Source organism: Agromyces lapidis, assembly GCF_009749405.1.
Classification (GTDB): Bacteria; Actinomycetota; Actinomycetes; order Actinomycetales; family Microbacteriaceae; genus Agromyces; species Agromyces lapidis.
The window spans coordinates 1-57,671 of record NZ_WBIQ01000006.1; the positions used below are offsets into that span (position 1 = coordinate 1).

Here is a 57,671-nt window from a genome sequence, read left to right on the forward strand (position 1 = left end):
GGGCACGGGCGGGGTGTACGGGGTCGTGTTCCGTGGTCGCCGGTACGACACGGGTGACAAGTTGGACTACATCAAGGCCGTGATCCAGCTCGCGGTCGATCGTGATGATCTGGGTGCCGAGCTGCGTTCCTGGCTCATCGACTACACCGCCGGCCTCGAAACCCACTGACGCCGGCGGGCGGCGGGGTACCGCGCGCGGCACTGCGGTGTCAGCTCCCGGCGACCGCGTGCTCGTCGACCGCTCGCTCGCCGACGACGAGCGCGGCCTCGTGCCGCACCGCGAAGTTCACCGATCGCGCGATGAAGCAGTACTCGGCGACCCGCTCGTGCAGCTCGTCGACGACCGCGGGGTCACCCGCCGAGATCGTGACGGTGGGCCGCAGCACGACCTCGGAGAACCGGCCGCTGCCGTCGGACGATTCGAGCATCGTGCCGAGCGGCGCGTCCTCGTACCCGGTCACGACGAGGCCGGCCGTCGTCGCGAGGTGCAGGAACCACAGCATGTGGCATTGCGAGAGGGCGGCGACAAACAGCTGCTCGGGGTTCCAGCGGGCAGGGTCGCCACGGAACGAGGGGTCGCTCGACCCGTCGATCGTGCCCGCCCGCGGGTGCGCGATGACGTGGTCGCGGGAGTATGCGCGGGCGTCGGCGGTGCCCCGACCGAGGTCGCCCGTCCAGTTCAGCGCGAGTTCGTAGTGGTGCTCACGGGTCATTCGGATCGTCCTTTCACGATGGCGATGGTTCGGAGGGCATGCGCCTCGGCGGCCTCGCGCGCGCCGGCGGGGTCGCCGGCGGCGAGGGCCGCGATGAGCCGTCGATGCTCGTCGTCGACCTGCTCGACGCGCGGCGGGTCTTCGAGGCCGTGGCGGGTCGCGACGACGATGCGGTCCCACCAGCCGTCGAGCGCTTCGTCGACCGCCGGGTTCGCAGCCAGGCGCGCGAGCGACTGATGGAATGCCCGGTTCGCCCGTGTCGCCGTTTCCAGCTCGCCGGCGCGCGTCGCGGCATCGGCCGCATCGGCGAGGGCCTGGAGCTCGCGCAGTGCGATCGGGGCGACCTCGCCGGCGGCGACCCGTTCGGCCGCTCGCCCTGCGGCCCACGACTCGAGCGCCGCCCGGGCCTCGAAGACCGCGGCGAGCTCGTCGGGCTCGAGTGCACGCACCCGCACGCCGCGCCCCTGCGCGTCGACGAGGCCGGCGCCTTCGAGGCGGGAGAGCGCCTCGCGCACCGGGGTGCGTGAGACCTCGAGACGAGTCGACAGTTCGGCCTCTGAGACGCGGAGGCCGACGGGGAGTTCGCCGTCGACGACCAGTCGTCGGAGTCGCTGGTACACGGTCATGCGAGGATTATTGCATGCAATAACCAGTTAATGCATGCATTGATTCGCTCGCTTCATTACGCCCGAGTTGCGACGACCCCGTCGCTTTGTCACGCTGAGAGGCGTGCCGTCATCCCTGCGCTCCGCGCTCTTCGCGGGCCTCTCCGCGAAGCGCCTCCTCCTCATCGCCGGCGGCGCGGTCGTGCTGCTCGCCGTCGCGGTGCTGGCGGCGCGAGGCCTGCGCACGCTGCCCGCCGCCCAGGACTTCATCGCCGAGCACCCCGGGCACAGCCCGCTGCCCGAAGGCGCCCCCGTCGGCATTCCGGCATGGCTCGGCTGGCAGCACTTCCTCAATGCCTTCTTCCTCGTGATGCTGGTGCGAACGGGACTGATCGTGCGCGCGAAGTCGCGCCCGCCCGCCTTCTGGACCCGCGACAACACCCGGTGGCCGCGCACGAAGGGCGCCCCGCGCCGGATCGGCATCTCGGTGTGGCTGCACCTCGTCGTCGACGCGTTCTGGGTGCTCAACGGCGTGGTCTACGTCGTGCTGCTCTTCGCAACCGGGCAGTGGGTGCGCATCGTGCCGACGAGCTGGGACGTCGTGCCCGGCTCGATCTCGGTCGTGCTGCAGTACCTCTCGCTCGACTGGCCCACCGAGAACTCGTGGGTGGCCTACAACGACGCGCAGGTGCTCGCCTACTTCGCGATCGTCTTCGTCGCCTCGCCGCTCGCGATCCTCACCGGGCTGCGCCTCTCGCCCGGCTGGCCGCTCGAGGGCCGGCTCGCGACGGCCGTGCCCGAGCGCGTCGCGCGAACGCTGCACTACCCGGTGATGCTGTTCTTCCTGCTCTTCACCTTCGCGCACGTCGTGCTCGTGCTCGCGACGGGAGCGCTGCGCAACCTCAACCACATGTACGCGTCGCGCGAGTCCGACGACTGGGTCGGGTTCGCGATCTTCGCGGTCTCGATCGTGGTCATGATCGGCGGGTGGGTGCTCGCGCGTCCGCTGCTGCTCGTGCCGGCGGCCGAGCGCTTCGGTCAGGTGCGCCGGATGCCCCAAGCCCCGGCCGCACCGAAGCGGGCCGCCACTCGCGGCTGAGCTCCGGGAGCCCCGACCGATGGCACAGCGCCGCTCGGTCATCCGATGAGCCGAAGCCCCTCGGCGACGACCCGGCCGTCGTGCAGCACCGTTCGATCGGCCCCGCGGTCCATGACGGCGCTCGTCGGGGTCTCGCCGTCGACGAGCACCAGGTCGGCGCGGTCGCCGACGGCGAGCCCTGGGCGGTCGGCGACCCCGGTGAGTCGCGGCGAGCCGTCGCCCATGATGCTCGCCCCGCCGATCGTGGCGATCGCGAGGCAGTGCTCGATGAGCTCATCGCGCCGGAACCCGCGCGTGAACGCCAGCTGCCAGGTCCGGTCGAGCAGGTCGCAGTTTCCGTACGGGCTCCAGTAGTCGCGCTGGCCGTCCTCGCCGAGGCCGACGCGCACGCCCGACTCGGCGAGGTCGACGAGCGAGAGCTGGCCTGCGGCCGCGGGCGCGACGGTGGCGAGGGCGATGTCGAGTTCGGCGAAGCCGTCGATAAGGCGTCGGCTCGTGGCATCCGACACCGAACCGAGGCTGTACGCGTGCGACATGGTGACCTTGCCCTGCATTCCGAGCGCGCGCGTTCGCTCCATCACGAGCTCGGTGCTGAACACGCCGAGCTCGCCCGGTTCGTGCAGGTGGATGTCGACCTCGACCTGGTGCTTCTCGGCGAGGCCGAAGACGAGATCGAGGTGACGTGCCGGGTCGCGATCGAGCTGGCACGGGTCGATGCCGCCGACGACGTCGGCGCCCGCCGAGAGGGCGGCGTCGAGCACCTCGACCGAGCCTGGCTCGCGCAGCAGCCCCGCCTGGGGGAACGCGATGACCTGCACGTCGGCGTGCCCGGCGAAGCGCTCTTTCGCGGCGATCACCGCCTCGAAACGCTCCAGGCCGCAGTCGGCGTCGACCTGCGCGTAGCTGCGCACGCGCGTGGTGCCGTGGGCGATCATGCGCTCGAGCGTGCCCGCGACGCGCTCGGGCAGCGGCACCTCGGCGTCGCGCCAGTTCGCGCGGTCGTTCATCACCATCGTCCAGACGCCGGGGCCGCCGGTGTGGGGGCGGAACGGCAGTCCGATGCGCGTCGAGTCGAGGTGCACGTGCACGTCGCTGAACGCCGGCAGCAGCAGGCGGCCGCGCCCGTCGATGCGGTCCTCGCCGGGCGACGTCATCGGGTCCGGCGAGCTCTCGAGGGGTGCCTGCGCGGCGGGGTCGTGGGGGAGGAGCTCGGCGATGCGTCCGTCGAGGACGCGGACGTCGGCGGCGGCGGTGCCCCATGGGCGAACGTTCCGGATGAGCATGCGATGGTCCTTCGGTGGCGGTTGGCGGTTGGCGGTTGGCGGTTGGCGGTTGGCGTCGGTCGCCGGCGCCGGCGACGGCGAGCGCCCGAGGTGGTCGAGGCGTCGTCGCGTCGACGGACGACGATTCAGGGGACGGGGCGTTCGGCGGCATCCGGGTCGTGCGCCGTGGGAGGAGTCGCAAGTTCGGCCGCGCGGAGCGGCCTGCCGGCGAACACCCCGAAGACGAGCTGCGCGGCCACGACGGCGAGGAGGGCCGCGAGCAGCGTCGACCAGCCGACGCCCGCCGTCGAGAACATGCCGAGCGCGAGCGGGCCGAGCGCGGCGATCGCGTAGCCGACGCCCTGCGCGACCGCCGAGAAGGAGGCGGTGCGCGCCGCGCTCGGCGCCTTCTGCACGATGAGCCCGACGGCGAGGCCGAAGGCCGCGCTCTGCGCCACGCCGAGCACGGCGACGAAGGCGACGGCCGACGACGCCGGGGCGAAGGCGAGTCCGGCGAGTCCCGCAGCCGAGAGCACCGAGACCAGCGCCGTCATCGTCGACTGGCTCTTGAAGCGCGCGGCGACCGCGGGCGCGAGGAGCGCGGCGGGGATGCCGGCGATGCTGAGCCAGGCGAGCAGCAGCCCACCCGTCGCGGCGTCGGCTCCGCGGTCGACCACGATCGTCGGCAGCCAGGCGGTGAGCGCGAAGTAGATCAGCGCCTGGCATCCGAAGAAACCCGTGACCGAGCACACTCGCGGCGCGCGCAGGATGGAGCCGTCACCGGCGGCGGAGGCCGGCTCGCCGTCGCCCGCCGCGGACGCGGTGAGCCGGGGCGCCGCCAGGAGCGCGAAGGTCGCGACGAGGCAGATCGGCAGCGCCCAGACGAGCAGCGCCAGGGCGGCGTCGCCGCCGAGCGCGTCGAACAGCGGCATCGCGAGCGCCGCGCCGAGCGCGGCGCTGACGCCGAACACCGAGGTGTACACCCCCGACCAGAGTCCCTGCCGGCGTCCGAGATGGGTGCGCACGAGCTGCGGCGTGAGGATGCCGAGGAGGGAGATGCTCGCACCGACGACCACGGTGCCCACGATGAGCGCGGTCGCCCCGAGCGGTCGCACCAGCATGGCGACGCCGAGCGCCGTGAGCAGGATGGCGGCGGCCCGGTCGACTCCGAACCGTCGCGCGACGACCGGCGCCAGGGGGGCCGCGAGCCCGAACAGCAGCACGGGGATCGCGCTCAGCGTCGCGAGCCCCGCCGCGCTGAAGTCGTAAGCGGCATCGATCTCGGGCAGCAGTGCGGAGACGCTCGTGATCGGCGAGCGCACCGAGAGGCCGATGCCGACCACGAGCACGCCGGCGAGGAGCGGGGCGCCGATGCCGACGCCCCGCTCAGTCATGCAGCGACTGCTCGGTCTGGTCGAGCACGCCGAGCGCGGCGGCGGTCGCGGCGTCGACGTCGCGGGCCACGATCGCGTGCAGGAGCGCCTCGTGCAGGTCGACGACGCTCGGATCGGCGTTGTTCGAGAGGCACGAGTTGTGCGCGACCGACTGCCGCAGAGAGCCGTCGAAGCTCGCGTAGATGCCGACGAGGAGCCGATTGTGGGAGGCCTGGGCGACGCCGACGTGGAACGCGACGTCGTGGTTCGCGAAGGCATCGACGTCGTTGCGGCTGATCGCCTGACGGCGCAGGGCGAGTTCGGCCTTGAGTGCGGCGAGGTCGGCCTCGCTGCGATGCACCGCGGCCTCGCGGGCGGCGAGCACGTCGAGCGCGCGCCGCACGGTGAGGACCTCGCGCGAGTCGGCGCCGCCGAGGGTGCGCCGCAGCGCCACCTCGGTGGCGTCGCTCGCGACGACGTAGGTGCCGTCGCCCTGGCGGGTCTCGAGGAGCCCGAGTTGCACGACCGAGCGCACGGCCTCGCGCACCGAGGGTCGGCTGACGCCGAGACGTTCGGTGAGTTCGGCCTCGGTCGGGATGCGCGTGCCGATCGGCCAGGCGCCGGAGGCGATCTCGGTGTTCAGGCGGTCGACCACGGTGTCGACGAGTGACTTGCGTCGGATGGGTTCCACGGGTCCATTCTCTTCCAGCTCGAAAGTATGGTTATCATAACATCTGACAAATGCGGCGCAGGTGCCCGCCACGCCCGAACGAAGGAGTTCGCCCCATGGCAGACGCGATCACGACGGTCGACCCCGACCGTGCCGAGCCCGCCGAGCTCGCGGGCGATCCCGCCCGTGACGGCCTCGTCGTCGCCCCGGCGCTCGTCGACGCGCACATCCACCCCGACAAGTCGAGCTGGGGCGGCCGATGGATGTCGCGTCGCGCCGCAGCATCCCTGCCCGAGCTCATCGCCGGCGATCTCGCGACGCAGCTCGCCGAAACGCGCGGCGTCGAGGAGCGCGCGTTCGCCCTGCTCGACGCGGCCCGCGCGAACGGCACTCTCGGCCTGCGCGCGCACGTCGACGTCTCGAGCGAGCTCGGCCTCCGCAACGTCGAGGGCGTGCGCGCCGCGGCCGAGCGGCTCGCCCCCGACCTCACCGTGCAGATCGTCGCCTTCCCCCAGTTCGGGCTGCTCACGAACCCCGGAACGCTCGACGTCATGGCCGCGGCGCTCGTCTCCGGTGCCGACCTCGTCGGCGGCATCGACCCGCTCGGCCTCGAGGGCGACGTCGACGCGCACCTCGACGCCGTGTTCGGACTGGCCCTCCGTTCGAGCCGTGACCTCGACATCCACCTGCACGACGGCGGCGAACCGGGGCTCGCGCAGATCCGCGAGATCGCGGCTCGAACGGTCGCGGCCGGCATGCAGGGCCGCGTCACCGTGAGCCACGCCTTCGCGCTCGCGGATGCCTCGGCGCCGTCGCTGCGCGACACGCTCGACCGCGTCGCGGAGGCCGGCCTCTGGATCACGACGTGCGCACTCGGCGACGACCCGGTGCCCGACCTCGCACTGCTCGAGGCGCACGGCGTGCAGCTCGCCGCCGGTTCCGACGGAGTCCGCGACTCGTGGAGCCCGTTCGGGACCGGCAGCATGGTCGACCGCGCGCACCTGCTCGCATACCGCACCGGCGCGAGGACCGACGCCGAGCTCGAACGCTGCTACCGCATCTCCTCCATCGAGGGGGCGCGCCTGATCGGCGCCGCCGACCTCGCCGACTGGTCGGGGTCCACCCACCCCGCTCGGCTCGAGTTCCGGGGCGAATCGCTCGCCCAGATCGTGGTCGACCGGCCGGCGCCCGTGCGCGTCATCCGCGACGACCGGGTCCTGCATCGGCGCTGAACGCGCCCTTCGGACCGCACCACGCACGACGCACCACTCCGCACACCGACCCCCGAGCACCACCCCGACACCACGACGAAGGAGTTCCCCGTGTCACGACGCCGCATCCTGACCGCCTCGGCCGCATTGGCCGTCATCGGTCTCACCCTCACCGGCTGCACCGCAGCCCAGAACGACGGCGAGGAGGGCGGGCTCTCGATCGACCTCGCCGATCTCGCGACGACCACCGAACCGGGCACGCAGCCCGTCGACGAGGTCAAGTGGAACCTGCCGTACGAGCCGATGTCGCTCGACCCGATCTTCGGCTTCAACTACGCCGAGAACACCGTCACCGCGAACCTCTGCGAGAGCCTCGTGCGGCTCACGCCCGAGCTCGCGACCGAGCCCGGCCTCGCCTCGGCGGTCGAGCAGCCCGACGACACGACGATCGTCTACACGATCCGCGACGGCGTCACCTTCTGGAACGGCAACCCGCTCACCGCCGATGACGTCGCGTACTCCCTGCAGCGCCAGCTCGGCGAGACCGCGACGAGCTACTTCTCGAGCTACTTCCAGAACGTCGACTCGGTCGAGGTCACCGCGCCCGACCAGGTGACGGTGAAGCTCACGAAGCCCGACGTGCTCTTCACGCAGGCGATGGGCACCGCCGCCGGCGCGATCGTCGAGCAGGCCGCAGCCGAGGCGGCCGGCGAGGCGTTCGGCACGCCGAGCGGCGGGCTGTCGTGCACCGGTCCGTTCTCGCTCGAGGCGTGGAACTCGGGCAAGAGCATCGACCTCGCGGCGAACGAGGGCTACTGGGGCGAGGTGCCGCTCGCGGCGAAGCTCAGCTTCAGCTTCATCGCCGACGAGTCGACCGCGGTCAACGCGCTGCGCACCGGCGACGTCGACGGCCAGTACTTCTACCTGCCGCCGGCAGGCCTCACCCAGCTCGCGAACAGCGACGAGGTGACGACGAGCTACGGCAAGTCGCTCGTGTTCTGGACGATGGTCACGGCGAACTTCGACGGCGGCCTCGGCGACGAGCGCATCCGTCAGGCGCTCTCGCTCGCGATCGACCGTGCGGCGCTCACGAAGGTCGTCTTCCAGGGCGCAGGCATCCCTGCGACGACGCTGGCCGGTCCCGACTACTGGGGCTACGAGCCCGAGGCCTTCGAAGCTGCGTCGAAGGAGTTCTCGGCCGATGCCGACCTCGACCGGGCGAAGCAGCTCGTCGCCGAGGCGGGGGCGCCGAGCGAACCCATCGTGCTCGCGGTGCAGGGCAGCTCGGCCGTGCACGAGCAGACCGCGAACGTGATCCAGGCGGCCGGCCAGGCGATCGGACTCGAGATCGAGACGAAGGTCATCCCGGTCGAGCAGTTCGGCAACCTGTACTTCGACCCCGCGGCGCGCGAGGGCATCGACGGCTTCTTCACCACCAACTACGGCAGCTTCGCCGACGCGCTCGACGTGTACCAGTTCTTCGCGTCGACCGACAGCCACAACTACACCGGCTGGGACGGCGCCGACGAGCAGCTCTTCGCCGCCCGCGCCGAGACCGACCCGGCCGCCCGCGCCGAGCTCGTGATCGACGCGCAGCGCATCATCACAACCGAGCTGCCGTGGATCCCGCTCGCGTACGAGCCCGTCACCCTCGTGCAGAACGACCGCATCTCGGGCGCCACCGCCTCGTTCGCCTACCTCTACGCGCCGTGGGCGGCGACCATCGGCGGGGTGGAGTAGTCCCGATGTCCCTCGCTCCATACCTGCTGCGACGGCTCGGCGGGCTCCTGCTCGTGCTGCTCGTGACGTCGTTCATCGTGTTCGGGCTGCTCTACCTCGCCCCCGGAAGCCCGCTGGCCTTCATCCTCGGGCCCCGGGGCGGCACACCCGAGCAGATCGCCGCCGTCACCGAGCAGTACCACCTCGACGACCCGTTCCTGCTGCGCTATGTCGCCTGGCTGGGCGACCTGCTGCGCGGCGACCTCGGCTACTCGATCGTGTACCGGCAGGATGTCTCTGCGCTGATCTCGAGTCGCGTGGGCACGACGCTCGCCCTGGTCTCGATGGCGGCGATCATCATCGCCCTCGTCGGCATCGCGGCGGGCACCTTCGCGGCGCTCCGCGGCGGATGGGGCGACCAGCTCACCTCGACGCTCGCGGCGGTCGGTCTGTCGACGCCGTCGTTCGTCGTCGGCGTCGCGCTCATCAGCGTGTTCGCGGTGGGGCTCGGCTGGTTCCCGACCTTCGGGTCGGGAACCGGCGGGGTCGACACCCTGTACCACCTGGTGCTCCCTGCGGTGGCGCTCAGCGTCGCGAGCGCCGCCTACCTCGCCCGCATCACCCGTGCGGCGGTGCTCGAGGAGGGCGGGCGCGAGCACGTGCAGACCGCGACGGCCAGGGGGCTCGCCCCCGGGCACATCGTGCGCCACCACGTGCTGCGCAACTCGCTCATCCCGATCGTGACCGTGCTCGGCCTCACGATCGCGACGCTCATCGCGGGCGCCGTCGTCGTCGAGAACGTGTTCGCCCTCGACGGGCTCGGATCGCTGCTCGTGCGGGCGATCCTCCAGCGCGACTTCGCGGTCGTGCAGGCCGTGATCCTCGTGCTGGTCGTCGCCTTCGTCGTGGTGAACGCGATCGTCGACGTCCTCTACACCTTCATCGATCCGCGCATCACCCTCGGGAGCCGGCAATGACCACGCCATCCACCATGAGCCTCGCCGTCGCGCGCGTTCGCGACCGACGACGTGCGACGGGCTTCGCGCGCCGCACCGCCGACCGGCTCGGCGTCGTCGGCTGCATCGCGGCAACGATCCTGCTCGTCATCGCGCTCGCGGCGGCATTCGCGCCGCTCGTGGCGCCGTACGACCCCGACTACCCCGATCTGCTCGCCTCGCTCAGCGGGCCGTCGCCGGCGCATCTGCTCGGCACCGACGCGCTCGGTCGCGACATCCTCTCGCGGCTCATCTGGGGCTCCCGGATCACGCTCGCGGGCCCCGGTCTCGTGATCGTCATCGCGACGGTGGTCGGCACCCTCCTCGCCCTCCTCGCGGCGTGGCGTGGCGGACGCACCGACACGGCGGTCGCGTGGGTGCTCGACATCCTCTTCGCGGTGCCCGGCATCGTGTTCGCGCTCATCGCGGTCGCGATCTGGGGGCCGAGCCTCGCGACCGTCGTCGGCGGGCTCGCGATCGCCTACGTGCCCTACGTGGCCCGCGTCGTGCGGGGCGCCTCGCTCCGCGAGCGCCGGATGCCGTACGTCTCGGCCGCCTGGCTGCAGGGCCAGTCGGGCACGGGCATCACCTTCACCCAGATCCTGCCGAACGTGCAGCCGATCGTCGTCGCCCAGGCGGTGTCCTCGCTCGGCTTCGCGGTCATCGAGCTCGCCGCGGTCTCCTTCCTCGGCCTCGGCGTGCAACCGCCCACGGCCGACCTCGGACTCATGGTCAAGAGCGGCTTCGACTCGGTGCTGCGCGGCCACCCCGCCGAGGCGATCGCCGCCGGCACCCTGATCGTCCTCATCGTCTGGTGCGTCACCGTCATCGGCGACCGCCTCACCTCGAGTGCAAGGAGCATGCGATGACCGAACCACTGCTGCGGCTCGACGACGTGCGGGCGACCCTCCGCCTGCGCGGCGGCGAGCAGACCCTGCTCGACGGGGTGAGCCTCACGATCGGCGAGGGCGAGTCGCTCGGCCTCGTCGGCGAGTCGGGCTCGGGCAAGTCGCTGACGACCCGCGCCATCACGCGGATGCTCGACCCCGCCTTCCGGGTGACCGGTGAGATCGCGTTCGACGGGGCATCCGTGCTCTCGATGAACCCGGCCGCCCTGCGCCGCTATCGTTCGCGCGACGTCGGCATGATCTTCCAGGATCCGCGGGCGCACGTGAACCCGGTGCACCGCGTCGGCGACTTCCTCACCGAATCGCTCGTCCGCGACCGCGGCGTCGACCGGCGCGAGGCCGAGCGCCGTGCGGTCGTGCTGCTCGACGAGGTCGGCGTGCGCAATCCCGAGCAGCGGCTCAGGCAGTACCCGCACGAACTCTCGGGCGGTCTGCTGCAGCGCGTCATGATCGCGAGCGTGCTGCTCGCCGAGCCGCGGCTCATCCTCGCCGACGAGCCCACCACGGCGCTCGACGTGACCGCCCAGTCCGACGTCATGGCGATCCTCGAGGAGCAGCGTCGCGCCCGCGGGCTCGCGCTGCTGTTCATCACCCACGACCTCGAACTGGCCGCCGCGTGCTGCGACCGTCTCGCCGTGATGTACGCGGGGCAGATCGTCGAGCAGGGCGAGCACGTCTACGAGGCGCCGTCCCACCCATACACGATCGAACTGCTCGGCGCGCGCCCGAGCATCGACGAGCGCGTCGACCGCCTGCCGGTGCTGCGCTACGACCGAGCGACCCACGAACTGCTGAAGGCGGAGGCATCATGAACCGCACCCACCCCGTTGAGCGCACCGGTGCTTCCGGCGGCGACCCGATCGTCGTCGCCCGAGGATTGCGCAAGGTGTTTCCCGGGCCCGTGAAGGACGACCCCGTCATCGCCGTCGACGACGTCTCGTTCGAGCTGTACCCGAACGAGTGCCTCGCGATCGTCGGCGAGTCGGGCTCGGGCAAGACGACGGTGGCCCGAATGCTCGTCGGGCTCGAGACCGTCACCGAGGGCGAGCTCTCGGTGCGCGGCGAGTCGCGGGCGAAGGGCGTCAAGCACCTCGCCGACCGGCGACGCTGGGCGCGCGAGGTGCAGTACGTGTTCCAGGACCCGTACTCCTCGCTCAACGGGCGGCAGCGGGTCGGTGAGATCGTCGCGACGAGCGTCGCACTGCACGCGGGCAGGGGCGCGACACGAACGGAAGCCCGTGGGCGCGCCCGCGAGATCCTCGACTCCGTCGGCCTCGGCGAGCGGTTCGTCGACAAGTTCCCGCACCAGCTCTCGGGTGGGCAGCGCCAGCGCGTCGCGATCGCCCGGGCGCTCGCGGCGGACCCCGCGGTGATCGTGCTCGACGAGGCCGTCGCGGCGCTCGATGTCTCGATCCAGGCGCAGATCCTCAACCTCCTCGCCGACATCCGCGCTGAGCGCGAAGTGAGCTACCTGTTCATCTCGCACGATCTCGCCGTCGTCAACCAGATCTCGGACCGCATGATCGTGATGGAGCAGGGACGCGTCGTCGACCGAGGACGCACCGCCGAGCTCCTCGCCGACCCGGTGCACCCGTACACGCGCTCGCTGCGCGCCGCGGTACCGCGACCCGGGTGGAAGCCCGTCCGGCGCGAACGCCTCGCCGTGCAGGCCACCGCATGACGACGCTCATCACCGCCGACTTCGTGATCGCCCACGACGGGCGAGGCCACACCGAGCTCCGTGGCGGAGCCGTGCTGGTCGACGGCGCGTGCATCCTCTGGGTCGGGCGGGCCGACGACGCCCCTGCGGGCCCCGAGGTCGACGAGCGCATCGCGTTGGGGCGGAGCATCCTCATGCCCGGCCTCATCGACCTCGACGCGCTCGCCGACGTCGATCACCTCGTGCTCGACGCGTGGAGCGACGGCGCCGCGCAGCGTCGCCTCGACTGGTCGGCCGACTACTTCGCGCGTCGGCACGAGGTGCTCTCGGCCGAGGAGCGCAGCACCATGCGGCGCTTCGCGCTCACGCAGCTCGCCCTGCACGGCATCACGACCTTCATGCCCATCGCCTCCGAGGTGCACTCGGCCTGGGCCGAGACGCACGACGACCTGCTCGACGTCGTCCGCATCGCCGGCGAGCTCGGGCTGCGCACCTTTCTCGGGCCGTCGTACCGTTCGGGCGTGCACGTCACGCTCGACGACGGCGCCGCGACGATCGCGTGGGACGAGGAGGCCGGGCGGCACGCGTTCAGCGAGGCGGTGCGTTTCCTCGACACCGTCGAGGCGCTCGGCGATCCGCTCGTCACCGGCATCCTCGCGCCCTGCCGCATCGAGACCGTGCGCGCCGAACTGCTCGAGGCGACCGCCCGCGTCTCGGCCGAGCGCGACGTGCTCGTGCGCGCGCACGCCCTGCAGGACCTCTCCGAGCGCGAACTCCTCGCGGAGGCGTACGGCACCACGCCGCTCGGGCTCCTCGAACGCGTCGGACTGCTGAACGAACGGCTCGTGCTCGCCCACGGCGTCTACCTCGACGTGCACCCCGAGGTGCACGGCGAGGACCGAGGCGACCTTGCGAAGCTCGCGGCGGCGGGCGTCTCGATCATCCACTGCCCGCTCACGAACCAGCGCTACGCGTTCCTCCTCGAGAAGCTCTCGCAGTACCTCGATGCGGGGGTCAACGTCGCACTCGGCACCGATTCGTTCCCGCCCGACCTGATCCGCGGCATCGATGCGGGCGTGCATCTCGCGAAGGCGCAGCACGCCGACCTCGGCCGGGGCCTGCTCGCCGAGTACCTCGACGCCGCGACGAGCGGGGGAGCGCGGGCGCTGCACCGCCCCGACCTCGGACGGATCGCGGCGGGTGCGACCGCCGACCTCAGCGCATTCGCGCTCGACGACGTGCGCACCGGCGCCGTCGACGATCCGCTGCGCACGCTCGTGCTCGCGGGCTCGGCGCGGGATGCCCGATTCAGCATGGTCGCGGGCCGGGTGGTGCTCCGCGACGGGACGATTCCGGGCGTCGACCTCGATCGGCTCCGGGCGGACGGTCAGCGCATCTTCGACCGGCTGAAGGCCGCGTACTCCGAGCGCGACCACCTGGCCGCAACCGGGGAACCGCTGTTCCCGCCCGTGATTCCGCCGTTCGCCGAGTCGCACTGAGGATCGAACCGTGTTGATGCTGGACAACTCGGGCGGCCTGCGGTGTCATTGAGTGACAGCGCAGGGCGGAACCTGCTCTCCCGGGGTTCCCGAACGAACTGCTGAGCGCAGAGGCGGGGTGCGGTCGGATGGTCGAAGCGAATACGACGCGGAACAAGCGGAACCGCGACTTCGCCGAGACGCGCACGATCGGCGGGGTCATCGGCGGATTCATCGGGCTGATCGTCGCGAGCACCGCGGCCGCCGCGCTCGTCGCCGTGTCGGTGACCCCGTCGATCGCGATGGTCGGACTCGCCGCCTCGGGCACGATCAGCATGTTCGACAACCTCCCCGGGTACCTCGCGATCGGCGAGCTCTCCGAGAAGAGCAACATCTACGCCACGGGCGCCGGCGGCAAACCCGTGCTGCTCGCGTCGTTCTACGACCAGAACCGCGTCGAGGTCGGCTGGGAGGCGATCGACCAGGACGTGAAGGACGCGACCATCGCGAGCGAGGACCCGCGCTTCTACGACCACGGCGGCATCGACATGCAGGGCACGCTCCGCGCAGCGGCCACGACGGCGAGCGGCCGCGACACCCAGGGCGGCTCGTCGATCGCCCAGCAGTACGTCAAGAACGTGCGCGTGCAGCAGTGCGAGCTGCTGCTCGAGGAGGAGGCCCGCGACGACTGCTACGACGCGGTGACCGAGACGACGATCGACCGCAAGGTGAAGGAGATGCGCCTCGCGATCGGCGTCGAGAAGCGCTACACGAAGGACGAGATCCTGCTCGGGTACCTCAACATCGCCGGATTCGGCGGCACGGTCTACGGCATCGAGGCGGCGGCGAACTACTACTTCGGCGCCTCCTCGTCGAATGTCAGTCTCGCCCAGGCGGCGTCGCTCATCGCGATCGTGAACAATCCCGAGAAGTTCAGGATCGACAAGCCGGCCAACGAGCGCAACGGTGCAGCCGACGGCTACGCCGAGAACCATGGGCGCCGCGACTACATCCTCGGCCGGATGCTCGCCTTCGGGAAGATCACGCAGGAGCGTTACGACGAGGCCATCGCGACCCCCGTCGAGCCGAAGATCACCGAGCCGAGCACCGGCTGCCAGACGGCAGGAGCGAGCGCGTACTTCTGCGACTACGTGAAGAACATCCTCCAGACCGATCCGACCTTCGGCGAGGACGCCGAGACGCGCATGCTGAACTTCCGGCGCGGCGGCTACGACGTCTACACCACGCTCGATCTCGACCTGCAGACCGCGGCCGTCAAGGCGATCGCCGACAACGTGCCGCAGACCTTCCCCGGATGGGACGTCGGCGGCGTCATCTCGAGCGTGCAGGTGGGCACCGGGCGCGTGCTCGCGATGGCGCAGAACAAGGTGTACAGCCAGGATCCGACGGTGCTCGCCTCGGGGGCCCAGTACGAGAGCATCAACTACAACACCGACTTCTCGCACGGTGGCTCGCGCGGATTCCAGCCCGGGTCGACCTACAAGGTGTTCACCCTCGCGCAATGGCTGAAGGAGGGGCACGGATTGAGCGAGCGCGTCGATTCGCGACCGCGATCCAACTGGGGGGTCTTCCACGACAGCTGCCTCGGCGACATCGATGTCTCGGGCGAGGGCTGGAACCCGAAGAACGACGCGGGCGAGTCGGGTGGTGCGTATTCCGCGCTCGAGTCGACCGTGCAGTCGATCAACACGGGCTACCTCGGCATGGCCAAGGAGCTCGACCTCTGCGGCATCCGCAAGACCGCCGAGGCGTTCGGGATGCACCGGGCCGACGGGGATCCGCTCAATCAGAACCCCGCGTCGGTGATCGGGACGAATGAGGTCGCTCCGCTCACTCTCGCGGTGGCGTTCGCCGGCATCGCGAACGACGGGGTCACCTGCACGCCGATCGCGATCGAACGCATCGTCGGACGAGACGGTGCCGAGGTGCCCGTGCCCGAGTCGAAATGCACCGCCTCAGTCTCGCCCGACGTGGCCGCGGGCATGCACTACGGGATGAGCCGGGTGATGAACGGCACGGCGTTCGAGTCGAACAACAACACGGTCCCGTACGTGCCGCTCATCGGCAAGACGGGCACGACCGACGGGGCGAAGGACACCTGGATGGCGGGCGCGAGCAGCGAGGTCGCGACGGTCGCGGCGGTCGTCAGCGTGAACGGCGACGCCAACCAGCGTGGAATCGAGTTCGCGAGCGGGGAGGCGGCGACGGCGCGCCACCGGATGTGGCCCGTGGTGATGTCGGTCGCTGCGGCGAAGTACGGTGGGCACGCGTTCCGCGAACTCGGGCCCGGACCGGTGGTCGACCGGCCGCCCTCGCTCGAGTCGCCAAATGAAGACGACGAGGGTGACGAGGATTCCGGCGAGACCGAACCGGCGATGACGGGCACGGGTGACGGCGAACCCGCGGAGACGGGCGGCGGGTTCGACGGCGATGGCCACGGTGACCGCGGCGACGGCGATCGGACCGGCCGAGGTCGCGACGGCGGTGGCGGCGGGCGTGGCGGAGGCGGCGGCCCGGGCGGCTGATCCGACGACGATGGGGCGGTCGAGCATCGCTCGACCGCCCCATCGGGGGAGCAGGTGCCTAGGCCGCGGCGGCCTCGGTGTTCGTCTCCGCCTTGCGGAACCGCACGCGGTGCACGATCCAGGCTGCGATCGCCGCCGCGCCGAGCCCGAGGAGGACGAGCAGCCACGGGGCGACCGACCCGGGAGCGACCTTCGCGGTGCCGTCGGCGAGGGTGGCGGTGCCGTCGGCCAGCTTGCCGTTGCCCGCGCTGAGCTCACCCGCACCGTTCGCGAGTTCATCGGCGCCCGCGGCGAGCGTCGAACTGCCGGCCGCGAGTTCTCCGGCGCCCTCGGCGAGCGAGTCGGCGCCGTTCGCGAGGGTTTCGGTGCCCGCGGCGAGGTCGCCTGCGCCCGCACTCAGCGTGCTGGCGCCCGCCGAGAGCTCGCCGGCGCCGTTCGCGAGGGTCTGCGCACCTTCGGTGAGGCGTGCCGTGCCCGCAGAGAGTTCGCCCGACTTCACGACGAGCCGGTTCGTGCCTGCGAGCAGGCCGTCGGCGCCCGCGGCGAGGAGGCCCGAGCTCGCGAGGAGCCGCTCGGTGCCGTTCAGGAGCCGGCCGGTGCCCGCGGCGAGCTCGCCCGACTTCACGAAGAGCGTGCCGGTGCCGGCGGCGAGCGTCTTCGCGCCGGCGGCGAGGGTGCCCGTGCCTGCGGCGAGTTCGCCGGACTTGGCGGCGAGGGTGCCGGTGCCTGCTGCGAGTTCGCCGGACTTGGCGGCGAGGGTGCCGGTGCCTGCGGCGAGTTCGCCGGACTTGGCGGCGAGGGTGCCGGTGCCTGCCGCGAGTTCGCCCGATCTCGTGAAGAGGGTGCCGGTGCCCGCGGCGATCTGCAGCGAGCCGTCGGCGAGCTCGGCGGCCTTGCCTGCGAGCAGCGAAGACGATCCGGCGACGGACTCGCCGCCGGCGGCCAGCGTGCCGAGCGCGTTCGCGAGGTTGGATGCGCCGGTGTGGAGCCCGTCCGCGCCGCCCTTGGCGTTCGCGATGCCTGCGCTGAGCGCGGCGGAACCGGATGCGATCGACCCGGTCGCCGTCTCGAGCTGCGCTGCGCCGTCACGAGCCGACGCCGCGCCGTCGCGAAGCTGGGCGACCGAGCCGAGCAGGCTCGCGTCGGCACCCGATGCGGCGAGCTGGTCGTAGAGGCCCGAGAGGCCCGCGGCGAGATTCGCGTTCGCCGAGGCGACCGACTTCGCGCCCGAGTGCGCAGAGGCGGCACCAGCCGCGAGGCTCTCGCCGTTCGTCGTCAGCGCGGCGACGCCGCTGCGGAGCGATCCGGCGCCGGCGAGGAGCTGGTCGACCCCTGCCTTCGTCTGCCCGATGCCGCCCGACACCTGGGCTGCGCCGGCGGCGAGCGAGGCGGCGCCGTTGGCGAGCGCCGCGTTGCCCGCGGACAGGGCGTTCGTCTTCTCGGCGAGCGTGCCGACGCCTGCGCTGAGCTGCGCGGCGCCTCCGGCGGCCTGGCCTGCGCCTGCGGCGAGGGCGTTGGCGCCGGCGTTGACGGCTCCGGCGCCTGCGCTGAGCTGCGCGGCGCCTCCGGCGGCCTGGCCTGCGCCTGCGGCGAGGGCGTTGGCGCCGGCGTTGACGGCTCCGGCGCCTGCGCTGAGGTCTGCGGCACCGCCGGCGGCCTGGCCTGCGCCCGTGCTCAGCCGCTTCGCGCCGTCGGCCGCGGTTCCGGCCCCGCCGTTGAGCTCCCCGGCTCCGGCGACGAGTCGATCGGTGCCGTCCTCGAGTCGCACGGCACCGGCGTCGAGCTCACCCGCGCCGGTCACGAGGCGACCGGCACCTGCGTCGAGCTCGGCGGCGCCGCCGGCGGTGCGCGCTGCGCCGTCGGAGACCTTCAGTGCGCCCGCTGCGCTCTTCTCGGCGCCGGCCTTGAGGCGTTCGGCGCCGGCCGCGGCCGAGGTGGCCCCTGCCGACACCTTCTCGGCCCCCTCGGCGGCGCTCGCCGCGCCGTCTTCGAGCTCCCCGGCACCGCCCGAGAGCTGTTCGCTGCCTTCGGCGAGCTTCGACGAGCCGTCGCCGGCCTGGCCGGCGCCCGACGCGAGCTGGGTGGCGCCCGCGTGCAGCGCGCCCGTCGTGAGCAGGAAGAACGCCGCGAGGGCGATGAGCGCGATCGCGAGGATCACTGCCGTGACCTTCATGCCGTTGCCATGGCGATGCGCGGTCGGGTCGATTCTCGTCATTGAGACTCCTGTGGTCGCCCGGGCGCGACGGTACGTCGTACGACGCGCGCGGCGACCGGAAGTGGAGGGTGCAGGACGATGACGGTGCAGGTCATCGGGGTGCGGGCGCTGTCTTGGTCGGGTCGCGCCCGCGAACTCAGGGGAGCCGACGCCGCGCCGGTGCGGTGCCGCCGTGGCGCCGCGATGGCGCGGTGCGCCTGAGGTGCCCCGAACGTAGCAGCGCGCGATATTCCGTCAACGGATGCCCTGGAATCTCTGTGCCGATCGACAACGGTTCGGCGGTCGGAGTCGGAGGGCTTTGTCGACGCCCTACAGAGCGACGAGCGGCCGGCCCGGCGGTTCGTCGACTCGACTCAGAAGTCGAGGGTGTCGCCGGGCTCGAGAACGAGGTACTCGCCGCCGTGCTGCTCGGTCGCCCAGGCGAGGCGCACGTTCGAGAGCGCCTTGCCCGCAGTCGAGAGCAGCATCTCGTGCGTCGGGAACGCGCGCCGCGGTGCGACGGCCTCGACGTAGTCCATGGCCTCGCTGATCTTCATCCACGGTGCGCCCGCGGGAGCGGCGAGCACGTCGACGGCGACGCCCTCGGGCACGGTGAACGAGTCGCCCGCGTAGTAGAACCCGTCGTTGACGAGCACCCCGAGGTTGTCGATCACCGGGATCGACCGGTGGATGACGGCATGCCGACCGCCGAAGAACCGGAGCCGGAACGGTCCGACCTCGACCTCGTCGCCTGCGGCGACGACCTCGACGGGCTGGCCGGCGGCCGCCGCGGCGACGCCGGCGGGGCCGAAGATTCGCACCTCGGGGTTCTGCTCGACGATGCGCGCGAGCTGATCGGGCGTCCAGTGGTCGTCGTGCTCGTGCGTGATCACGACGGCGACGGCGCCCGCAGACTCGGTGATCGGTGTCGTGAACTTGCCGGGGTCGAGATAGAGCTTGTCGCCCGAGTGCTCGATGACGAGGGCGGCATGTTCGAGTTTGGTCAGGCGCATGCTCCGAGCCAACACCGCGCCGATCAGGCGCGCAAGCGGCAGCACTGCCCGAATCGCTGCCAGAATCGCCCCATGGATCGAGCTCCCGAGCGGCTGCTCGTCGCCGTGAATCCCGCGGCGTCGTTCGGTCGCAACCGCGCCGTCGGCCCGGCGGTCGCCGAACGGCTCGCGCGGGAGGGCTTCGAGGTGGCGATGCTCCGGGAGGCGAACTTCGAGCTGCTGCGCCGCGAGGCCGAGCGCGCAGTCGCCCGCGGCGCCGACGGAGTGGTCGTGGTCGGCGGTGACGGCATGGCCTCGCTCGGGGTGAACCTGGTCGCCGGCACGGCGGTGCCGCTCGGCATCGTGGCGGCGGGCACGGGCAACGACTTCGCGCGCGGGCTGGGGCTGCCGATCGACGACCCGGCCGCGGCAGTCGAACGCCTCGTCGTGCAGCTGCGGGCGCCGGCGCGCACCATCGACGCCGGCATCGTGCGGCAGGGCAGCGTCGACACCTGGTTCGCGGGCGTCGTCTCTGCGGGATTCGACGCGGTCGTCAACGAGCGGGCGAACCGGATGACCCGGCCTCGCGGCCCCAGCCGTTACACACTGGCGATCCTCCGCGAACTCGCGACGTTCCGCCCGCGCAACTACGTGCTCACCATCGACGGGGTGCGCCGCGAGCAGCGGGCGATGCTCGTCTCGGTCGCGAACAACTCCTCGCTCGGCGGCGGGATGCGCGTCGTGCCGCACGCCGATCTCACCGACGGGCTGCTCGACGTCTTCATCGTCCATCCGCTCTCGCGGGCGGCGTTCGTCCGCGTGTTCCCGAGGGTCTTCGCGGGTGAGCACGTCGATCATCCGGCGGTCGAGTTCCTCACCGCGCGCGAGGTGACCATCGAGGCCGACGACGTCGTGGCCTACGCAGACGGCGAGCGCATCGGTGCGCCGCCGGTCTCGATCAGGGTCGTCCCGGGGGCGCTCCGCGTGTTCGCCTGAACGGCCGGAACCGGGGCCGCTGCTCGATTTGGAATGTGCCGGAAACGTGTGTCATACTCTTCGAGTTGTCGAAATCAGAATGAGAAGTTCTGAGAAACACGGCCCCATCGTTTAGCGGCCTAGGACACCGCCCTCTCACGGCGGCAGCGCGGGTTCAAATCCCGCTGGGGTCACCACTGTGAAACACGACAACAGATGAATGCCCTCGCCTCGGCGGGGGCATTCGTCGCAGAACGAATAGTTCTGCACCAGCACGGCCCCATCGTTTAGCGGCCTAGGACACCGCCCTCTCACGGCGGCAGCGCGGGTTCAAATCCCGCTGGGGTCACGACCGTGCTTCGCAGCAGACGGATGCCCTCGCCCAGGCGGGGGCATTCGTCGTCTCCGGCGGGATGCCTCGTGCGGCGCCCGCCACGCGGCATCCGATCGCTCGACCCCGTCGCGGGTGCCGCGCGAGGCGGCACCCGCGATCGGTCAGTGCCGCGTGGTCGCAGGTGCGAGTTCGTCGTCGGCCTCGGCGAGGCCGACGCGCGCGTCGGGGTAGGCGACGGGAACGCCGTCGTGCACCTCGTGGGGGGCGACCTTGTGGTACGACATGCGGTCGATCCAGGCGAGAGCGACTGCGGACAGGATGAACGTCAGGTGGATGAGGACCTGCCACATGACGCCCTCGCTCGTGTAGATGTCGCCGGTCTTGTTCTCGGCCTTGGGATCTCCGAGATCGCCGACCTCGATGAAGGTCTTCAGCAGGTGGATCGAGGAGATGCCGATGATCGCCATCGCGAGCTTCACCTTGAGCACGTTGGCGTTCACGTGCGAGAGCCACTCGGGCTGGTCGGGGTGGCCGTCGACCCTGATCCGGGAGACGAAAGTCTCATAGCCGCCGATGATCACCATGATCAGCAGGTTCGCGATCATGACGACGTCGATGAGGCCGAGCACCATGAGCATGATCGTCGCCTCGTCGATGTGCGAGAGATCGTGCAGGGCCTCCTCGCCGAGGTGCCACAACTCGACCAGGAAGACGACCACGTAGATCGCCTGGGCGACGATCAGCCCGAGGTACAGCGGGGCCTGCAGCCAGCGACTCGCGAAGATCGCGTAGCCGATGAGCGCGGAGCCCGGCGTCGAACGGTACTGGCGGGCGGGTGGCGGCGTCTTCGTGGCGCTCAAGCGTTCTCTCCTCGGATCGGGGGTACGAGTCTACGTGGCCGCGATTTCGACTAGACTCACCGGAGCGAAGGGGAGTATCCCGCGAGGCCGTGCCTCGGCCCACGATCGTCAGTACGAGCGCCGTCGCAGCCGCTCCGGTCGTGGAAGCTGTGCGAACAGCCTGGGAGAGACTTTCGGATTCCGTCGTCCCCGAACTCCGAAAGGTTCAACGTGCTCGAACTCCCCGTCTGGTTCGAAGTCGGTTCGCTCATCGTGCTGACGCTCATCCTCATCGGCGACCTGCTGCTGGTGCTGAAGCGCCCGCACGTGCCCTCGATGAAGGAGTCGACGCTCTGGGTCGTCTTCTACGTCGCACTCGCGCTCATCTTCGCCGGCATGATGTTCTGGCTCGGCGACGCCGAGCACGGCGGTCAGTTCCTCGCCGGCTGGCTGACCGAGTACAGCCTCTCGATCGACAACCTCTTCGTCTTCGTCATCATCATGGCGAGGTTCTCCGTGCCGCGGAAGCTGCAGCAGGAGGTGCTGATGGTGGGCATCATCATCGCGCTCGTGCTGCGCGGCATCTTCATCCTGCTCGGCGCCTCGCTCATCGAGAACTTCAGCTGGATCTTCTACATCTTCGGCGCCTGGCTCGTGTGGACCGCCATCCAGCAGGTGCGCGGCGACCACGAGGACGAGGACAGCGAGACCTTCATCGTGCGCCTGCTCCGCAAGCGCGTGCGCATCACCGACGAGTACGACGGCGTGAAGCTCCGCACCACGATCGACGGCAAGCGCTTCTTCACGCCCATGCTCATCGTGTTCGTGGCGATCGGCACGACCGACCTGCTCTTCGCGCTCGACTCGATCCCCGCGATCTTCGGCATCACCCAGTCGGCGTTCATCGTGTTCACCGCGAACGTGTTCGCCCTGATGGGCCTGCGCCAGCTCTACTTCCTCCTCGGCGGCCTCCTCGAGCGCCTCGAGTACCTGAAGTACGGCATCGCCTTCATCCTCGCGTTCATCGGCGTGAAGCTCGTGCTGCACGCGATGCACGTGAACGAACTGCCGTTCATCAACGGCGGCGAGCACATCGAGTGGGCGCCCGAGATCTCGACGTGGATGTCGCTGGGCGTCATCCTCGCCGCGATGGCCGTCGCGACCGTCGCGAGCCTCGTGAAGGCCAGGGTCGACGCGCGTCGCCGCGGTCACAAGCTCATGGACGAGGTGCCTCACTTCACCGACGATTCCGAGCACTCGGGCCGCTGACGCCTGCGGCGTTCTCCACAGGGTGACGGCGTTCCGGCGTCGGAGTTGCTACCGTGGACGGGCGGCGCCCGGCGGCGTCGCTCGGGCTGCCGTCCCGACCACACCCCGCCCTATCGAGGAGAACCGTGCCAGGTGATGTCGAGGGCGTCGTCGCCCTGACCCGCGGTTCGGCGCTCATCGCCCACTCCGCCCGGAGCGACATCGGGCGCGTGCGCAGCGTGAACGAAGACGCCGTGTTCGCCGAGTCGCCGGTCTATCTCGTGGCCGACGGCATGGGCGGGCACGCCAAGGGCGATGCCGCGAGCCAGGCGGTCGTCGAGACGTTCCGGCTCCACATCGAGCAGGGCACCCCGCCCTCGCCCGAGCAGGTGCTCGACGCGATCCACAGCTCGAACGAGGCCGTGCGCGCCCTGAGCGACCGCGGTGAAGAGGGCACGGCGGTCGCAGGCACCACGCTCGCGGGCGTCGCGCTCGTCGATGCCGGAGACGCCGGGGGCTACCACTGGATGGCGTTCAACATCGGGGACTCCCGCATCTACTCGTGGAACGGCCGCACCCTCGAGCAGTTGAGCGTCGATCACTCGGCTGTGCAAGAACTGGTCGACGCGGGGCTGATCAGCGCCGAAGACGCCGAACGTCACCCCGAGCGAAACGTGATCACGAGGGCGCTCGGCGCCGACGATGTCGTCGACCCCGACGTGTGGCTCATTCCGGCCACGGGTCGCCAGGTGTTCCTCGTCTGCTCCGACGGCCTGACGAAGGAGCTCGACGACGACCGGATCGCCGCCATCCTCGCCGGCGACGCAGCGCACCCTGCCGGCATGGCCGGCGAGCTCGTCGATGCCGCGCTCGCGCACGGCGGACGCGACAACGTGAGCGTCGTCGTCGTCGAGTCGAAGATCGGCGGCGATGACGACGACCCCGATGCGACGCGCGATCGCGGCGACGAGGCGATCGAGGTCACGAGGCCGAGGGACGAGGGGGGACGCGATGGCTGAGTATCGCGCAGAGGCGAGCGGTGCCGTCGCGGCCGTGCGACCGGGGGCCGCGCTGCTGGTCTCCGGTGCATCGGCGGCGACCGTGGCCGCAGAATTGTGGGCCGTGCTCGCGCCCGATGCGACGACGGCGGTGCTCGAGCGGCTCACGGCCGACGGGCTCGGCCGCACCCCCGATTTCGCACTCCTGACGTGGCAGCCGGCCGGCGAGGGCCTCGGCGGCGTCCGCATCATCGTGCGCGGTGCGTTCGAGGTCGTCGCCGGCGAGGTCGTCGTGTCGGGCGCGGCCGTCTCGACCTGGGCCGAACGGTTCGTCGACGACGCCGAGCGCGTCGAGATCGCACATGCGGATGCCACGGGGGTCGCCTCGTGGCTGCCGATCGTCGACGGCGTGGTGGCTGCGGCGGCCGTCGTCGTGCCGGGCGCGTCGCCGACCGGCGAGGCCGTCGCTCCGAAGCCCATGGAGACCTCGGCCCCCGAACCCGTGGCGCCGGCGATCTCCGGGGCGGCGATCCCCGCGGCGCCGGCGATCCCCGTGGCGGAGGCCGACGACGCCGAGACGCTCGCGGTCACGGAGCACACGATCGCGCCGATCGACGAAGAGACCATCGTCGGGGTGACCGATTTCATCCGCCCGCCCGAGGCGACCGGGGTTCCGCCCGTGGCCGCTCCGACGGCGCCGAACGTCGTGCCGGCCGCCGCCATCGTCGGCGACCTCGACGAGACCATCGCGCGGCCGATCGGCGAGGGCGCGTCCGCGCCCTTCGCCCCCGGCGACCACGACGGCATGACCGTCGCGAGCGCCGACATCCGGCGCCTGCGGGCGGAGCGCGAGGCATCCCGCCCCGCGTCGACGCCCGACGCCCCGGCAACGGCGACGGATTCGCCGGGGGTGCGCGTGCGCATGCCCGACGGCAGCTTCGAACCGCTCGGCCACGAGATCGTGCTCGGCCGCTCGCCGAGCGTCAGCAAGGTCTCGGGCGGCCGCCTGCCGAGGCTCGTCACGATCGGGCACGGCGATCCCGACATCTCGCGCAGTCACGTGCGCCTCGCGCTCGAAGGCGGCACGGTCGTCGTCACCGACCTGCACTCGCGCAACGGCACGCTCGTGGTCGCCCCCGGCCGCGCGCCGGTGAAGCTCCGCGCCGGCGAGCCGACGCCCGTGCTCATCGGCACCGTCGTCGACCTCGGCGGCGGCTGGACGATCCAGGTGGTGGGCGACTGATGCGGCGCGCCACCTCGACACCGCCCGAGCTTCCGGGATACAACTCGCTCGGCCTGCTCGGCTCGGGCGGCTTCGCCGACGTCTTCCTCTACGAGCAGCGCCTGCCGCGCCGCAAGGTCGCCGTCAAGGTGCTGCTCACCGAAGAGCTCGGCCGCGACACCCGCGCCCAGTTCGTCGCCGAGGCGAACCTCATGGCGCAGCTCTCGGCGCACCCGTTCATCGTCACCATCTTCCACGCCGACGTCTCGGCCGACGGACGCCCGTACTTCGTCATGGAGTACTGCTCGGGCCCGAGCCTCGCCGAGCGCTACAAGCGCGAGCCGTTCTCGGTCGAAGACGCGCTGCGCACCGGCGTGCGGCTCGCCGGCGCGATCGCCACCGCGCACGCCGCCGGCATCCTGCACCGCGACATCAAGCCCGCCAACGTGCTCACGAACGACTACGGCTGGCCCGCGCTCACCGACTTCGGCATCTCGTCGAACCTCGAGGGCGAGCTTCCGGTGCATACCGTCACGGTGGCCGAGCTCGGTGCGACCGGTTCGGCGTCGGGCACCGGGCAGTCGGCGGTCGGGCTCAGCGTGCCGTGGTCGCCGCCAGAGATGTTCGACGACGACCCGAAGCCCGACCCGCGCAGCGACGTCTTCTCGCTCGCGGCGACGGTGCACACGCTGCTCGCCGGGCGCACCCCGTTCGAGATCCCCGGGCGTTCCAACGGTTCTCTCGACCTCATGGGGCGCATCGAGCGCGGTGCGATCACGCCGATCGGCCGCACCGATGTGCCCGCGAGCCTCGCCGCCGTGCTGGCGAAGGGCATGGCGACCCGTCGCGACGACCGCTATCCGAGTGCGGTCGAGTTCGCCCGCGCCCTCCAACGCGTCGAGCTCGAGCTCGGCTATGCCGCGACGAACATCGAGGTGCCGAACCTCGCCGCCGAGCGCGAGGCGCAGTCGGGTGACGACGACGGCGCCGACGCGACGCGGGCCCGTTCGGTCACGACCGTCGCCGCGCAGGCCCCCGTCGCGCCGGCGGCCGCGCCCGTGGCACCCCCACCGGTCGTGCCGCCGCCCGTCGACGACGACCGAACCCTCGCCCGCTCGCCGCAGCAGGTCGCCGCGCAGCCTCCGGCGCCCGTGGTCGACGATGCGACCATGCTCCGCACGCGTGGCCCGGCTGTGGCCGACGCCACGGTCGTCCGGCCGGCAGGTGCGACCGCTGCCTCCGCCACGACGTCGGTGCCGACCGAGACCCGGGCGCCTCGGCGCTCGCGCGTCGGCGTGATCGTCGCCTCGGTCGCCGCGGTCGTGGTCGTCGCCGTCGTCGGCATCGCGATCGCTCTCTCGGGCACCTTGACCGCGCCCGAACCAGAGGTCGAGTCGCCGACCGGCGGCGAAGATGCGGTGATCGAGGCGACGGTGCCGGCACCGACGGTCGAGTTCGCGGGCCTCGACGGCACGTCCGCCGTCTTCGACGTGGCGCACGACGACGCCGAGGACGGCGACCGCTATCGCTGGAAGCGCGTCGACGGCTCGGGCTCGACCGAGGTCACCGAGGGCCCGACGATCACCGTCGCGAACGGCGCGGGGGGTGTCGTCTGCATCGACGTCGAGGTGCAGCGCGGCAGCAAGACTTCCGAACCGGTGAGGGGATGCTCCGGATGAGGCCACTGCGAGTCGAATACTGCGGGGAGTGGTACACGGTCGAGGCGGGGGAGCCGTTCACGATCGGCCGCGACTCCGACCTCACGATCGACGAGAACCCGTACCTGCACCGCACCTTCCTGACGCTGTCGTCGGAGTACGGCCTGTGGTGGCTCTCGAACGTCGGGCAGCTGCTCTCGGCGACCGTGTCGGACGCCACCGGCAGCGTGCAGGCCTGGGTCGCTCCGGGGGCGAAGCTGCCCCTCGTGTTCCAGACCGTGCACGTCATGTTCAGCGCCGGCGCGACGACCTACGACTTCACCGTGCACGCCGAGGAGGACTTCTACAACACCTCGCTCACGGCGACGCCCGCCGACGGCGGCACCACGGTGATGCCGGTCACCCTCACGACGAGTCAGCGGCTGCTCGTGGTCGCGCTCGCCGAGCACCTGCTCGCCCAGCCGACGGCCGGGCGAGCGACGGTGCCCTCGTCGGCCGAGGCCGCGGCCCGCCTCGGCTGGAGCATGACGACCTTCAACCGCAAGCTCGACAACGTCTGCGAGAAGCTCGACCGCATCGGCGTCGACGGACTGCGCGGCGGACGGGGCAAGCTCGCCACGAACCGTCGCGCCCGCCTCGTCGAGTACGCCGTGGCGACCCGCCTCGTGAGCGCCGACGACCTGCCGATGCTCGATCGCGCGGCCGACGACGCCGAAGACGCCCGCACGTGATCCCATCGCCTCGGAGCGGGCGGACTCGCTCCGTGGCATCCATCGCCGCGATCGCCCTGCTCGCCGCGATCCCGTTCGGCATCGCCGTGCTGCACGACGGGTTCCCCGTCACCGACGTCGACCTCGACGCGCGGACCGTTTGGGTGACGAACGGCGACGCCCTGCTCGCCGGACGGCTTTCGAAGCCCATCGCCGAGCTCGACGGCGCGGTGAACACCGCGTCTCGCAGCACCGAGGTCTACCAGCACGGCGACGACGTCTTCCTCTACGACGGCGAGGCCGGCGCGATCGAGCGGGTCGACCCGTCGTTCACGACGCTCGTCGAGCGCACCGAGCTGCCGCCGGGCTCGAGCGTCGCCTACGGCGGTGACTTCCTGGCCGTCGCGTCGCCCGAGGGCGAGGTCTGGATCCTCGACGCGGCCGCGCCGCTCGCTTTCGATCCCGGTTCGGCGCCGCCGATCGTCGAGGCCGGCACGGGAGCGCAGCTCGCGGTGACGGGCGAGGGCACCGTGTTCGTGAGCTCGCCGCGCGAGGGCGCGCTCTTCAGGATCGGGGCCGGCGCCGCGGCATCCGAACGCACCGAACTGCCCGAACTCGGCGAGCACCGGCTCGCCGCAGTGGGCGAGCACGCCGTCGTGCTCGACCTCGAGCGCAACCGTCTGATCACCGACCGGGCGACGGTCGAGCTGCCCGCTGCGGCGCTCGAACTGCAGCAGAGCGGGCCCGACGACGCGGCAGCGCTCGTGGCGACCGGAACCGGGCTCCTCGAGGTGCCGCTCGCGGGCGGCGAGGTGCGACGCATCGACGTGGGGATCACGGGCGAGCTGACCGACCCCGACGACGTCTCCGCGCCGGTGCGAGTCGACGGATGCGCGCACGGGGCATGGGCCGGCGCCGGTCGCTACGCGGTCGCCTGCGGCGACGGCGAGGCCCGGACGGTCGAACTCGACCGAGTGACGCACAACGTCGAACTCGAATTCCGCGTCAATCGCAGCGTGATCGCCCTCAACGACCTCACGAGCGGCAACGCCTGGCTGCTCGACTCCGAGCTGCGGCTCGTCGACGACTGGGAGCAGGCGACACCGCCCGAAGACGAGGAGACCGAGGACGGCGACGAGGAATCGCAGACCCAGTCCTTCGAGGACACCCTCGCCGAACGCACGGAGGAGAACCGCGCCCCGCTCGCCCGCGACGACGTCTTCGGCGTGCGCCCCGGAGTGACGACCATCATCCCGGTCCTCGACAACGACTCCGATCCCGACGGCGACGTGCTCACCATCGCCTCGACGGGCGAGGTGCCCGGGTCGCGAGGGGTGCTCGAGACGATCGACGGCGGGCGGGCGCTCCAGTTCACGCCGGCCGACGGCATGCAGGGCTCCGTGAGCTTCCGCTACTCGGCGAGCGACGGCCGCCCCGGCGGCGTTGCCGAAGCGCAGGTCGACCTCGCCGTGCGACCGCTCGAGCAGAACACGGCGCCGGCATCGCTGCGGAATACGGCGATCAGCGTGGAGCAGGGGCAGCGCGCCTCGTACAACGTGCTGCGCGACTGGCGCGATCCTGACGGCGACGCCGTCTTCCTCGTCTCGGCGACGCCGAAGGGCGACGACGCGGTCAGCTTCGCGCCCGACGGGGAACTCACCTTCACGCACACGTCGGGCGAGCTCGGCGAGAAGGAGATCGCCTTCGTCGTCTCGGACGGCGTCGACCAGTCCACCGGCACCCTCGCGATCGAGGTGAAGCCGCACGGGGAGCTGCACCCGGTGGGCACCCCCGACTTCGCGACGACCTTCACCGGCGAGACCGTGCTCATCGAGCCGCTCGCGAACGACCAGAGCCCCGGGGGCGAACCGCTCGCGCTCCTCGGCCTCGACGAGGTGCCCGACGACGCCGAGGTCGTCCCGAACCTCGAACGCGGCACCATCGGCTTCACCGCAGCCGCGGCCGGCAGCTACACCGTGCTGTACCAGCTCGGCGCCGGCTCGAGCTCGAGCGTCGGGCTCATCCGCGTCGACGTCGAGGAGCGGCCGGCTGAGCCGCTCGCGCCGATCGCCGTGACCGATCTCGCCTACCTGCGCGCCGGCGAGCCCGTCTCGGTGCCCGTGCTCGCGAACGACGTCTCGCCGAGCGGCGACGTGCTCGCGGTGCAGGCGGTCGACACGCAGGAGGTCGAGGGGAGGCTCACGGTCGAGGTGCTGACGAATGCGGTCGTGCGGATCACCCCGTCGTCGGCGCTCACCGAACAGCTGCAGCTCGAGGTGACGATCAGCGACGGACGGGAGAGCACGACCTCGGGACTCACCGTCGTGCCGGTGCCGCCGCTCGTCAAGCACCAACCGCCCATCGCGGTCGACGACGAAGTGCGCGTGCGGGCCGGCGACATCGTGACCGTGCCCGTGCTCGACAACGACTCCCACCCCGACCATGCGCCCCTGGCCGTCGAGCCCGAGCTCGTCGACGACGCCTCAGCCGGAGGGCTCGCGTTCGTCAGCGGCAACACGGTGCGGTATCAGGCGCCCGACGAGCCCGGCGTGTACTCGGTCGACTACCGGCTCACGGATCCCTCCCGCGAGACCGCCGTCGCCTCGGTGCGATTCACCGTCGTGGGCCGTGGGGCGGAGAACGCCGCGCCGAGCGCGCGGCCGCTGACGACCAGGACGTTCGCCGACTCGTCGGTGAAGGTCGACGTGCCGCTCGACGGTCTCGACCCCGACGGCGACTCCGTCGCCCTCCGCGGGGTCACCTCGACGCCGAAGCTCGGACGCATCGTCGCGACCGACACCGGCAGCATCGAGTACGAGTCGTACCCGGGCATGTCGGGCACCGACAGCTTCCAGTACGAGGTGGAGGACGCGCTCGGCGAACGGGCCACCGGAACCATCCGCGTCGGGGTGATTCCTCGGGCGGGCACGGACTCCCCGCCGAACGCGGTCGACGACACGGTCGAGATCCTGCCCCGACGAGTCGCCTCCGTGCCGGTGTGGCGCAACGACTCCGACCCGAACGGCTACCGGCTCGAGGTCGACGAGGAGCTCGTCGAGGTCGACGAGGGCATCGAGGCCGAGGTCGACGACGATCGCGTCGTCGTCGAGGCGCCCGACGAGGAGGGGGCGTTCACGATCCGCTATCGGATCGACAACGGGCACGGCGGCGTCGACACGGCGTTCCTGCAGGTGCTCGTGACCGAGGACGCCCGGCCGGTGCCCCCGAGCTCGGTCGACCAGTTCGTCGCCGTGGAGGACGTCGTCGACGGACGCGCTGCGGACGTGGACGTGCTCGAGGGCGCGGAGAATCCCGGCGGGCGCGTCGGCGACCTCGTCGTCTCGCTCGAGGGGCGGGGCACGGATGCCGCGGAGTTGCTGCCGGACGGCGAGGTCCGCGTGCGCGCCGGCGACGCGCGCCGAGCGATCGCCTACCGGCTCACGAACGAGGTCGACGGCCTCTCGACGACTTCGTTCATCATCGTGCCGCCCGCGCCCGACGGTGCGAGCGAGGCCCGGCCCGCACCGCCGTACCTCGCGGAGCTGCCGCCGCAGCAGACGTCGCTCGACACCCCGATCGAGTGGTCGATCCACGACCTCGTCGTCGTGCCGTCGGGACATCCGCCGCTCGTGCTCTCGGCCTCGGCGACGAACGGCGACGGCTCCGAGGTCAAGGTCGACGGCGAGACCCTGCGGTTCACGCCGGCGAAGGGGTATCGGGGACCGGCCTCGGTGAGCTTCGCGGTGACCGACGGCACCTCCGAGTCCGACCCCGACGGCGTCTCGGCGCTGCTCACGATCCCGGTGACCGTCGGCGATCCCGATCTCGCCGACGTCGCCCCGACGTTCACCGCGCAGACCGTGACGATCGAGGCGGGCGAGGAACCGCTCACGATCGACCTGCGCGACTCGGCCTCCCACCCCAACCCCGAGCTCGCCGACCGGATCGCGTTCGGCGGGCTTTCGGGCTCGACGAGCGAGGTGAAGGCGGGGCTCGCGGGCTCCGAGCTCACCGTCATGGCGCCCCGCGGGGTGCAGCCGGGTACGACCGCGACCCTCGAGTTCGACGTGTCGCTCGGCGAGTTCGTCGTGCCGGGTGAGGTCGTCGTGGTCGTGGCATCCTCGACCCGGCCGCCGGCGCGTACCGCCGACGACCCGAACGACGCGGAGCAGCGCACCTTCCGCCCGTCGCAGACGATCGAGCTCGACGTCCTCGCCAACGACTTCAATCCCTTCGCGGCCGAGGGCGAGCCGCTGCGCGTCGTCGGCGCCGTGCTCGACCGATCCGGGGTGGGGGAGTCCGCCGACATCGCGTTCACCGACGACACGGTGACGATCCGCACGGGGCCGGGCGCGACCGGCACGCTGAGCGCGGTCTACACGGTGCAGGACGCGACCCGCGATCGCACGAGGCAGGTGCAGGGGCGCGTCGTCCTCTCGATCGTCGACGTCCCCGATCGCCCGCGGGCGCCCGGAGCGAGCGAAGGCGACGGCCTGGCGACGGTCACCGTCGAATCGACGGCGTCGAACAACTCGCCGATCCTCGACTACACGATCTCGTGGCCGGGCGGGCAGCTGACGGTTCCGCGCGAGGGCAGCTACACGGTGAGCGGGCTCCGGAACGGCACCGACTACGCGTTCCGGGTGACCGCTCGCAATGCCGTCGGCAGCTCGACCCCTTCGCCCGAGAGCGTCGCGGTCCGTCCGTACGGCGTACCGGGAGCGCCCGCGAGCGCGAGCCTCAGTGCGACCACGAACGGTACGGGGGACATGACGCTCAGCTGGTCGCCGCCCGCGAACGACGGCGGTCGCGGCATCGGCGAGTACCGCTGGCGGCAGGTCGGAGCGGGGAACTCCAGCTCGACGACGGCGACGGCGGTGAACTTCCGGATGGGCGTGGGCACGCAGTACACGTTCGAGGTGCAGGCCTGCAACGCGCGCGGATGCGGCGGATGGACCCGCTCCAACCCCGCGACGCCGACCGCGCCCCCGCCGTGGACGCCGACGCACTACTCGACGACGATCACGCAGTCGACGTGCCCCGAACCCGGATCGGCGTATCCCGACGGGCCGTGGAACGGGGACAGCGGGTGCTCGTTCAAGCCGCAGGGCGCGCTGGCGCCGGGCACGGTGATCGACGCGTGGTGCTACTCGCAGCGCAACGGCGAGCACTGGCTGTACTTCACCTCCGAGAGCGGCGCCTACGACGGCTGGTTCGTCTCCGCTGCAGACACGAGTCGACCCGGACGCTCGCTCCCCGACTGCTGACGGCGGATTCGATGGGGATGACTCCCCATGTGACGTCGTCGCGAGCCCGTGTTAGCGTGTACCCCGTTGTGGGGCCTGGTCGCCCCGAAGAAGCCGTCGTGATATCCGGGGAGCAGTGGTGGGAACCTTCGCTTCGTGGGTCCGTACGCGCAAGGCCACCGCGACCACGCTCGCGCTGACGCTGCTCGCCGGTGTTCCGCTCACCTTCGCCGTCCTCCACCAGGGCTTCCCGGTCACCGATCCCGACCTCAGGGCGCGCGACGTGTGGGTGACGAACGCGAAAGACCTGCTCGCCGGGCGCCTGAACCGGCCGATCGGTGAACTCGACGCCGCGGTCAGCACGGCCACCAACGAGTTCGACGTGTTCCAGAACGGCGACGATGCGTTCCTCTACGACCGCAGCATCGGTTCGCTCGAGCGCATCGACCCGTCGTTCACGACGCTGACCGAGCGCATCGACGTCCCGCCGGGGTCGACGGTCGCCTACGGCGGCGAGGTGCTCGCCGTGCTCTCGCCGAAGGGCGAATTGTGGACGGTGCTCGCCGGGTCGGCACTGTCGTTCGACGCCGCAGGCACCGACCCGCTCCTGAAGCTGGGCGAGGGAGCCCAGGTCGCCGTCTCGAGCACTGGCACCGTCTTCGCGACGAAGCCCGCCAAGGGCGCGCTGTACACGATCGCGATCGACCAGGAGCCGGTGAAGCGCGAGGTCCCGAAGCTCGAGCAGCACCAGCTCGCCGCGGTCGGAGAGCGCGCGGTCATCCTCGACGAGAAGAAGAACCGAGTGATCGCCGACGGCACGACCGTCGAACTGCCCGACACGGGCCTCCGGCTCCAGCAGTCGGGCGCCGAGCACGATGCGGTGCTCGTCGCGGGCGCAGAGGCACTCTTCGAGGTCCCGCTCGGGGGCGGCGCGGTCACTTCGATCCCGAACGGTGGAGACGCCCCGGCCGCGAAGGCGAGCGAGGTCGCTGCGCCCGTCTGGCTCGAGGGGTGCGCCCACGGCGCCTGGTCGACTTCGGCGCGTTATCTCGCGGTCTGCGACGGCGCAGAGCCGCGTTCGCAGGCGATCGAGCAGCGCACCGCCGGTGCTCGACTCGAATTCCGCGTGAACCGTGACGTGATCGTGCTCAACAACCTCTCGAACGGCAACGCCTGGCTGGTCGACTCCGACCTCAGGCTCGTCGACAACTGGGAGGAGGTGACGCCGCCCGAGGAGTCGGAGGACGAGGAGGGCGACGAGAAGAGCTCCCAGCAGAACTTCGAGGACACCCTCGCCGAGCGCGGCCCGATCAACCGGCCGCCGCTCGCCCGTGACGACGAGTACGGCGTGCGCCCCGAGCGCACGACCATCCTCGAGGTGCTCGAGAACGACACCGACCCCGACGGAGATGTGCTCACCGTGGCCGAGCTGCCGACGGCGAGCGGGGCGGCTGGGCGACTCGAGCTCATCGACGGCGGCCGCGCGCTGCAGTTCACGCCCGAGAAGGGGGCGGCGGGCACCGCGTCGTTCCGCTACACCGTCGACGACGGACGCGGGGGCAAGGCCGAGGCATCCGTCAACGTGCGCATCAGGCCCGCGAGCGAGAACGAGGCGCCCGTCTCGATGCGCAACGGCGCCACGAGCGTCGAGCAGAGCCGGCAGATCTCGTACAACGTGCTCGCCGACTGGAACGATCCAGACGGCGATGACGTCTACCTCGTGAACGCGTCGCCGACGAGCGGCGACTCGGTGCGCTTCAGCCCCGACGGGCTCGTGACCTTCGCGCACCAGTCGGGCGAGCTGGGCGCGAAAGAGGTGCAGTACATCGTCTCCGACGGGCAGACCGAGGCCGCCGGCACGCTCACCGTCGAGGTGAAGCCGAGCGGCACGCTGAACCCCGTCGGCACGCCCGACTTCGCACAGGTGTTCGCGGGCGAGTCGGTCTCGATCGAACCGCTCGCGAACGACCTGACGCCGTCGGGAGCGCCCCTGACGCTCATCGGCCTCGAAGAGGTGCCCGACGGGCCGACGGTCACCCCGAACCTCGAGCGCGGCACGATCACCTTCTCCGCCGGCGAGCCAGGCGAGTACGTCTTCCTCTACAACCTCGCCGCTGACACGGCGGTGAGCGTCGGGCTCATCCGCGTGCAGGTGAACGAGCCGCCCGCCGAGGCGCCGGCGCCGATCGCCGTGAAGGACACGGCCTACCTCCGGCCCGGCGAGCCCACCACGGTGCCGCTGCTCGCCAACGACGTGTCGCCGTCGGGCCGCGTGCTGGCCGTGCAGTCGGTCGACGACTCGGCGACCGACGACCTCGTCTCGGTCGAGATCCTCACGAACACCGTGGCGCGCGTCACCGCCTCCGAGGCGATCGACCGGCAGCTCCAGTTCACGTACACGATCTCCGACGGCGTGAACACCGCGACGGCATCGGTCGCCGTCGTGCCGGTGCCGCCCCTCGTGAAGCACCAGCCTCCCGTCGCGGCCGACGACAGCGTCAATGTGCGGGCCGGCGACATCGTGACCGTGCCGGTGCTCGACAACGACTACCATCCCGACGCCGCCGCCATCCACGTGCTGCCCGAACTCGCGAACACGAACGCCGAGGGTGGACTCGCGTTCGTGAGCGAAGACGAGGTGCGTTTCCAGGCGCCGAAGACTCCGGGCACGTACAGCACCGTCTACACGGTCGGCGACGACTTCGAGCAGACCGCCCGCGCGACCGTGCGGTTCACGGTGATCGGCCCCGACCCCGAGAACAACCGGGCGCCGCTGCCGACCCCGCTCACCTCGCGCACCTTCGAGGGCTCCGCAGTCAAGATCGACGTGCCGCTCGACGGCATCGACCCCGACGGCGACTCGGTCGTGCTCACCGGAATCTCGTCGGCGCCGGCCCTCGGCCGCATCATCGAGCGCACGAGCACCTCGATCACCTACGAGGCGCTGACCGGGTCGGCCGGCACCGACACGTTCAAGTACGAGGTCCAGGACACGGGCGGGGCGAAGTCGACCGGCACCGTGCGCATCGGCGTGATCCCGCGGCCCGCCGTGCAGCTGCCGCCGAAGGCGGTCGACGACACGATCGAGATGAAGCCCGGCCGCACCGTCGGCGTCGAGGTGCTGCTCAACGACTCCGACCCCTCTGGCTACCAGTTGCACGTCGCCGACCTGCCCGACGTCGACGACGGCATCGAGGCCGAGATCCGCGACCGTCGCAGGGTCGTCGTGACGGCGCCCGAGACGGAGGGCGCGTACACGCTGCGCTACGAGATCTCGAACGGCCACGGTGGCGCAGATGCCGCCTTCCTGCAGATCGCCGTGTCGAAGGACGCGAAGATCCTGCCGCCGACCGCCGAAGACCAGGTCATCGAGCCCGAAGCGGTCGTCGACGTCGACCGGGTCAACGTGCGACCGCTGAACGACGCGACCAATCCGGGCGGTCTCGTCGAAGACCTGAAGGTCGCGGTCGAGGGGCCGAACGCCGACCGTGCCGAGGTGCTGAGCGACGGCAGTATCGACGTGAAGCCCGGTCGCGAACGCTTCGCCGTCGCGTTCCGCCTGACGAACGAGCTCGACGAACTCGACGCGAAGGCCTTCGTGATCGTGCCGCCGATCCCCGGTGGCGACGACGTCGCCGAGGAGACGCAGCGACCGAAGACCCCTGAAGAGCTCGCGGCCGAAGAGAAGGCGAAGTTCCCGGCGCCGCACCTCGCCGATCTCGGTGAGATCGTCGTGCCGATGAACGGCAGCATCACGTGGAACGCGAACGACATCGTCGTCGTGCCCTCGGGTCAGCCGCCCCTCATCCTCTCGGCTTCGGCGACCAACGCCGGGGAGTCGCCGTTCGTCGACGGCCAGACCCTGCAGTACGTGCCCGAGCAGGACTACCGTGGTTCGGCCGCGGTGACCTTCGAGGTCACCGACGGCAAGAGCGCCGACGACCCGATCGGGCGCAAGGCGATCCTCACGATCCCGATCACCGTCGGCGACCCGAACTTCAACGACACACCGCCGACGTTCACCCCGCGCACCGAGACGATCGAAGCGGGCGAGGCGCCGCTGCAGGTCGACCTCCGCTCCTCGACCTTCCAGCCGAACCCCGACAACGTCGAGCGGGTCGAATACACGAACCTCGCCGGCACGACGAACGACATCCAGGCCTCGATCGACGGCGGCACGCTCACCGTGACGTCCCCCCGCGGCGTGCAGCCCGGCACCGAGACGAGGCTGAGCTTCGACCTCAAGTTCGAGTCGTTCACCGTGCCCGGGTACGTCGACGTGAAGGTCGTCTCATCGACGCGCGTCAAGCCGGCGGCGAACCCCGACGGACCGATCGAGATGACGCGCAGCGATTCGCAGCCGATCGACGTGCTCGCGAACGACTTCAACCCGTTCAACGCCGAGGGCGAGAAGCTGCGCGTGGTGGCCGCTGAGATCAACTCGGCGGATGTCGGTTCGAACGCCTCTGTGAGCTTCACCGAGTCCGGAATCACGGTGCGCACCGGCGCCTCCTTCACGGGCGAGCTCAGTGTCATCTACCGCATCGGCGACGCGACACTCGACGAGTCGCGTGAGGTGCAGGGGCTGGTGAGGGTGATCGTGCGCGACCGACCCGATGCGCCGACGATCACGGGTACTGTGAGCGGTGACGGCAACGTCAGGCTGAGCTGGCGAGCGAACGCCACGAACAATTCGCCCATCACGGGATACATCGTGTCGTCGCAGCCCGCGGCCGGCGGTCCGTGGAACTTCGGAGAGTCGGCAGCGGGCACGCCGCAGACCATCAGCGGGCTCGCAAATGGGACGGCCTACACCTTCACGGTGCGAGCGGTGAACGACAAGGGCACGTCCGAGGCGTCGAACAGCGCAACCGAGACGCCGTACGGCACTCCGAGCCAGCCCACGAACCTTCGCACCGGCGGCATCGGTTACGCGCCCGCTGACGTCACGGTCGCGTGGGATCCGCCGAACAGCACCGGTGGCGGCGCCGTGCAGTTCCGCAGCCGCATCAGCGGCGGGAGCTGGTCGGGCTGGTCGAACGCGCAGTCGAGGACCTTCAACAACCTCGGTGCCGGCGGATATACGGTCGAGGTCGAAGCGCGCAACAACGGCAGCCAGAAGGTCGGCCCGGCGAACTCGATCCGCTTCAGCGTCGAGAACCGCCCGCCGCCTCCGAAGACGGTGTCCCTGTCGAAGGGGACGAGGGTCGGCTACTACAACGGCCAGTACGGGTATTGCGGTGGCGACTGCTGGCACTACAACGTCAGCGTCTCGAACTTCCCCGACGGCACTGCTTCCGGCTACGCCTACTGCAACGGGTCACGCCTGAATACGAACATCCGGATCTCCGTCAGCGGCGGGAGCGGAAGTTACGCCGGCAAGTTCCCGGACTCGTGGTGCGGGCACAGCAACGCGTACGTGATCATCGACGGCGTCCAGAGCAACAACTGGTGACCTGTTACACAGAGAAGGATTCCCCAACATGTCAGTGACCCAAGAACAGGCCCTGTGGTTCCAGGACGCCTTCTCGAAGCTCGTCGACAACGTCGACCGTGCGATCCTCGGCAAGCGCGAGGTCATCGAGCTCGTCGTGACGGCGCTGCTCTCCGACGGCCACGTGCTGCTCGAGGACTTCCCGGGCACCGGCAAGACCGTGCTCGCGAAGGCGCTGGCGAACACCCTCGACGGCACGAACTCGCGAATCCAGTTCACGCCCGACCTGCTGCCCTCCGATGTCACGGGCGTCACGATCTACGACCAGGGCAAGGCCCAGTTCGAGTTCCACCGCGGCCCGATCTTCGCCTCCATCGTGCTCGCCGACGAGATCAACCGTGCGAGCCCGAAGACGCAGTCCTCGCTCCTCGAGGTCATGGAGGAGGGCAAGGTCACCGTCGACGGCGTGAGCTACGACGTGGGCAGCCCCTTCATGGTCATCGCGACGCAGAACCCCGTCGAGCAGGCGGGCACCTACTCGCTGCCCGAGGCCCAGCTCGACCGGTTCCTCATCAAGACCTCGCTCGGCTACCCCGACCACGACACGGCCGTCACGCTGCTGCTCGACTCGGCCAACCGCGCGCGTGCCTCGAAGGTGTCGCCGATCATCGCGCCGAGCTCGATCACCACGATGTCGCAGCTCGCGAGCGAGGTGTACGTCGACGCGGCGGTGCTCTCGTACCTGAACGAGATCGTCTCGGCGACGCGCAGCGACAAGGACGCGGCGCTCGGCGTCAGCATGCGCGGCGCGCTCGCCCTCGCGCGTGCGGTCAAGACCCGCGCGATCTCGAACGGCCGCACCTTCGCGACGCCCGACGACGTGCGCGACCTGGCCGTGCCCGTGCTCGCCCACCGCATCATCGTCGACCCCGAGTCGGAGTTCGCGGGCGTCTCCGCCCAGGACATCGTGAACCGGGTGCTCGCCGAGGTGGCACCCCCGGCGTACCGGGCGGCATGACCGCCGAGTCCGGCGCGCCCCAGACCCCGTCTCAGGCGCGCATCGCAGTCCGCGCCGTCGCACGCTCGCTCGGGGCATCCCTGCGTTCGCTGGGCGCGACGCTCGCGCGCGCCTGGCGCACCGTCGCCGAGTTCTGCGCGCCCGTCACGGGCGTGGTCTCCACGACCGGATGGCTCGTGCTCGGCGCCGCGGCGGCGTCGCTCGTGCTGGCGTGGGTGTTCGGCTGGATCGAGTTCGCGTTCCTCGGCTTCACCCTGCTCGCGGCCGTGCTCGTGTCGATCGCCTTCGTCTTCGGCCGGATGCACTTCACCGTCGGCATCGAGCTGCAGCCGACCCGCGTCGTGGCGGGGGAGCGCGCGCTCGGTCGCATGGTCGTCCGCAATGCGGGCACCTCGCCGTCGGCGCCCGCGCGTATCGAGCTGCCGGTCGGCGCCGGCCTCGCCGAGTTCGTCGTGCCCCACCTCGCCCCCGACGCCGAGCACGAGGAGCTCTTCGCCGTGCCGACCAACCGGCGCGCCGTGATCATCGCGGGGCCCGCCGTCTCGGTCCGCGGCGACCAGCTCGGCATCCTGCGACGCACCGTGCGCTGGACCGACCCCGTCGAGCTCTTCGTGCACCCGGTGACCGCTCGGCTGCGGCCGTCGGCCGCCGGCCTCGTGCGCGACCTCGAGGGCGAGGTCACGAAGGTCATCACGAACAACGACATCGCGTTCCACGCGCTGCGCGCATACGAGCCGGGTGATCCCCTCCGCAACGTGCACTGGCGCACCTCGGCCCGCACCGGTCAGCTCATGGTGCGTCAGTACGAAGAGACCCGCCGTTCGCAGCTGACGCTCGTGCAGTCGACCGAGCGCGCGCACTACGCCTCCGACGACGAGTTCGAGCTCGGCGTGTCGGTGCTCGCCTCGATCGGCGTGCAGGTCGTCCGCGACGCGACGCGACTTTCGGTCGTCACCGAGGGCGTCGCGCTGCGCACGGCGACCCCGACCGTCCTCCTCGACGACTCGTCCCGCATCGAGCCGGCCGACGGCGCATACCCGTCGATGCGCGACTTCGTGCGCGACGCGACGAAGCGGCTGCCGACCCCGAGCGTCGTCATCGCGGTCGGAGGCTCCCTGCTGCCGATCGCCGAGTTCCGTTCGGTCGAGACCGTCTTCGGCAATGACACCGAGACGATCGCGATCCGCGTGGAGCTCGGCGCCACGAGCTCGCTCACCAAGGTCGCCGGCACGACGGTCGCGACCATCGGCTCGCTCGGCGACCTGCCCCGCCTGATGAGGAGGGTGCGACCGTGAAGCGGCTTCCCCGCAACGTGACGAGCGACATCCTCGTCCTCAGCCTGCTGTCGCTCCTCGGCATCATCGGCTACGAGACCTCCTTCGGCGACCTCAACTTCCTCCTCGCCGCCCTCGCCGGCCTCGTCGTCGGCACGCTCGTGGCCGTGGCCGGCACGCTGTGGCGACTCGGCGTGCTCACCACCGTGCTCCTCGCACTCGCCGCCTACTTCCTGCTCGGCACGCCGTTCACGATGCCCGAGACCGCGATCTTCGGCGTGCTGCCCTCGTTGAGTTCGCTCGCCGGGCTCGCGTACGGCGCCGTCTTCGGCTGGGCCGACATCGTGACCATCGGCACGCCGGTGGAGGCGCCGTACTACATCGCCGCGCTGCCGTACTTCGCCGCCTGGCTGGTCTCGCTCGTCGGCACGCTGCTCGTGACCCGTTGGCTGCCGAAGCGCCGCACCGCGCTTCGCGCGAGCGTGCTCGTGATCGGTCCCGCACTGCTCTACCTCTCGGGCATCCTGCTCGGCACCGACGAGGCCTACTTCGCCGGTGTCCGCGGCGTCGCGTTCGCCGTGATCGCGCTCGTGTGGATCGCGTGGCACCGCGGCACCACCGTCGAGGCCTCCGGCGAGGGTGCGAAGCGCCTGCGCAGGCAGAAGATCACCGGCACCTCCGCGGTCGTGGCCGGCGCGGTCGCCATCGGCGCGCTCGCGGGCATCGCCTTCGCCCCGGTGAGCCCCGACCGCTTCGTGCTGCGTGAAGAGATCGTGCCGCCGTTCGACCCGCTCGAGTTCCCGAGCCCGCTGTCGGGCTTCCGCAAGTACACGAAGGACCTGGCCGAGGAGACGCTCTTCACGGTGCGCGGGCTCGAACCGGGCGACACGCTGCGGCTCGCCACCATGGACTCGTACACCGGCCGGCTCTGGAATGTCGCCGGCCCCGAGGACGTGGGCGCCGACGGCGGCGGCTACGGCATCGTCGGCGAGACCCTGCCCGAACCCGGGCTCGCCGACCTCGGCTCGCGGCGCGACCTCGAGGTCGAGGTGGGGGCCTACTCCGATGTGTGGCTGCCCACGGTGGGCTACGGCTCGTCGCTCCGCCTCCTCGATGAGCGCAGCTCGGCGAACGCGGGCGACCTGCGCTACAACCCCGAGGCGGGCACCGCAGTGCTCACGAGCGGGGTCGACGAGGGCACGCACTACGAGCTCCAGGCGAACGTGCAGCGCGAGCCCGACACCGAAGACCTGCTCGACGTGCCGGTCGCCGATCTCACCCTGCCGATCGTCGAGAACTCACCCGACGTCGCCGAGGCGAAGGCGAGCGAGTTCGCCGGCGACGCGGCCAGCCCGATCGAGCAGCTCCGCGCGATCGAGACGGCGCTGAAGACCGGCGGATTCCTGAGTCACGGCCTCGCCTCCGACGCGGTGCCCTCGCGCGCGGGGCACGGCGCCGACCGCATCACCGAACTCTTCACCCGTTCCCAGATGGTCGGCGACGCCGAGCAGTACGCCGCGGCCATGGCGCTCATGGCCCGCGACCTCGGCTACCCGGCGCGCGTCGTGATGGGCTTCGCGCCCGAGATCTCCGAGGGCCAGGAGGAAGTCGAGGTCGTCGGCGACGACGTCACCGCCTGGGTCGAGGTCGCCTTCGAGGGCGTCGGCTGGGTCAGCTTCCGGCCGACCCCCGACCAGGTCGACGTACCGAAGGAGGAGACGCCGAAGCCGAAGTCCGAGCCGCAGCCGCAGGTGCGCCAGCCGCCGCGTGCCGAGCACACCGAAGACGAGCTGATCGCGACGGTCGAGATCGACGAGACCGACGACGATGACAAGGACAGCCCGTTCAAGGTGCCGGGCTGGGTTTGGGGAACCCTCGCGGCGATCGGCATCCCCGCTGCGATCGTGTTCCTGCCCATGCTGGCCGTGATGCTCGTGAAGGCGGCCCGCCGTCGCAAGCGCCGCACGGGGCCGAACGAGCGGCAGGCTGCGGCGGCCTGGGAGGAGCTGGTCGACCGGTACGCCGAGCTCGGCTTCGAACCTCCCGCGCAGGCCACCCGACTCCAGTCGGCGCGTGCCCTCGAGCGTCAGCTCGGCGAGCAGGGCCTCGCGGCGGCGATGCGAACGAGCGGTGCGGATGCCACGGGGCCCGAGCCGGTCGCCCTCACGGCACTCGCGGCGACCATCGACCGCGACGTGTTCGACGGAGGGTCTGTGCCCGACGAGGTCGTCGTCCACCGCTGGACGGAGGCGGAGGCGGCCACCGCCGCGGTCACCGCCGCGGTCGGCCGGGTGCGTCGTTTCATCAGCCGCTACCGGATCCGCTCCCGTCGGTAGGCTGGGAACGTGGCAGAACCGGACTTCATCGTTCCGCCGCCGGGTCTCGTGCCGACGGCGCCCGACCCGGCTGCGCCCGATCGCACCGTTCGCGCCGTGCCGACGCGATCGCTGCCGAGTTTCGCTCCGACGGGCCCGACCGTGGGCACGCCGGGCGCGCCGAGCGTGCCGGGCGTCCGCCCCGGCGCTCCCGTGCCCGGTGCAGCGCTGCCGAAGCCGCCGCAGGCCGTGCAGCCCGCGACGCCCGTGACGCCGCCGTCATGGCGTCTCGTCGGGGCATCCGGCATCGAGATCGTGGTCGACGCGGTGCTCGTCCTCGGACGCGATCCGGTCGCCGCAGCAGGATCGAACGCCCGGGCGGTCGCGATCGACGACCCGACCCGCACGGTGTCGAAGACACATGCCGTCATCGAACCGGCGGACGACGGGGTGCGCGTCACCGACCTGCGTTCGACGAACGGCTGCCGCATCGAGGCGCCGGGCGGGCCGCTGCGCGAGGTCGTGCCCGGTGAGCCGACCCCAGTGCCGGTCGGGTCGGCGCTCTTTCTCGGCGAGCTCGGTCTGCGGGTGGATCGGGTCGTCCGCCCGACGGTGTAGCCTGATTCCATGCGCGCGCCACGACTTCTCCTTCGTCGCCGCGGCGGGGCTTCGTTCTGAGGCCTTCCCCGTCGCGGAGTCCGTCGTCGGCCGATTTCTCCGGATCGAAGTCGATCCTCCCGGAACGAAGAGAGACGAACGCATGAGTACTGCGCACACGAGCGCCGACCGCCCCCGCACCCTGGCTGAGAAGGTCTGGCGCGATCACCTGGTCAAGCAGGGCGAAGACGGCACCCCCGACCTGATCTACATCGACCTGCACCTCGTGCACGAGGTCACGAGCCCGCAGGCCTTCGACGGCCTGCGCATGGCCGGGCGTCCGGTGCGCCGCCCCGATCTCACGATCGCCACCGAAGACCACAACACGCCGACGCTCGAGATCGACAAGCCGATCGCCGACCTCACGAGCCGTACGCAGATCGAGACCCTCCGCAGGAACGCCGCCGAGTTCGGCATCCGCCTGCACTCGCTCGGTGACAAGGAGCAGGGCATCGTGCACGTCGTGGGCCCGCAGCTCGGCCTCACGCAGCCCGGCATCACGGTCGTCTGCGGTGACTCGCACACCTCGACCCACGGCGCCTTCGGCGCGATGGCGTTCGGCATCGGCACGAGCGAGGTCGAGCACGTGCTCGCCACCCAGACGCTGCCGCTCAAGCCCTTCAAGACGATGGCGATCAACGTCGAGGGCACCCTGCGCCCCGGTGTGACGGCGAAGGACATCATCCTCGCGGTGATCGCGAAGATCGGCACGGGCGGTGGACAGGGCTACGTGCTCGAGTACCGCGGCTCGGCGATCCGCGCGCTGTCGATGGACGGCCGCATGACGATCTGCAACATGTCGATCGAGGCAGGCGCCCGGGCCGGCATGGTCGCGCCCGACGAGACGACCTACGCGTACCTGAAGGGCCGCGCGCACGCGCCCGAGGGCGACGACTGGGACGCCGCGGTCGAATACTGGAACACGCTCGCGACCGACGAGGGCGCGAGCTTCGACGCCGAGGTGTCGATCGATGCCGACGCGCTCGAGCCGTTCGTGACGTGGGGAACGAACCCCGGCCAGGGCGTCTCGCTGTCGGAGTCGGTCCCCGACCCGGCGACGATCGACGACCAGCACGAGCGCGCCGCGGCCGAGCGGGCGCTCGAGTACATGGACCTCGCAGCGGGCACCCCCCTCAAGGACATCAAGGTCGATGCGGTCTTCATGGGCTCGTGCACGAACAGCCGCATCGAAGACCTGCGCGCCTTCGCCTCGATCATCAAGGGCAAGCAGAAGGCCGAGGGCGTACGCGTCATGGTCGTGCCCGGCTCCGCGCGCGTGCGTCTCGAGGCCGAGGCCGAGGGGCTCGACAAGGTCATCACCGACTTCGGCGCCGAGTGGCGCTTCGCGGGCTGCTCGATGTGTCTCGGCATGAACCCCGACCAGCTCTCCCCGGGCGAGCGCTGTGCGTCGACCTCGAACCGCAACTTCGAGGGCCGGCAGGGCAAGGGCGGCCGCACCCACCTCGTCTCGCCGCTCGTGGCGGCCGCGACCGCCATCCGAGGCACGCTGTCGAGCCCGTGGGATCTGCAGAACGAAGGAGAGGCGCGCTGATGCAGAAGATCACGACCGTCACCGGCGTCGCCGTGCCGCTGCGCCGCTCGAACGTCGACACCGACCAGATCATCCCGGCCGTGTTCCTGAAGCGGGTCACGAAGACCGGCTTCGACGACGCGCTGTTCCACGGATGGCGCCAGGACCCCGAGTTCGTGCTGAACCGCCCCGAGTTCCAGGGTGCGAAGGTGCTCATCGCCGGGCCCGACTTCGGCACCGGTTCGAGTCGCGAGCACGCCGTGTGGGCGCTGCGCGACTACGGTTTCGACGTCGTCGTGAGCTCGCGGTTCGGCGACATCTTCCGCGGCAACGCGGGCAAGCAGGGGCTCGTCGCCGCGCAGGTCGCCTACGAAGACATCGAGCGCCTCTGGGCGGTCGTCGAGGCCGACCCGGGAATAGACGTGACCGTCGATCTCGTTGCACGAACGGTGAGCGCGGGTGCGCTCACAGTCGCCTTCGATATCGACGACTACACTCGATGGAGGCTTCTGGAGGGTCTGGACGACATCGCCCTCACTCTCCGGGACGAAGCAGCCATCGCCGAATTCGAGACGCATCGAGCGGCGTGGCGGCCCAAGACGCTCCCCATCCGGGAGCCGGCGGAATCAGGGAGTTTGTGAACACACTCGGGCAGGATGCCAAGAACCACGGGACGGCAGTCGGGTTGAACGTCGACAAGATCACGATCAACGGCGGCAAACCGCTCCGCGGCCGGATCGAACTGAAGGGGGCCAAGAACCTCGTCACCAAGGCGATGGTCGCGGCGCTCCTCGGCGACACTCCGAGCGTGCTGAAGGACGTCCCGAACATCAGCGACGTCCGCATCGTGCGCGGCCTCCTCGAGGTGCACGGCGTCACGGTGACCCAGGGCGACGCGGGCGAGCTCATCCTCGACCCCTCGGCCGTCGAAACGGCGCACATGGCCGACATCGACGCGCACGCCGGCTCCAGCCGCATCCCGATCCTGTTCTGCGGGCCGCTGCTGCACCGACTCGGCGAGGCCTTCATCCCCGACCTCGGTGGGTGCCGCATCGGCGACCGTCCGATCGACTACCACCTCGAGGTGCTGCGCAACTTCGGCGCCATCGTCGAGAAGCTCCCGAGCGGCATCCGCATGTCGGCCCCGAGCGGCCTGCACGGTGCGAAGGTCGCGCTGCCCTATCCGAGCGTCGGAGCGACCGAGCAGGTGCTGCTCACCGCGGTGCTCGCCGACGGCATCACCGAGCTCTCGGGTGCGGCGATCGAGCCCGAGATCATGGATCTCATCAACATCCTGCAGAAGATGGGCGCCATCATCACGGTCGACACCGACCGCGTGATCCGCATCGAGGGCGTCGACAAGCTCGACGGCTACACGCACCGCGCGCTCTTCGACCGCAATGAGGCAGCCAGCTGGGCGGCCGCGGCGCTCGCGACCGACGGCGACATCTTCGTCGGCGGTGCCCGCCAGGCCGAGATGCTCACCTTCCTCAACGTGTTCCGCAAGGTGGGCGGTGCGTTCGAGATCGCAGAAGACGGCATCCGCTTCTACCACCCGGGCGGCGAGCTGAAGCCGGTCATCATCGAGACCGATGTGCACCCCGGGTTCATGACCGACTGGCAGCAGCCGCTCGTCGTCGCACTGACGAAGGCGAAGGGCGTTTCGATCGTGCACGAGACGGTGTACGAGCAGCGCTTCGGCTTCGTCGACGCGCTCGTCGAGATGGGGGCCTCGATCGAGGTGCACAAGGAGTGCCTCGGCGGTCGGCCCTGCCGCTTCGGCCAGCGCAACTTCCAGCACTCCGCCGTGATCTCCGGCCCGGCGAAGCTCACCGGCGCCGACGTCGAGGTGCCCGATCTCCGTGGCGGGTTCAGCCACCTGATCGCCGCGCTCACCGCAGAGGGTCGCTCGACCGTCTCCAACGTCGGAATCATCGCGCGGGGGTACGAGGACTTCATCACGAAGCTCGAACTGCTCGGGGCGGATTTCGAACTCGAAGGATAATAGGGGAGTGCAACACGACGACTCGTCTGCGAAGGCCCCCGCGAAGCCGCGTTCGGAGACTCGACGCCCCTCGTTCTTCTGGGTCCTCGCGGCACTCATCCTGCCGCTGTTCAACCTCGCCGTCCGATTCCGGTTCCATCACCGGGAGCGGATGCCCCAGTCGGGCGCCTTCGTGCTCGCACCCAACCACTACAGCGAGATCGACCCGGTCGTGATGGGCGCCGCGAGCTGGAAGCTCGGGCGCGCCCCGCGCTTCCTCGCGAAGGCGTCGCTGTTCAAGAACCCCGTGCTGGGCTGGTTCCTGCGCACCTCGGGGCAGATCCCGGTCGAGCGCGCCGGCAGCAACGGTCATGCGGCCCTCCGCGCGGCCGAGGAGCTCGTCGAGAAGGGGCGCATGGTCGTCGTCTACCCCGAGGGCTCGCTCACCCGCGATCCCGAGCTCTGGCCGATGCGCGGCAAGACGGGGGCGGTGCGCATCGCGCTGGAGCGCGACATCCCCATCGTGCCCGCCGCCCACTGGGGCACCCAGGCGCTGATGCCGCGCTACGGCAAGAAACTCAGCCTGTTCCCGCGCAAGACGATCGACGTCATCGTCGGCGAACCGCTCGACCTCAGTGCGTACCGCGGCAAGCCGATCGACCAGGCGTCGCTCCTCGCCGCGACCGCGAAGCTGATGGACGCGATCGCCGAGCTCCTCGCCGAGATCCGTCATGAGCCGGCTCCGGCCGAGCGCTGGGATCCGGTGGCTCACGGCCAGAAGGAGACGGGTCGCCTTGAAGACTAAGCAGCACCCGCGCAAGCCCGCGGGCAAGCGCGTCGCCGTGCTCGGCGCCGGCAGCTGGGGCACGACCTTCGCGAAGATCCTCGCCGACGGCGGAGCAGACGTCGTGCTCTGGGCCCGCCGCCCCGAGATGGCCCGCGAGATCCAGGAGGCCAAGCGCAACAGCGACTACCTCCCGGGCGTGAACCTGCCGCTCGGGCTCCGGGCGACGAGTCGGCTCGACCTCGCACTCGCGGGCGCCGAACAGGTGTTCGTCTCGGTGCCGAGCCAGTCGCTGCGCGACAACCTCAAGCTCATCGCTCCGCACCTGCACGCCCAGGCCACGGTCATCTCGCTCATGAAGGGCGTCGAGAAGTCGACGGGCAAGCGCATGAGCGAGGTCATCGCCGAGGTGCTGCCGATCGACGAGTCGCAGATCGCGGTCATCTCGGGTCCGAACCTCGCGCTCGAGATCGCCAAGGAGCAGCCGACGGCCGCGGTGGTCTCCTCGACGAGCCTCGAGACCGCCCAGGCGGTGGCATCCGTGGCCCGCAACAAGTACTTCCACTCCTTCGTGAACACCGATGTCATCGGCACCGAGTTCGGCGGCGTGCTGAAGAACCTGATCGCGGTCGCGATCGGCATCGTCGACGGCGCCGGCTACGGAGACAACACGAAGGCGTCGATCATCACGCGCGGTCTCGTCGAGATGAGCGACTTCGCGGTCGCGTTCGGCGCGCACCCCGAAACGCTCTCGGGTCTCGCAGGGCTCGGCGACCTCATCGCGACGAGCCAGTCGCCGCTCTCGCGGAACAACACCGCCGGACGGCTGCTCGGCCAGGGGTACCACCTGAACGACGTGGTGAACCAGATGCAGCAGACCACGGAGGGGCTCGCCTCGGTCGGGCCGATCCTCGAACTCGCGCGGGCGAAGGGCGTCGACATGCCCATCGTCGAACAGGTGCGTCAGGTGCTCGCGGGCACCCTCGACCCGAAGGACATCGCGCCCCACCTCACGACCGACGACGAGCCCCAGGGCGAAAGGACGAACGATGGACAAGCTCAGGGTGGTTCTGCTGTTCGGCGGGCGTTCAAGCGAGCACTCGATCAGCTGCGCAACGGCGGGCGGAGTGCTGGGGGCGATCGACCGTAGCCGCTTCGAGGTGATCCCGGTCGGGATCACCCGCGAAGGCGCGTACATCCTCGAATCCGACGAACCGGCGCGCTTCGCGCTCGACCCCGCGCACCTGCCCGAGGTCGTCGACAACGGCACCCGGGTGCAGTGGCCCGAGTCGACCGCGTCGCGCGAACTGACGGTGACGGATGCTTCTGGCACGCGCTCGCTCGGCGAGGTCGACGTCGTGTTCCCGATCCTGCACGGGCGCTTCGGCGAGGACGGCACGATCCAGGGCCTCCTCGAACTCGTCGGCCTGCCGTACGTCGGCAACGGCGTGCTCGCCTCGTCGCTCGGCATGGACAAGCACTTCACGAAGACCGTGCTCGAGGGCGCCGGCATCCCGGTCGCGCCGTGGGTGACGGTGACCCGTGCCGCGCTGGCCGCCGACCCCGAGCTCTGGCAGCGCCGCACTCGCAGCCTCGGCCTTCCCGTGTTCGTGAAGCCCGCACGTGCGGGCTCGTCGGTCGGTGTCACCAAGGTGAACGACTGGGCCGAGCTCGACGCGGCGCTCGAGGTCGCCTTCGCCGAAGACGGGAGCGTGCTCATCGAGTCGGGCGTCGTCGGCCGCGAGATCGAGTGCGCGGTGCTCGAAGGCCGCGACGGTGCGGCGCCGCGGGTGAGCGTGGCGGGCGAGGTCGTGGTCACGGGTCGCGAGTTCTACGACTTCGAGGCCAAGTACCTGGATGCCCCGGGCGTCGAGCTCGTGTGCCCCGCCGATCTCGGCGACGGCGAGCTCTTCGAATTGCAGCGCATCGCGCGCCGCGCGTTCGAGGCGATCGGCGGCCAGGGGCTCGCCCGCGTCGACGTGTTCCTCACCGACGAGGGCTTCGTCGTGAACGAGCTCAACACGATGCCGGGCTTCACGCCGATCTCGATGTTCCCGACGTGCTGGCTGAACTCGGGCCTCAGCTACCCCGAGCTCATCACCGAGCTCATCGAGGTGGGGTTCGCGACCGGTCCGCGCTAGCGGGCCTGCACGCGTCAGCCCGCGGTCGCCTCGTCGACGTCGGTGCAGCCGCCTTCGGAGGGGATGACCGAGACGGCCGACGAGAGTTCGGTGATCGCCGTGGTGCCCGAGACGACGTCGTTGTCGACGAGCACCTCGACGGCGGGGGTGCGACCGTAGCTCGTGAATCGGAAGTTCGGGGCGTCGGACTCGTCGATGACCCAGTCGACCCCGTTCACGCTCACGCAGCGGTCGGTCGTCGGGCCGGGCGTCGGCACGCCGCAGCGGAGCAGCACGGAGGCGGGGGAGCCCCACGCGCCGGTGCCCTGGGCGTTGGTCTCGCGTTCGGCCTGCTCCTGGCCGGTGTCCTTCGCGATCGAGTCGGGCAGGCGCACGACGACGGCTGCGCAGTCGGGGTCGCTCGCGTCGGCGGCGGGGTCGATCGGCACCGCCTGGCTGCACCCGCTGAGGGCGAGCGCGGCGGCGCCGGCGGCGAGCAGCGCGGCGAAGCGGAGTCGGCGGGGTCGCGGGGAGCGGTGGGTGCGGCCGGTCGGGTGTTCCATCCCCTTCAGGGTAGTGGCCGATCCCGAGTGCCTGCTGCGACGGCGATCAGCAGTTCGGGCGGCACGCGCGCTGGGAGAGGGCGTCGGTGAGCACGACGCTCAGGTCCTGCGGCTTGGCGGCGGAGTACGCGGCCCCGCCCGTGGCCTTCGCGATCGCCCGCATCGCCTTCACGTCGGTGTCGGGGCCGATGCCGACCATGATGACCGGGACGGGCTTCGCCGGGTCGTCCATCTCGCTGAGCTGGGCGAGCAGCTGGTCGAGCGAGATCCCGTTCTCGTCCTCGTTGCGGCCGTCGGTGAGCAGGAGCACCGAGTTCACCTTGCCGGTGTCGTACGTCGATCGCACGTGCGCGACGGCCGCGAGGGTCGTGTCGTAGAGCCCCGTCGCGCCGCCGAGGCGCCCGGGCAGGGAGGCGATGGCGGTGCCGAGCTTCGCCTTCTGCTCCTCGTCGCCGAGCCGCTCGATGGGGGCGAGGGCCTCCCAGTCGCGATCGCCTGCGCGCTCGGTCGAGAAGATCCAGAGGCCGAGATCGACGTCGCCCGAGAACTGGGCGAGCGTCGAGCTCGTCGCCTGGGTGAGCAGGTCGATCCGCCGGAGGCCGGTGACCGTCGGCTCCTCCATCGAGCCGGAGACGTCGATGACCGAGAGGATGCGCGAACGCAGGCTCAGGACGCCCCAGGTGCGGAGGATCGCGACCTGCGCGCCGGCGGCGGCCGTGTCGACGGCGACGGCTTCGGCGAGGACGCCCTCCTGCTCGAGCTCTCCCGACCCGACGCCGTCGCGGAAGCCGTCGGCGGCGAAGGCGTCCTTCGCGCCCCAGAGTGCGAGCTTCAGCCCGTCGAGTTCTCTCGCCCGGAGTTCGAGGGCCCGCGACTCGGCGGTCTCGGGCGCGCGCTCGGCATCGGGAGCGGGGAGGTTCTTCGCGAGCTCGGTCTCGTCGAGGGAGCGGAGGAACGGGTAGTTGAGGGCGAGCGTGCCGTCGGCGGGGTAGAGGGCGACGAGCGGGGAGGAGCCGGCCTCCCGGTTGTGCAGCGCGATCTGCTGCTCGCTCGCGATCGCGAAGGTTCCGGCGGGGCGGGAGCCGAGCTCGGCGAACGAGTCGGCCGCCGTCGGCAGCACGGTGTCGTTGAGCTGGATCATCGCGGTCTGGAACTGTCGTGGCGCACCGATGTCGGCGCGCCGCTCCATCGCCTGGAGGGCGCTGAGGCTCGCCGAGGAGGCCTCGGGATCGGCCAGGAGCGCCGTGAACTCGCCCTTCATGAGCGCGTTCCATCCCGGAGCGGCATCGCCGAGCTCGCTCGCCCGTTCCGCGGCGGCGGCGAAGACGACGGGACTCGAGGCGATCGATCGTTCGAGGGCGAAGTTCGGCACCGGCCGGCCGAGCGATCGGGCGGTGCTCGACATGCGCACGAGCCAGACGGGGGAGTCTGGGATCCAGGCGTCGAGCTCCGCCGCGTTGCCGGAGGCGAGCATCGCTGCGGTGTCGACGGAGGCCTGGGCGACGACCTCGGTGCGGGAGCACGACTTCTCGCTCGCGTCGTAGTCGGCCGCGATCGCCTTCACGGTCGCGGCGATCGCCGGGTCGGCGACGACGCTGAGCTCGGCCGGCGAGGTGCAGGGGATCTCGGGGTTCTGCCAGCGCTCGAGCTCGCCGCTCGCCCAGGCCACACCGGTGACGCCCGCGACGCCGACGAGGGCGACCGTCGCGGACACCGCCGCGATCGCGATGGTCGTGCGCCGGCGTCGCCGACGGTCCGCTGCTCGTTCGCTCCGTCGACTCACGCTCGCTCCATCGCAGGGCGGTGGGCAGGGGCGTCCACCGCGATCGGGTTCTCCGCGAACCCAGCGTAGGCATCGACGCCGAATTCGTAAAGAACCATTACACACCATCCGTCGTCCGGTGGTGACCTACGCTGAGTGGATGCCCGACGACCGCCCAAGCACCGACGCAGACCTCGAGACGATCGGCGGGATCGAGACCATCGGGGCGCTCGGCGAGCAGGCCGTGCTCGCCCGGATCCTGCCGCGCCTGCAGCCCGGCGACTCGGCGCTGCTCGGCGCCGGCGACGACGCCGCCGTGATCGCCGCGCCCGACGGCCGCTTCGTCGTGACCTGCGACATGATGGTCCACGGTCCCGACTTCCGCCTCGCCTGGTCGACGCCGTTCGAGCTCGGCTGGAAGGCGGCGGCGACGAACCTCACCGACGTCGCCGCGATGGGTGCCCGGCCGACCGCGCTCGTCGTCGCGATCGCGGCGCCGCCGAACCTCGCGGTCGCGGTGCTCGAAGGCATCGCCGACGGGCTGCGCGAGGGACTCGCCTCCCTCGCTCCGGGGGCCGGCGTCGTCGGCGGCGACCTCTCGGCGTCGTCCGTGCTGACGATCACCGTCACCGCCTTCGGCGATCTCGAGGGCCGCAGCGCGGTCACCCGCTCCGGCGCGCGGGTCGGCGACGTCCTCGCGCATGCCGGCGTCCGCGGCGACGCGGCGCAGGGCCTGCGCCTGCTCTTCGCCGAGGGGGTGGATGCCTCGGGGGAACCCGATCCCGAGCGTGCCGCCGCGCTTCGCGCGAGGCATCCGCGCCTCATCGCCGCACAGCTCGCACCCGAACCTCCCGTCGGTGCCGGCGTCGCCGCGGCCGAGGCGGGCGCGACCGCCATGCTCGACGTCTCCGACGGGCTGGCGCGCGACGCGCGGCGGCTGGCCGAGGCGAGCGGGGTCGGCCTCGACTTCGACGGCGCCGCTCTCGGTGCCGACGTGCGACTCGCCCTGGCAGGCGCCGAGGACCACGGACTGCTCGCGACGTTCCCAGCCGGGGCGCCGGTGCCCGCGCCGTTCGAGGTGATCGGCCGTGTCGTCGAGGATGCCGGAGAACTTCGGGTCGACGGTGCACCGATCGCCGCCGACGGGTGGGATCCCTACTCGGGCTGGGACGGCCGCGCGGGCTGATCGGGCGCCGCCCACCACAGCGTCGTCTCGCCGTAGTCGCGTCGCCGCTCGGGTGCGAGGCCCGCGGGCCAGACCGGCTCGGGCGAGCGGCTGCTGCGCTCGACCACGACGACCGCGTCATCGGACAGGAGCGGGGCGAGCAGCTCGAGATCGTGGGCGAGCGCGGTTTCGGAGAGATCGTAGGGCGGGTCGACGAACACGAGGTCGACCGGCCCGGCCGCGCCCTCGAGGTAGGCGGCGACCGCCCGCGGCACGACGCGGACGCGCACCGCGTGCCCGCCGCCGTCGGCGCGGCCGACGGCGTCGGCGTTGCGCCGGCAGATCTCTGAGGCGGGCTTCGCCCGCTCGACGAGCACGACCTCGGCGGCGCCACGGCTCGCGGCCTCGAGGCCGAGCGCGCCCGAGCCGGCGTAGAGGTCGAGCACGCGTGCGCCGTGGATCGCGTCGCGGGCCTCGAGCGCGGAGAAGATCGCCTCGCGCACGCGGTCGCTCGTGGGACGGGTGCCGGAGCGCGGAACCTGGAGGCTGAGAGAGCCGGCGAATCCGGCGATGATGCGGGTCATGCTCCCGGCAGCTTATCGACGCAGGCCCACCGCTGCCATGATGGAGGGGTGCCTGCCCCATTTGCTGAAGAGACCGGCTCGACCGAACGCCTGCCCGCCGAACCGTCCCGACACCGAGGGGGCGAGCAGCAGCTGATCGACCGCCTCTGGGACTTCGCCGATCCCGAGGCCAGCGCCGAGCGGTTCCGCGAACTCGCGGCCGACGCGTCGGAGACCGCGCACACCCGCGCCGTCATGCAGACCCAGCTCGCCCGCGCCCTCGGGCTGCTCGGCCGGGGCGACGAGGCGCTCGCGGTGCTCGACCAGGTCGCAGCGCTGCCGGCCGACGACGAGCCCCCCGCCTTCGCCGCAGAGCTGCGCGCCCGCGTCGCGATCGAGCGGGGCCGCCTCGCCGCGGCCGGCGGGCGGCCCGCCGACGCCGTTCCCGAGCTCACCCGCGGGGTGCGCGAGGCCGCCATCGCGGGGTCGACCTTCCTCGTGCTCGATGCGCTGCACATGCTCGCGCTCAACGACGCCGGCCACGAGGAGGAGTGGGCGACCGAGGGATTCGACGTGCTCGACGGCGCGCGCGACCCACGAGTGCTCCGCTGGGGCGTCGCGCTCCACAACAACCTCGGATGGACCCTGCACGACTCTGGCCGACTCACCGGTGCGCTGATGCAGTTCGAGGAGGCGGCACGCGCGGCCGAGGCGTACGGCACCGCCGAGCAGCGGCACGTGGCGAAGTGGTCGGTCGCGCGGTGCCTGCGCAGCCTCGGCCGCACCGAGGAGGCTCTCGAGCTCCAGCGCGCGCTCGCGGCCGAGCGCCCCGACGACCCCTACGTGCAGGCCGAGCTCGCGGCGCTGACGGAGGCGCCGCCTACGATCGAGGCATGACCGCACGACCAGCGGATGCCCCCGAGGAGGCGATCCCCGGCAGCTACACGCTCGATTCGAAGCTGGCCGGCGCCCTCGGCGGGCGCACCGCCCAGGCGATCGAGCGGGCGTTCGGCTACGTCACCGTCGGCGAGCTGCTCGCGCACTACCCGCGGCGCTACGCGTTGCGCGGCGAGCTCACGGCGCTCGCGTCGCTGCCGCTCGACGAGAACGTCACCCTCGTCGCCGAGGTGATCGAGGTGCGCGTCCGCGAGATGCGCCAGCGCAGGGGCTCGATCGTCGAGGCGAAAATCTCCGACGGTACGGGCGTGCTGACGCTCACGTTCTTCAACCAGCGCTGGCGCGAGAACGACCTGCGCCCAGGGCGCCGGGGCATCTTCGCCGGCAAGGTCGGCGACTACCGGGGCAATCGCCAGCTGGCGCATCCCGACTACGAGCTCTTCGACGACGAGGTCCCGATCGAGGTCGGCGACGCCGCCGCCAAGCGCTGGGCCGAGGCGCCCATCGCGATCTACCCCGCCACCTCGACGCTCGCGAGCTGGCAGCTCGCGAAGTCGATCGCGCTGCTCCTCGACGGCCTCGGCCGGGTCGACGATCCGCTGCCGGCTTCGGTGCGGGAGAACCGCGGGCTTCTCGCGCACCGCGACGCGCTCGAGCGGGTGCATCGACCCGAGCGCGAGCCCGATTGGAAGGCGGCCAGGCGAACCCTGCGCTTCACCGAGGCGTTCGTGCTGCAGTCGGCGCTGCTCGAGCGGCGGGCCGCGCTGCGAGCACGTCACGCGCTCGCCCGGCGCCCGGCGCCCGGCGGCCTGCTCGAACGCTTCGACGCCGCGCTGCCGTTCGCGCTGACCGGCGATCAAGAGCAGGTGGGCGCCGAGATCGCCCACGACCTCGGCGAGCCGGTGCCGATGAACCGCCTCGTCCAGGGCGAGGTCGGCTCCGGCAAGACCGTCGTCGCGCTGCGCGCGATGCTCGCCGTCGCCGACTCGGGCGGGCAGTCGGCGCTCCTCGCCCCGACCGAGGTGCTCGCCGCCCAGCACCTCCGCTCGATCGCGAAGATGCTCGGCCCCGAGCTCTCGGCCGAGCTGATCCCCACGCTGCTCACGGGCCAGCTGCCCGCCGCCGAACGCAAGAAGGCGCTGCTGCGCGCCGCGGCCGGCCAGTCGCGGCTCGTCGTCGGCACCCACGCGCTCCTCGGCGACACGGTCACCTTCGCCGACCTCGGGCTGGTGGTGGTCGACGAGCAGCACCGCTTCGGCGTCGAGCAGCGCGAGGCGCTGCGGCTGAAGGGCGCCGAGCCGCCGCACGTGCTCGTGCTCACCGCCACCCCGATCCCGCGCACCGTCGCGATGACGGTGTTCGGCGACCTCGACGTCTCGACGATCGCCGAGCTCCCGGCGGGCCGCGCCGGCATCGAGTCGCAGGTGGTGCCGCTCGCGATCCGCCCCGCCTGGCGACCGCGCGTCTGGGAGCGCCTCGCCGAGGAGGTCGCCCTCGGCCGCCAGGGCTTCGTCGTGTGCCCGGCGATCGAGACGCGGGTCGCCGAAGACGACGGCGCCGAGCCCGTACCGGGCGAGACGGAGGGCGCCGGCCCCGTGGCATCCGTCGCCTCGGTGCTCGCCGAGCTCGGTGAGCACCCCCGTTTCGCCGAGCTCCGCGTCGCGCCGCTGCACGGGCGCATGAGCGCCGAAGAGAAAGATCGCACGATGCGTGCCTTCGCGGCGGGCGAACTCGACGTGCTCGTCTCGACGACGGTCATCGAGGTGGGCGTCGACGTGCCGAACGCGAGCGTGATGGTCGTCGTCGACGCCGACCGATTCGGGGTCTCGCAGCTGCATCAGCTGCGCGGGCGGGTCGGCCGGGGCGCCGTGCCCGGGCTGTGCCTGCTGGTCACGGGCGCGCCGCCGAACTCGCTCGCCCTCCAGCGCGTCGAGGCCGTCGCCGCCACCCTCGACGGCTTCGAACTGGCCCGGGTCGACCTCGAGCTCCGGCAGGAGGGCGATGTGCTCGGCGCGATGCAGTCGGGCGGGCGATCCTCCCTCAAGCTGCTGCGGGTGGTGCGCGACGGTGAGATCATCGCCGACGCACGAGCCGAGGCCGAGGCGATCCTCGAGGTCGATCCGACGCTCGAGGGGCACCCGGCGCTCGCGGCCGCCGTCCGCCGGCGACTCGACGACGAGGCCAGCGGATACCTGAGCAAGGGCTGAGACTCTCGGCCGGGCCTCTCGGGGGCCCCCGCTGGCGCTACGCTGTTGCGTATGCAGCGGATCGCCGTCGTCCCCGGATCGTTCGACCCCGTCACGCGCGGCCACCTCGATGTGATCTCGCGGGCCGCGGGGCTCTACGACGAGCTGCACGTCGTCGTGGTGCACAACCCCGACAAGTCGGCGCTCCTGCCGATCGCGCAGCGCGTCTCGCTCATCGAGCAGTCGATCGCCGACGCCGGCATCGAGGGTCGCATCGTCGTCGCCGCCTGGAGCATGGGCCTGCTCGTCGACTACTGCACCGACGTCGGGGCGAGCGTGCTCGTCAAGGGCGTGCGCTCGCAGCTCGACGTCGCATACGAGACGCCGATGGCGATCGTCAACCGGCATCTCGCCGGCGTCGAGACGGTCTTCCTCCTGCCCGACCCGGCGAACGCGCACGTGTCGAGCTCACTCGTCCGGCAGGTCGCGTCGCTCGGCGGCGACGTCGCGCCCTATGTACCGGCCGTGGTCGCCGACTACCTCGCGGTGGCGATGACGCCATGAGCGGCGAGGTCGCGGTGACGAGCGGGTCGGGAACGGCGGCGCGCGCCGCGACCATGGGCATCGACGAGGTCGGGTCGCTCGCCGCGGCCATCGTGACGAACGTCGAGACGGTGATCGCCGGCAAGCGCGACGCGGTCACCGCGGCGCTCACCGTGCTCCTCGCCGAGGGACACCTCCTCATCGAGGACGTGCCGGGCGT

General features: G+C 71.3%; 43 protein-coding genes, 2 tRNA genes and 1 pseudogene (1 of these 46 running past the window's edge). 35 read left to right on the forward strand and 11 right to left on the reverse strand.

Features of this window, described 5'->3' with window-relative positions:
- Positions 1–169 (forward strand): annotated as a pseudogene (locus GQQ93_RS18080) (UTP--glucose-1-phosphate uridylyltransferase); the annotation flags it as partial.
- Between the two features lie 40 nt (positions 170–209).
- Here the strand turns inward: GQQ93_RS18080 and GQQ93_RS09115 are convergent.
- Positions 210–713 carry an OsmC family protein gene (locus GQQ93_RS09115; RefSeq protein ID WP_157423944.1) on the reverse strand — a complete coding sequence of 168 codons (504 nt, stop codon included), beginning with the start codon at positions 711–713 and terminating at the stop codon, positions 210–212.
- On the reverse strand, positions 710–1,339 hold the full coding sequence (locus GQQ93_RS09120; RefSeq protein WP_157423945.1) for a GntR family transcriptional regulator: 630 nt from the start codon (positions 1,337–1,339) through the stop codon (positions 710–712). Before GQQ93_RS09120 ends, GQQ93_RS09115 begins: the two co-directional genes overlap by 4 nt.
- 103 nt (positions 1,340–1,442) lie before the next feature.
- Here GQQ93_RS09120 and GQQ93_RS09125 point away from each other — a divergent pair, with 103 nt between their 5' ends.
- Positions 1,443–2,417 (forward strand): cytochrome b/b6 domain-containing protein, encoded by a 975-nt coding sequence (locus tag GQQ93_RS09125; protein WP_246192238.1) that lies wholly within the window; start codon positions 1,443–1,445, stop codon positions 2,415–2,417.
- A 38-nt stretch (positions 2,418–2,455) separates the two neighbouring features.
- Here GQQ93_RS09125 and GQQ93_RS09130 read toward each other — a convergent pair whose 3' ends face one another.
- From GQQ93_RS09130 to GQQ93_RS09140, 3 genes are all read right to left on the reverse strand, one after another.
- Positions 2,456–3,700 carry an amidohydrolase gene (locus GQQ93_RS09130; RefSeq protein ID WP_157423946.1) on the reverse strand — a complete coding sequence of 415 codons (1,245 nt, stop codon included), beginning with the start codon at positions 3,698–3,700 and terminating at the stop codon, positions 2,456–2,458.
- 125 nt (positions 3,701–3,825) lie between these two features.
- Complete coding sequence (locus tag GQQ93_RS09135; RefSeq protein ID WP_157423947.1) at positions 3,826–5,073, reverse strand: MFS transporter; 1,248 nt, start codon at positions 5,071–5,073, stop codon at positions 3,826–3,828.
- Positions 5,066–5,743 carry a FadR/GntR family transcriptional regulator gene (locus tag GQQ93_RS09140; protein ID WP_157423948.1) on the reverse strand — a complete coding sequence of 226 codons (678 nt, stop codon included), beginning with the start codon at positions 5,741–5,743 and terminating at the stop codon, positions 5,066–5,068. Before GQQ93_RS09140 ends, GQQ93_RS09135 begins: the two co-directional genes overlap by 8 nt.
- 95 nt (positions 5,744–5,838) lie before the next feature.
- On the opposite strand from GQQ93_RS09140, the gene GQQ93_RS09145 reads away from it, so the two are divergent.
- From GQQ93_RS09145 to GQQ93_RS09180, 8 genes are all read left to right on the forward strand, one after another.
- Positions 5,839–6,954 carry an amidohydrolase family protein gene (locus GQQ93_RS09145; protein WP_157423949.1) on the forward strand — a complete coding sequence of 372 codons (1,116 nt, stop codon included), beginning with the start codon at positions 5,839–5,841 and terminating at the stop codon, positions 6,952–6,954.
- 90 nt (positions 6,955–7,044) lie between these two features.
- The gene (locus GQQ93_RS09150) at positions 7,045–8,673 is read left to right on the forward strand and encodes an ABC transporter substrate-binding protein (protein ID WP_157423950.1); all 1,629 of its coding nucleotides are present in this window, start codon (positions 7,045–7,047) and stop codon (positions 8,671–8,673) included.
- Positions 8,674–8,678: 5 nt separating this feature from the next.
- Positions 8,679–9,629, forward strand: a complete 951-nt coding sequence (locus GQQ93_RS09155) for an ABC transporter permease (RefSeq protein WP_157423951.1) — start codon at positions 8,679–8,681, stop codon at positions 9,627–9,629.
- The gene (locus GQQ93_RS09160) at positions 9,626–10,516 is read left to right on the forward strand and encodes an ABC transporter permease (protein ID WP_246192240.1); all 891 of its coding nucleotides are present in this window, start codon (positions 9,626–9,628) and stop codon (positions 10,514–10,516) included. The genes GQQ93_RS09155 and GQQ93_RS09160 overlap by 4 nt, the downstream gene beginning before the upstream one ends.
- On the forward strand, positions 10,513–11,367 hold the full coding sequence (locus tag GQQ93_RS09165) for an ABC transporter ATP-binding protein (RefSeq protein WP_246192241.1): 855 nt from the start codon (positions 10,513–10,515) through the stop codon (positions 11,365–11,367). Before GQQ93_RS09160 ends, GQQ93_RS09165 begins: the two co-directional genes overlap by 4 nt.
- Positions 11,364–12,236 carry an ABC transporter ATP-binding protein gene (locus GQQ93_RS09170; protein ID WP_157423952.1) on the forward strand — a complete coding sequence of 291 codons (873 nt, stop codon included), beginning with the start codon at positions 11,364–11,366 and terminating at the stop codon, positions 12,234–12,236. The genes GQQ93_RS09165 and GQQ93_RS09170 overlap by 4 nt, the downstream gene beginning before the upstream one ends.
- Positions 12,233–13,714: a chlorohydrolase family protein gene (locus GQQ93_RS09175; RefSeq protein ID WP_157423953.1), complete on the forward strand. Its 1,482-nt coding sequence runs from the start codon at positions 12,233–12,235 to the stop codon at positions 13,712–13,714. The genes GQQ93_RS09170 and GQQ93_RS09175 overlap by 4 nt, the downstream gene beginning before the upstream one ends.
- Before the next feature lie 128 nt (positions 13,715–13,842).
- A complete protein-coding gene (locus tag GQQ93_RS09180) occupies positions 13,843–16,239 on the forward strand; it encodes a transglycosylase domain-containing protein (RefSeq protein ID WP_157423954.1) in 2,397 nt (798 codons plus the stop codon).
- A gap of 58 nt (positions 16,240–16,297) precedes the next feature.
- Here GQQ93_RS09180 and GQQ93_RS09185 read toward each other — a convergent pair whose 3' ends face one another.
- Both GQQ93_RS09185 and GQQ93_RS09190 read right to left on the reverse strand, forming a co-directional pair.
- Positions 16,298–18,454 (reverse strand): YhgE/Pip domain-containing protein, encoded by a 2,157-nt coding sequence (locus tag GQQ93_RS09185; protein ID WP_157423955.1) that lies wholly within the window; start codon positions 18,452–18,454, stop codon positions 16,298–16,300.
- 353 nt (positions 18,455–18,807) lie between these two features.
- Entirely contained in the window at positions 18,808–19,446 is a 639-nt protein-coding gene (locus GQQ93_RS09190) for an MBL fold metallo-hydrolase (RefSeq protein WP_157423956.1), read from the reverse strand.
- Positions 19,447–19,518: 72 nt separating this feature from the next.
- On the opposite strand from GQQ93_RS09190, the gene GQQ93_RS09195 reads away from it, so the two are divergent.
- The 3 genes from GQQ93_RS09195 (at position 19,519) to GQQ93_RS09205 (ending at position 20,749) form a co-directional block, all read left to right on the forward strand.
- On the forward strand, positions 19,519–20,421 hold the full coding sequence (locus GQQ93_RS09195) for a diacylglycerol/lipid kinase family protein (RefSeq protein WP_157423957.1): 903 nt from the start codon (positions 19,519–19,521) through the stop codon (positions 20,419–20,421).
- Positions 20,422–20,521: 100 nt separating this feature from the next.
- Positions 20,522–20,597: transfer RNA gene (locus GQQ93_RS09200), tRNA-Glu, on the forward strand.
- 79 nt (positions 20,598–20,676) lie between these two features.
- Positions 20,677–20,749, forward strand: a tRNA-Glu gene (locus tag GQQ93_RS09205).
- Between the two features lie 146 nt (positions 20,750–20,895).
- Here the strand turns inward: GQQ93_RS09205 and GQQ93_RS09210 are convergent.
- Positions 20,896–21,594, reverse strand: coding sequence for a TIGR00645 family protein (locus GQQ93_RS09210; protein WP_212277298.1), 699 nt, complete (start codon positions 21,592–21,594; stop codon positions 20,896–20,898).
- 210 nt (positions 21,595–21,804) lie between these two features.
- On the opposite strand from GQQ93_RS09210, the gene GQQ93_RS09215 reads away from it, so the two are divergent.
- The 17 genes from GQQ93_RS09215 (at position 21,805) to GQQ93_RS09295 (ending at position 49,793) form a co-directional block, all read left to right on the forward strand.
- Positions 21,805–22,842, forward strand: a complete 1,038-nt coding sequence (locus GQQ93_RS09215) for a TerC family protein (RefSeq protein ID WP_157423958.1) — start codon at positions 21,805–21,807, stop codon at positions 22,840–22,842.
- A gap of 125 nt (positions 22,843–22,967) precedes the next feature.
- On the forward strand, positions 22,968–23,840 hold the full coding sequence (locus GQQ93_RS09220; RefSeq protein ID WP_246192243.1) for a PP2C family protein-serine/threonine phosphatase: 873 nt from the start codon (positions 22,968–22,970) through the stop codon (positions 23,838–23,840).
- Positions 23,833–25,062 (forward strand): FHA domain-containing protein, encoded by a 1,230-nt coding sequence (locus tag GQQ93_RS09225; protein WP_157423959.1) that lies wholly within the window; start codon positions 23,833–23,835, stop codon positions 25,060–25,062. The genes GQQ93_RS09220 and GQQ93_RS09225 overlap by 8 nt, the downstream gene beginning before the upstream one ends.
- Positions 25,062–26,720 carry a serine/threonine-protein kinase gene (locus GQQ93_RS09230; protein WP_157423960.1) on the forward strand — a complete coding sequence of 553 codons (1,659 nt, stop codon included), beginning with the start codon at positions 25,062–25,064 and terminating at the stop codon, positions 26,718–26,720. Before GQQ93_RS09225 ends, GQQ93_RS09230 begins: the two co-directional genes overlap by 1 nt.
- Positions 26,717–27,430: an FHA domain-containing protein gene (locus tag GQQ93_RS09235; protein ID WP_212277299.1), complete on the forward strand. Its 714-nt coding sequence runs from the start codon at positions 26,717–26,719 to the stop codon at positions 27,428–27,430. The genes GQQ93_RS09230 and GQQ93_RS09235 overlap by 4 nt, the downstream gene beginning before the upstream one ends.
- A gap of 32 nt (positions 27,431–27,462) precedes the next feature.
- Positions 27,463–32,676 carry an Ig-like domain-containing protein gene (locus GQQ93_RS09240; RefSeq protein WP_157423962.1) on the forward strand — a complete coding sequence of 1,738 codons (5,214 nt, stop codon included), beginning with the start codon at positions 27,463–27,465 and terminating at the stop codon, positions 32,674–32,676.
- A 118-nt stretch (positions 32,677–32,794) separates the two neighbouring features.
- On the forward strand, positions 32,795–38,110 hold the full coding sequence (locus tag GQQ93_RS09245; RefSeq protein WP_157423963.1) for an Ig-like domain-containing protein: 5,316 nt from the start codon (positions 32,795–32,797) through the stop codon (positions 38,108–38,110).
- Between the two features lie 28 nt (positions 38,111–38,138).
- A complete protein-coding gene (locus GQQ93_RS09250) occupies positions 38,139–39,107 on the forward strand; it encodes an AAA family ATPase (RefSeq protein ID WP_212277300.1) in 969 nt (322 codons plus the stop codon).
- Positions 39,104–40,402 carry a DUF58 domain-containing protein gene (locus GQQ93_RS09255; RefSeq protein ID WP_157423964.1) on the forward strand — a complete coding sequence of 433 codons (1,299 nt, stop codon included), beginning with the start codon at positions 39,104–39,106 and terminating at the stop codon, positions 40,400–40,402. Before GQQ93_RS09250 ends, GQQ93_RS09255 begins: the two co-directional genes overlap by 4 nt.
- Complete coding sequence (locus GQQ93_RS09260; RefSeq protein ID WP_157423965.1) at positions 40,399–42,717, forward strand: transglutaminase TgpA family protein; 2,319 nt, start codon at positions 40,399–40,401, stop codon at positions 42,715–42,717. Before GQQ93_RS09255 ends, GQQ93_RS09260 begins: the two co-directional genes overlap by 4 nt.
- A 9-nt stretch (positions 42,718–42,726) precedes the next feature.
- Positions 42,727–43,314 (forward strand): FHA domain-containing protein, encoded by a 588-nt coding sequence (locus GQQ93_RS09265; RefSeq protein ID WP_157423966.1) that lies wholly within the window; start codon positions 42,727–42,729, stop codon positions 43,312–43,314.
- A 142-nt stretch (positions 43,315–43,456) separates the two neighbouring features.
- On the forward strand, positions 43,457–44,905 hold the full coding sequence (gene leuC, locus GQQ93_RS09270; protein WP_157423967.1) for a 3-isopropylmalate dehydratase large subunit: 1,449 nt from the start codon (positions 43,457–43,459) through the stop codon (positions 44,903–44,905).
- Positions 44,905–45,525, forward strand: a complete 621-nt coding sequence (leuD, locus tag GQQ93_RS09275; protein WP_157423968.1) for a 3-isopropylmalate dehydratase small subunit — start codon at positions 44,905–44,907, stop codon at positions 45,523–45,525. Before leuC ends, leuD begins: the two co-directional genes overlap by 1 nt.
- Positions 45,522–46,889, forward strand: a complete 1,368-nt coding sequence (gene murA / locus GQQ93_RS09280; RefSeq protein ID WP_157423969.1) for a UDP-N-acetylglucosamine 1-carboxyvinyltransferase — start codon at positions 45,522–45,524, stop codon at positions 46,887–46,889. Before leuD ends, murA begins: the two co-directional genes overlap by 4 nt.
- 7 nt (positions 46,890–46,896) lie before the next feature.
- Positions 46,897–47,673: a lysophospholipid acyltransferase family protein gene (locus GQQ93_RS09285; RefSeq protein ID WP_157423970.1), complete on the forward strand. Its 777-nt coding sequence runs from the start codon at positions 46,897–46,899 to the stop codon at positions 47,671–47,673.
- Positions 47,663–48,802, forward strand: coding sequence for an NAD(P)H-dependent glycerol-3-phosphate dehydrogenase (locus tag GQQ93_RS09290; RefSeq protein WP_246192245.1), 1,140 nt, complete (start codon positions 47,663–47,665; stop codon positions 48,800–48,802). The genes GQQ93_RS09285 and GQQ93_RS09290 overlap by 11 nt, the downstream gene beginning before the upstream one ends.
- On the forward strand, positions 48,702–49,793 hold the full coding sequence (locus GQQ93_RS09295; RefSeq protein WP_157423972.1) for a D-alanine--D-alanine ligase family protein: 1,092 nt from the start codon (positions 48,702–48,704) through the stop codon (positions 49,791–49,793). Before GQQ93_RS09290 ends, GQQ93_RS09295 begins: the two co-directional genes overlap by 101 nt.
- A 14-nt stretch (positions 49,794–49,807) precedes the next feature.
- On the opposite strand, the gene GQQ93_RS09300 is transcribed toward GQQ93_RS09295, so the two are convergent.
- The gene (locus tag GQQ93_RS09300; RefSeq protein ID WP_157423973.1) at positions 49,808–50,335 is read right to left on the reverse strand and encodes a DUF3515 domain-containing protein; all 528 of its coding nucleotides are present in this window, start codon (positions 50,333–50,335) and stop codon (positions 49,808–49,810) included.
- Between the two features lie 46 nt (positions 50,336–50,381).
- Positions 50,382–52,049 (reverse strand): substrate-binding domain-containing protein, encoded by a 1,668-nt coding sequence (locus GQQ93_RS09305; RefSeq protein ID WP_170296164.1) that lies wholly within the window; start codon positions 52,047–52,049, stop codon positions 50,382–50,384.
- Positions 52,050–52,257: 208 nt separating this feature from the next.
- On the opposite strand from GQQ93_RS09305, the gene thiL reads away from it, so the two are divergent.
- Positions 52,258–53,283, forward strand: coding sequence for a thiamine-phosphate kinase (gene thiL / locus GQQ93_RS09310; protein ID WP_157423975.1), 1,026 nt, complete (start codon positions 52,258–52,260; stop codon positions 53,281–53,283).
- Here thiL and rsmD read toward each other — a convergent pair.
- On the reverse strand, positions 53,253–53,846 hold the full coding sequence (gene rsmD, locus GQQ93_RS09315; protein WP_157423976.1) for a 16S rRNA (guanine(966)-N(2))-methyltransferase RsmD: 594 nt from the start codon (positions 53,844–53,846) through the stop codon (positions 53,253–53,255). The genes thiL and rsmD overlap by 31 nt on opposite strands.
- A gap of 48 nt (positions 53,847–53,894) precedes the next feature.
- Here rsmD and GQQ93_RS09320 point away from each other — a divergent pair, with 48 nt between their 5' ends.
- The 4 genes in view from GQQ93_RS09320 to GQQ93_RS09335 are tightly spaced (at most 53 nt apart) and all read left to right on the forward strand, a layout consistent with a single transcriptional unit that may run on beyond the window.
- Positions 53,895–54,722 carry a tetratricopeptide repeat protein gene (locus GQQ93_RS09320; protein WP_170296165.1) on the forward strand — a complete coding sequence of 276 codons (828 nt, stop codon included), beginning with the start codon at positions 53,895–53,897 and terminating at the stop codon, positions 54,720–54,722.
- Positions 54,719–56,929 (forward strand): ATP-dependent DNA helicase RecG, encoded by a 2,211-nt coding sequence (locus GQQ93_RS09325; protein WP_157423977.1) that lies wholly within the window; start codon positions 54,719–54,721, stop codon positions 56,927–56,929. Before GQQ93_RS09320 ends, GQQ93_RS09325 begins: the two co-directional genes overlap by 4 nt.
- Positions 56,930–56,980: 51 nt before the next feature.
- Positions 56,981–57,472 carry a pantetheine-phosphate adenylyltransferase gene (gene coaD / locus GQQ93_RS09330; RefSeq protein ID WP_157423978.1) on the forward strand — a complete coding sequence of 164 codons (492 nt, stop codon included), beginning with the start codon at positions 56,981–56,983 and terminating at the stop codon, positions 57,470–57,472.
- A 53-nt stretch (positions 57,473–57,525) separates the two neighbouring features.
- Positions 57,526–57,671: the beginning of an AAA family ATPase gene (locus GQQ93_RS09335; RefSeq protein ID WP_157424234.1), read on the forward strand. It continues 829 nt past the right edge of the window; only the first 146 of its 975 coding nucleotides appear in the window; the start codon lies at positions 57,526–57,528; its stop codon lies beyond the right edge, outside the window.

What these genes read in the sequence shown, in the direction of transcription:
- GQQ93_RS09115 (WP_157423944.1), bottom strand. Translation starts at nt 713, where the DNA reads ATGACCCGTGAGCACCACTACGAACTCGCGCTGAACTGGACGGGCGAC.
- GQQ93_RS09120 (WP_157423945.1), bottom strand. Translation starts at nt 1,339, where the DNA reads ATGACCGTGTACCAGCGACTCCGACGACTGGTCGTCGACGGCGAACTC.
- GQQ93_RS09130 (WP_157423946.1), bottom strand. Translation starts at nt 3,700, where the DNA reads ATGCTCATCCGGAACGTTCGCCCATGGGGCACCGCCGCCGCCGACGTC.
- GQQ93_RS09135 (WP_157423947.1), bottom strand. Translation starts at nt 5,073, where the DNA reads ATGACTGAGCGGGGCGTCGGCATCGGCGCCCCGCTCCTCGCCGGCGTG.
- GQQ93_RS09145 (WP_157423949.1), top strand. Translation starts at nt 5,839, where the DNA reads ATGGCAGACGCGATCACGACGGTCGACCCCGACCGTGCCGAGCCCGCC.
- GQQ93_RS09155 (WP_157423951.1), top strand. Translation starts at nt 8,679, where the DNA reads ATGTCCCTCGCTCCATACCTGCTGCGACGGCTCGGCGGGCTCCTGCTC.
- GQQ93_RS09160 (WP_246192240.1), top strand. Translation starts at nt 9,626, where the DNA reads ATGACCACGCCATCCACCATGAGCCTCGCCGTCGCGCGCGTTCGCGAC.
- GQQ93_RS09165 (WP_246192241.1), top strand. Translation starts at nt 10,513, where the DNA reads ATGACCGAACCACTGCTGCGGCTCGACGACGTGCGGGCGACCCTCCGC.
- GQQ93_RS09170 (WP_157423952.1), top strand. Translation starts at nt 11,364, where the DNA reads ATGAACCGCACCCACCCCGTTGAGCGCACCGGTGCTTCCGGCGGCGAC.
- GQQ93_RS09175 (WP_157423953.1), top strand. Translation starts at nt 12,233, where the DNA reads ATGACGACGCTCATCACCGCCGACTTCGTGATCGCCCACGACGGGCGA.
- GQQ93_RS09180 (WP_157423954.1), top strand. Translation starts at nt 13,843, where the DNA reads ATGGTCGAAGCGAATACGACGCGGAACAAGCGGAACCGCGACTTCGCC.
- GQQ93_RS09185 (WP_157423955.1), bottom strand. Translation starts at nt 18,454, where the DNA reads ATGACGAGAATCGACCCGACCGCGCATCGCCATGGCAACGGCATGAAG.
- GQQ93_RS09190 (WP_157423956.1), bottom strand. Translation starts at nt 19,446, where the DNA reads ATGCGCCTGACCAAACTCGAACATGCCGCCCTCGTCATCGAGCACTCG.
- GQQ93_RS09195 (WP_157423957.1), top strand. Translation starts at nt 19,519, where the DNA reads ATGGATCGAGCTCCCGAGCGGCTGCTCGTCGCCGTGAATCCCGCGGCG.
- GQQ93_RS09225 (WP_157423959.1), top strand. Translation starts at nt 23,833, where the DNA reads ATGGCTGAGTATCGCGCAGAGGCGAGCGGTGCCGTCGCGGCCGTGCGA.
- GQQ93_RS09230 (WP_157423960.1), top strand. Translation starts at nt 25,062, where the DNA reads ATGCGGCGCGCCACCTCGACACCGCCCGAGCTTCCGGGATACAACTCG.
- GQQ93_RS09235 (WP_212277299.1), top strand. Translation starts at nt 26,717, where the DNA reads ATGAGGCCACTGCGAGTCGAATACTGCGGGGAGTGGTACACGGTCGAG.
- GQQ93_RS09250 (WP_212277300.1), top strand. Translation starts at nt 38,139, where the DNA reads ATGTCAGTGACCCAAGAACAGGCCCTGTGGTTCCAGGACGCCTTCTCG.
- GQQ93_RS09255 (WP_157423964.1), top strand. Translation starts at nt 39,104, where the DNA reads ATGACCGCCGAGTCCGGCGCGCCCCAGACCCCGTCTCAGGCGCGCATC.
- leuC (WP_157423967.1), top strand. Translation starts at nt 43,457, where the DNA reads ATGAGTACTGCGCACACGAGCGCCGACCGCCCCCGCACCCTGGCTGAG.
- leuD (WP_157423968.1), top strand. Translation starts at nt 44,905, where the DNA reads ATGCAGAAGATCACGACCGTCACCGGCGTCGCCGTGCCGCTGCGCCGC.
- GQQ93_RS09295 (WP_157423972.1), top strand. Translation starts at nt 48,702, where the DNA reads ATGGACAAGCTCAGGGTGGTTCTGCTGTTCGGCGGGCGTTCAAGCGAG.
- GQQ93_RS09300 (WP_157423973.1), bottom strand. Translation starts at nt 50,335, where the DNA reads ATGGAACACCCGACCGGCCGCACCCACCGCTCCCCGCGACCCCGCCGA.
- thiL (WP_157423975.1), top strand. Translation starts at nt 52,258, where the DNA reads ATGCCCGACGACCGCCCAAGCACCGACGCAGACCTCGAGACGATCGGC.
- rsmD (WP_157423976.1), bottom strand. Translation starts at nt 53,846, where the DNA reads ATGACCCGCATCATCGCCGGATTCGCCGGCTCTCTCAGCCTCCAGGTT.
- GQQ93_RS09325 (WP_157423977.1), top strand. Translation starts at nt 54,719, where the DNA reads ATGACCGCACGACCAGCGGATGCCCCCGAGGAGGCGATCCCCGGCAGC.
- coaD (WP_157423978.1), top strand. Translation starts at nt 56,981, where the DNA reads ATGCAGCGGATCGCCGTCGTCCCCGGATCGTTCGACCCCGTCACGCGC.